Source organism: Desulfuribacillus stibiiarsenatis (assembly GCF_001742305.1).
GTDB classification, from domain to species: domain Bacteria; phylum Bacillota; class Bacilli; order Desulfuribacillales; family Desulfuribacillaceae; genus Desulfuribacillus_A; species Desulfuribacillus_A stibiiarsenatis.
The window spans coordinates 1-57,671 of the sequence record NZ_MJAT01000004.1; the positions used below are offsets into that span (position 1 = coordinate 1).

The 57,671-nt window shown below is 37.9% G+C and carries 53 protein-coding genes and 2 pseudogenes (1 of these 55 running past the window's edge); 38 read left to right on the top strand and 17 right to left on the bottom strand.

The window, feature by feature from the left end; all coding sequences use genetic code 11:
• Both BHU72_RS03035 and BHU72_RS15355 read left to right on the top strand, forming a co-directional pair.
• On the top strand, nt 1-218 hold a 218-nt coding region (locus BHU72_RS03035), incomplete at its 5' end, for a transposase domain-containing protein (RefSeq protein ID WP_083248226.1).
• Between the two features lie 60 nt (nt 219-278).
• A pseudogene (locus tag BHU72_RS15355) lies at nt 279-1,525 on the top strand (IS3 family transposase); the annotation flags it as partial.
• Between the two features lie 82 nt (nt 1,526-1,607).
• Here BHU72_RS15355 and BHU72_RS03050 read toward each other — a convergent pair.
• Nucleotides 1,608-2,333: a hypothetical protein gene (locus BHU72_RS03050; RefSeq protein ID WP_069701167.1), complete on the bottom strand. Its 726-nt coding sequence runs from the start codon at nt 2,331-2,333 to the stop codon at nt 1,608-1,610.
• A gap of 307 nt (nt 2,334-2,640) precedes the next feature.
• Nucleotides 2,641-3,438: an EFR1 family ferrodoxin gene (locus BHU72_RS03055; protein ID WP_069701168.1), complete on the bottom strand. Its 798-nt coding sequence runs from the start codon at nt 3,436-3,438 to the stop codon at nt 2,641-2,643.
• Nucleotides 3,439-3,595: 157 nt separating this feature from the next.
• Between BHU72_RS03055 and BHU72_RS03060 the strand changes: the two genes are divergently transcribed.
• The 15 genes and pseudogenes from BHU72_RS03060 (at nt 3,596) to BHU72_RS03125 (ending at nt 18,945) form a co-directional block, all read left to right on the top strand.
• A complete protein-coding gene (locus tag BHU72_RS03060) occupies nt 3,596-4,144 on the top strand; it encodes a MarR family transcriptional regulator (RefSeq protein WP_083248227.1) in 549 nt (182 codons plus the stop codon).
• Nucleotides 4,145-4,247: 103 nt separating this feature from the next.
• Complete coding sequence (locus BHU72_RS03065; RefSeq protein ID WP_069701169.1) at nt 4,248-4,964, top strand: (Fe-S)-binding protein; 717 nt, start codon at nt 4,248-4,250, stop codon at nt 4,962-4,964.
• 14 nt (nt 4,965-4,978) lie between these two features.
• On the top strand, nt 4,979-6,406 hold the full coding sequence (locus BHU72_RS03070; protein ID WP_069701170.1) for a LutB/LldF family L-lactate oxidation iron-sulfur protein: 1,428 nt from the start codon (nt 4,979-4,981) through the stop codon (nt 6,404-6,406).
• Nucleotides 6,406-7,116: a LutC/YkgG family protein gene (locus BHU72_RS03075; protein WP_069701171.1), complete on the top strand. Its 711-nt coding sequence runs from the start codon at nt 6,406-6,408 to the stop codon at nt 7,114-7,116. Before BHU72_RS03070 ends, BHU72_RS03075 begins: the two co-directional genes overlap by 1 nt.
• A 168-nt stretch (nt 7,117-7,284) precedes the next feature.
• The gene (locus tag BHU72_RS03080; RefSeq protein ID WP_069701172.1) at nt 7,285-9,252 is read left to right on the top strand and encodes an ATP-dependent DNA helicase; all 1,968 of its coding nucleotides are present in this window, start codon (nt 7,285-7,287) and stop codon (nt 9,250-9,252) included.
• Nucleotides 9,253-9,635: 383 nt separating this feature from the next.
• Nucleotides 9,636-10,295 (top strand): hypothetical protein, encoded by a 660-nt coding sequence (locus BHU72_RS03085; protein ID WP_069701173.1) that lies wholly within the window; start codon nt 9,636-9,638, stop codon nt 10,293-10,295.
• A 142-nt stretch (nt 10,296-10,437) separates the two neighbouring features.
• The gene (locus BHU72_RS03090; RefSeq protein WP_069701174.1) at nt 10,438-10,644 is read left to right on the top strand and encodes a hypothetical protein; all 207 of its coding nucleotides are present in this window, start codon (nt 10,438-10,440) and stop codon (nt 10,642-10,644) included.
• A 2-nt stretch (nt 10,645-10,646) separates the two neighbouring features.
• Nucleotides 10,647-11,861, top strand: a complete 1,215-nt coding sequence (gene dcm / locus BHU72_RS03095; RefSeq protein WP_069701175.1) for a DNA (cytosine-5-)-methyltransferase — start codon at nt 10,647-10,649, stop codon at nt 11,859-11,861.
• A 110-nt stretch (nt 11,862-11,971) separates the two neighbouring features.
• A complete protein-coding gene (locus BHU72_RS03100; protein ID WP_069701176.1) occupies nt 11,972-12,634 on the top strand; it encodes a BglII/BstYI family type II restriction endonuclease in 663 nt (220 codons plus the stop codon).
• A gap of 362 nt (nt 12,635-12,996) precedes the next feature.
• Nucleotides 12,997-13,683, top strand: coding sequence for a response regulator transcription factor (locus tag BHU72_RS03105; protein ID WP_069701177.1), 687 nt, complete (start codon nt 12,997-12,999; stop codon nt 13,681-13,683).
• The gene (locus BHU72_RS03110; protein ID WP_069701178.1) at nt 13,658-15,733 is read left to right on the top strand and encodes a HAMP domain-containing sensor histidine kinase; all 2,076 of its coding nucleotides are present in this window, start codon (nt 13,658-13,660) and stop codon (nt 15,731-15,733) included. Before BHU72_RS03105 ends, BHU72_RS03110 begins: the two co-directional genes overlap by 26 nt.
• Before the next feature lie 205 nt (nt 15,734-15,938).
• Entirely contained in the window at nt 15,939-16,535 is a 597-nt protein-coding gene (locus BHU72_RS03115; RefSeq protein WP_069701179.1) for a TetR/AcrR family transcriptional regulator, read from the top strand.
• Between the two features lie 4 nt (nt 16,536-16,539).
• Nucleotides 16,540-18,459 (top strand): serine hydrolase domain-containing protein, encoded by a 1,920-nt coding sequence (locus BHU72_RS03120; protein WP_069701180.1) that lies wholly within the window; start codon nt 16,540-16,542, stop codon nt 18,457-18,459.
• 71 nt (nt 18,460-18,530) lie between these two features.
• Nucleotides 18,531-18,638: pseudogene (locus tag BHU72_RS16470) on the top strand (purine nucleoside phosphorylase DeoD-type); the annotation flags it as partial.
• Between the two features lie 91 nt (nt 18,639-18,729).
• Nucleotides 18,730-18,945, top strand: a complete 216-nt coding sequence (locus BHU72_RS03125) for a dihydrofolate reductase family protein (protein WP_083248228.1) — start codon at nt 18,730-18,732, stop codon at nt 18,943-18,945.
• Between the two features lie 182 nt (nt 18,946-19,127).
• Here the strand turns inward: BHU72_RS03125 and BHU72_RS03130 are convergent, their stop codons facing one another.
• Nucleotides 19,128-20,015 (bottom strand): DUF2935 domain-containing protein, encoded by an 888-nt coding sequence (locus tag BHU72_RS03130; protein ID WP_069701182.1) that lies wholly within the window; start codon nt 20,013-20,015, stop codon nt 19,128-19,130.
• Nucleotides 20,016-20,297: 282 nt separating this feature from the next.
• On the opposite strand from BHU72_RS03130, the gene helD reads away from it, so the two are divergent.
• The gene (gene helD, locus BHU72_RS03135) at nt 20,298-22,721 is read left to right on the top strand and encodes an RNA polymerase recycling motor HelD (RefSeq protein ID WP_069701183.1); all 2,424 of its coding nucleotides are present in this window, start codon (nt 20,298-20,300) and stop codon (nt 22,719-22,721) included.
• Here the strand turns inward: helD and BHU72_RS03140 are convergent.
• Nucleotides 22,711-23,418: a DNA alkylation repair protein gene (locus tag BHU72_RS03140; RefSeq protein WP_069701184.1), complete on the bottom strand. Its 708-nt coding sequence runs from the start codon at nt 23,416-23,418 to the stop codon at nt 22,711-22,713. The genes helD and BHU72_RS03140 overlap by 11 nt on opposite strands.
• Before the next feature lie 121 nt (nt 23,419-23,539).
• Nucleotides 23,540-23,968 (bottom strand): MarR family winged helix-turn-helix transcriptional regulator, encoded by a 429-nt coding sequence (locus BHU72_RS03145; RefSeq protein ID WP_069701185.1) that lies wholly within the window; start codon nt 23,966-23,968, stop codon nt 23,540-23,542.
• A 133-nt stretch (nt 23,969-24,101) separates the two neighbouring features.
• Between BHU72_RS03145 and BHU72_RS03150 the strand changes: the two genes are divergently transcribed.
• Nucleotides 24,102-24,689, top strand: a complete 588-nt coding sequence (locus BHU72_RS03150; protein ID WP_069701186.1) for an NAD(P)H-dependent oxidoreductase — start codon at nt 24,102-24,104, stop codon at nt 24,687-24,689.
• A gap of 28 nt (nt 24,690-24,717) precedes the next feature.
• On the opposite strand, the gene BHU72_RS03155 is transcribed toward BHU72_RS03150, so the two are convergent.
• Nucleotides 24,718-25,560 (bottom strand): MBL fold metallo-hydrolase, encoded by an 843-nt coding sequence (locus BHU72_RS03155; RefSeq protein ID WP_069701187.1) that lies wholly within the window; start codon nt 25,558-25,560, stop codon nt 24,718-24,720.
• Between the two features lie 553 nt (nt 25,561-26,113).
• On the opposite strand from BHU72_RS03155, the gene iadA reads away from it, so the two are divergent.
• The 4 genes from iadA (at nt 26,114) to BHU72_RS03175 (ending at nt 31,636) form a co-directional block, all read left to right on the top strand.
• Complete coding sequence (gene iadA / locus BHU72_RS03160; RefSeq protein ID WP_069701188.1) at nt 26,114-27,253, top strand: beta-aspartyl-peptidase; 1,140 nt, start codon at nt 26,114-26,116, stop codon at nt 27,251-27,253.
• Nucleotides 27,254-27,328: 75 nt separating this feature from the next.
• Nucleotides 27,329-28,135, top strand: coding sequence for a cyanophycinase (locus BHU72_RS03165; RefSeq protein WP_069701189.1), 807 nt, complete (start codon nt 27,329-27,331; stop codon nt 28,133-28,135).
• Nucleotides 28,136-28,167: 32 nt separating this feature from the next.
• Nucleotides 28,168-30,801, top strand: coding sequence for a cyanophycin synthetase (gene cphA, locus BHU72_RS03170; RefSeq protein ID WP_069701190.1), 2,634 nt, complete (start codon nt 28,168-28,170; stop codon nt 30,799-30,801).
• 187 nt (nt 30,802-30,988) lie between these two features.
• Complete coding sequence (locus BHU72_RS03175) at nt 30,989-31,636, top strand: pentapeptide repeat-containing protein (protein WP_083248230.1); 648 nt, start codon at nt 30,989-30,991, stop codon at nt 31,634-31,636.
• A 77-nt stretch (nt 31,637-31,713) separates the two neighbouring features.
• Here the strand turns inward: BHU72_RS03175 and BHU72_RS03180 are convergent, their stop codons facing one another.
• On the bottom strand, nt 31,714-32,685 hold the full coding sequence (locus tag BHU72_RS03180; protein WP_069701191.1) for a calcium/sodium antiporter: 972 nt from the start codon (nt 32,683-32,685) through the stop codon (nt 31,714-31,716).
• Nucleotides 32,686-32,999: 314 nt separating this feature from the next.
• Here BHU72_RS03180 and BHU72_RS15595 point away from each other — a divergent pair, with 314 nt between their 5' ends.
• The gene (locus BHU72_RS15595) at nt 33,000-33,326 is read left to right on the top strand and encodes a hypothetical protein (RefSeq protein ID WP_069701192.1); all 327 of its coding nucleotides are present in this window, start codon (nt 33,000-33,002) and stop codon (nt 33,324-33,326) included.
• Between the two features lie 69 nt (nt 33,327-33,395).
• Here the strand turns inward: BHU72_RS15595 and BHU72_RS16350 are convergent, their stop codons facing one another.
• The 3 genes from BHU72_RS16350 to BHU72_RS03200 form a co-directional block, all read right to left on the bottom strand.
• Entirely contained in the window at nt 33,396-33,524 is a 129-nt protein-coding gene (locus BHU72_RS16350; protein WP_301553479.1) for a hypothetical protein, read from the bottom strand.
• Nucleotides 33,525-33,901: 377 nt separating this feature from the next.
• Nucleotides 33,902-34,414, bottom strand: a complete 513-nt coding sequence (locus BHU72_RS03195; RefSeq protein ID WP_245671846.1) for an SET domain-containing protein-lysine N-methyltransferase — start codon at nt 34,412-34,414, stop codon at nt 33,902-33,904.
• Between the two features lie 699 nt (nt 34,415-35,113).
• Nucleotides 35,114-36,076 carry a tyrosine-type recombinase/integrase gene (locus tag BHU72_RS03200; protein WP_069701194.1) on the bottom strand — a complete coding sequence of 321 codons (963 nt, stop codon included), beginning with the start codon at nt 36,074-36,076 and terminating at the stop codon, nt 35,114-35,116.
• 77 nt (nt 36,077-36,153) lie between these two features.
• Between BHU72_RS03200 and BHU72_RS03205 the strand changes: the two genes are divergently transcribed.
• From BHU72_RS03205 to BHU72_RS03215, 3 genes are all read left to right on the top strand, one after another.
• Entirely contained in the window at nt 36,154-36,837 is a 684-nt protein-coding gene (locus BHU72_RS03205; RefSeq protein WP_069701195.1) for an EAL domain-containing protein, read from the top strand.
• 93 nt (nt 36,838-36,930) lie between these two features.
• Nucleotides 36,931-37,122 carry a hypothetical protein gene (locus BHU72_RS16620; RefSeq protein WP_069701196.1) on the top strand — a complete coding sequence of 64 codons (192 nt, stop codon included), beginning with the start codon at nt 36,931-36,933 and terminating at the stop codon, nt 37,120-37,122.
• 148 nt (nt 37,123-37,270) lie between these two features.
• Entirely contained in the window at nt 37,271-38,002 is a 732-nt protein-coding gene (locus BHU72_RS03215; protein ID WP_069701197.1) for a YybI family spore inner coat protein, read from the top strand.
• 58 nt (nt 38,003-38,060) lie between these two features.
• Here the strand turns inward: BHU72_RS03215 and BHU72_RS03220 are convergent, their stop codons facing one another.
• Nucleotides 38,061-38,786 carry a DUF421 domain-containing protein gene (locus tag BHU72_RS03220; protein WP_176720389.1) on the bottom strand — a complete coding sequence of 242 codons (726 nt, stop codon included), beginning with the start codon at nt 38,784-38,786 and terminating at the stop codon, nt 38,061-38,063.
• A gap of 420 nt (nt 38,787-39,206) precedes the next feature.
• Here BHU72_RS03220 and BHU72_RS03225 point away from each other — a divergent pair, with 420 nt between their 5' ends.
• From BHU72_RS03225 to BHU72_RS03235, 3 genes are all read left to right on the top strand, one after another.
• Complete coding sequence (locus tag BHU72_RS03225) at nt 39,207-39,686, top strand: GyrI-like domain-containing protein (protein WP_069701198.1); 480 nt, start codon at nt 39,207-39,209, stop codon at nt 39,684-39,686.
• A 27-nt stretch (nt 39,687-39,713) separates the two neighbouring features.
• Entirely contained in the window at nt 39,714-40,178 is a 465-nt protein-coding gene (locus BHU72_RS03230; protein WP_245671847.1) for a DUF1499 domain-containing protein, read from the top strand.
• Between the two features lie 104 nt (nt 40,179-40,282).
• Nucleotides 40,283-40,639, top strand: coding sequence for a nucleotide excision repair endonuclease (locus BHU72_RS03235; RefSeq protein ID WP_069701199.1), 357 nt, complete (start codon nt 40,283-40,285; stop codon nt 40,637-40,639).
• 112 nt (nt 40,640-40,751) lie between these two features.
• Here the strand turns inward: BHU72_RS03235 and BHU72_RS03240 are convergent, their stop codons facing one another.
• Nucleotides 40,752-42,038, bottom strand: coding sequence for a glycoside hydrolase family 18 protein (locus BHU72_RS03240; RefSeq protein WP_069701200.1), 1,287 nt, complete (start codon nt 42,036-42,038; stop codon nt 40,752-40,754).
• A gap of 292 nt (nt 42,039-42,330) precedes the next feature.
• On the opposite strand from BHU72_RS03240, the gene BHU72_RS03245 reads away from it, so the two are divergent.
• Together BHU72_RS03245 and BHU72_RS03250 are read left to right on the top strand one after the other, a co-directional pair.
• Entirely contained in the window at nt 42,331-43,569 is a 1,239-nt protein-coding gene (locus tag BHU72_RS03245; RefSeq protein WP_069701201.1) for an efflux RND transporter periplasmic adaptor subunit, read from the top strand.
• 11 nt (nt 43,570-43,580) lie between these two features.
• Nucleotides 43,581-46,613 (top strand): efflux RND transporter permease subunit, encoded by a 3,033-nt coding sequence (locus BHU72_RS03250; RefSeq protein WP_069701202.1) that lies wholly within the window; start codon nt 43,581-43,583, stop codon nt 46,611-46,613.
• Between the two features lie 186 nt (nt 46,614-46,799).
• Here the strand turns inward: BHU72_RS03250 and BHU72_RS03255 are convergent, their stop codons facing one another.
• Nucleotides 46,800-47,474 (bottom strand): uracil-DNA glycosylase, encoded by a 675-nt coding sequence (locus tag BHU72_RS03255; RefSeq protein WP_069701203.1) that lies wholly within the window; start codon nt 47,472-47,474, stop codon nt 46,800-46,802.
• 223 nt (nt 47,475-47,697) lie between these two features.
• On the opposite strand from BHU72_RS03255, the gene BHU72_RS03260 reads away from it, so the two are divergent.
• The 5 genes from BHU72_RS03260 to BHU72_RS03280 all read left to right on the top strand — a co-directional run bounded on the left by BHU72_RS03260 (nt 47,698) and on the right by BHU72_RS03280 (nt 53,174).
• Nucleotides 47,698-48,537, top strand: coding sequence for an HD-GYP domain-containing protein (locus tag BHU72_RS03260; RefSeq protein ID WP_069701204.1), 840 nt, complete (start codon nt 47,698-47,700; stop codon nt 48,535-48,537).
• A gap of 42 nt (nt 48,538-48,579) precedes the next feature.
• Entirely contained in the window at nt 48,580-49,125 is a 546-nt protein-coding gene (locus BHU72_RS03265) for a nitroreductase family protein (RefSeq protein WP_069701205.1), read from the top strand.
• A gap of 56 nt (nt 49,126-49,181) precedes the next feature.
• Nucleotides 49,182-49,649, top strand: coding sequence for a YaiI/YqxD family protein (locus BHU72_RS03270; protein ID WP_069701206.1), 468 nt, complete (start codon nt 49,182-49,184; stop codon nt 49,647-49,649).
• Between the two features lie 92 nt (nt 49,650-49,741).
• The gene (locus BHU72_RS03275) at nt 49,742-50,905 is read left to right on the top strand and encodes a DEAD/DEAH box helicase (protein ID WP_069701207.1); all 1,164 of its coding nucleotides are present in this window, start codon (nt 49,742-49,744) and stop codon (nt 50,903-50,905) included.
• Nucleotides 50,906-50,993: 88 nt separating this feature from the next.
• Entirely contained in the window at nt 50,994-53,174 is a 2,181-nt protein-coding gene (locus tag BHU72_RS03280; RefSeq protein WP_069701208.1) for a malate synthase G, read from the top strand.
• Between the two features lie 170 nt (nt 53,175-53,344).
• Here BHU72_RS03280 and BHU72_RS03285 read toward each other — a convergent pair whose 3' ends face one another.
• Nucleotides 53,345-54,718 (bottom strand): MATE family efflux transporter, encoded by a 1,374-nt coding sequence (locus tag BHU72_RS03285; protein WP_069701209.1) that lies wholly within the window; start codon nt 54,716-54,718, stop codon nt 53,345-53,347.
• A 68-nt stretch (nt 54,719-54,786) separates the two neighbouring features.
• A complete protein-coding gene (locus BHU72_RS03290) occupies nt 54,787-55,230 on the bottom strand; it encodes a MarR family winged helix-turn-helix transcriptional regulator (protein WP_069701210.1) in 444 nt (147 codons plus the stop codon).
• A 169-nt stretch (nt 55,231-55,399) separates the two neighbouring features.
• On the opposite strand from BHU72_RS03290, the gene BHU72_RS03295 reads away from it, so the two are divergent.
• Complete coding sequence (locus tag BHU72_RS03295; protein WP_218076091.1) at nt 55,400-56,650, top strand: 4Fe-4S dicluster domain-containing protein; 1,251 nt, start codon at nt 55,400-55,402, stop codon at nt 56,648-56,650.
• Nucleotides 56,651-56,737: 87 nt separating this feature from the next.
• Here BHU72_RS03295 and BHU72_RS15755 read toward each other — a convergent pair whose 3' ends face one another.
• Entirely contained in the window at nt 56,738-56,911 is a 174-nt protein-coding gene (locus tag BHU72_RS15755) for a hypothetical protein (protein WP_176720390.1), read from the bottom strand.
• A gap of 183 nt (nt 56,912-57,094) precedes the next feature.
• Nucleotides 57,095-57,671: the 3' portion of an SDR family oxidoreductase gene (locus tag BHU72_RS03300; RefSeq protein ID WP_069701212.1), read on the bottom strand. It continues 281 nt past the right edge of the window; only the last 577 of its 858 coding nucleotides appear in the window; its start codon lies off the right edge, out of view; the stop codon is at nt 57,095-57,097.

Genomic DNA, 57,671 nt, shown 5'->3' on the forward strand with positions numbered 1-57,671 from the left:
GAAAGAATTGGCTATTTGCAGCTACTCCTAAAGGGGCCTCCGCTAGTGCCGCTATATACAGCATCATCGAGACAGCAAAAGCAAATGGACTGAACATATACAGCTACCTAAACTATCTTCTCTTATACATGCCGGATACTGATTACCGGAATAGGCCAGAAGATTTAGAAGATTTAATGCCTTGGTCTCCGCGTATACTAGCTGAATGCAAGAACTAGTGCCACATGGTATTAGTTCTTTTTTGGCACCATGTTATTGAGCGGTTACGCTTAACCCCATTAAAGGACTGGGTAGCCCAGTATAAAGCGAATGGAGCAGAATCTTTTCAGTCTTCCTATACAAATTATGATTTTAACTTTAAAATTGATGTATTAAACTACATTAACGATTTTAGAGTAACCCCTAATGAGGCAGCTGCGATTTTTAACATTTCATCACCTTCAACTGTACATAAGTGGGTTAAATTGTTCAACACAGTTGGTAGTGACGCTCTAAGGTCAAAGCAAAAGGGGCGTCCATCCATGAAAAAAGATCCAATGAAGCCAACAAAACAAGCACAAACTGAAGGATCTGTCGAAGATCTTAAAACACGTATTAAGCGGCTCGAAATGGAAAATGCATATTTAAAAAAGTTGAATGCCTTAGTTCAAAACAAGGAAAAATCACCAAACAAGATAAAGCACAAGTAATCTATGAATTAAGGCATGAGTTTCCGGTGATAGAATTAGTAAAACTAGCAGGAACCCCTCGAAGCACCTTTTATTTTTATATAAAACAAATGGATAAAGTCGTTCCAGATGGCGATTTAAGAGTAGAAATAAAATCAATTTTTGATGAACATGAAGGTCGGTATGGCTATCGTCGTATTCGAGATGAATTAGCGAATCGTGGACAAAAAGTGAATCACAAGAAGGTTCAACGTATCATGAAAGAGTTAGGTTTAAAATGCGTAGTACGTATGAAAAAATATAAATCATATAAAGGAACTGTTGGTAAAATAGCACCCAATATTTTAGACCGCAATTTTACCGCGGATGCCCCAAATGAAAAATGGGTAACAGATATTACGGAATTTAAATTATTCGGTGAGAAACTCTATTTATCACCTGTTTTAGATTTGTTTAATGGAGAAATTATTACGTATACAATGGGCTCTAGACCAACTTATTCCCTTGTTTCAGAGATGTTGGTGAAAGCTATAGACCGTTTACCAGAGGCCCACCAATTACTAATGCATTCAGACCAAGGCTGGCATTATCAAATGAAACAATATCGGCATACGCTTGAGTCCAGGGGCATAACGCAAAGCATGTCTCGCAAAGGGAACTGTTACGACAACTCGGTGATGAAAAACTTTTTTGGTATTATGAAGTCAGAGTTCCTCTACTTAAAGGAATTTGAAAGTGTAGAACATTTTAAAATACAATTTGCAAAATATATCACTTATTATAATACAATACGGATCAAGGCAAAATTAAAAATGAGTCCAGTGCAATACCGAACTCATTTTACTAAAGCTGCCTGATGAAATAACCATGTCTAACTTTTAGGGGTCACTTCATAAAAGCGGTCGATTATTAAAGGATAAGATTTAATAGTAGGTTAAATTATTTTTTTGACTTTATAAAGATATCAACCATATAAACCAAATATTCAGTGACTATCCCCTTGAAGTTAATAGCTTGCTCAAGTATTTGTATCTGTTTTTTAATAGGTAATGAAGAAAACCTTTTCTCATGAGTAAGAAACCTTTTTATTAATTTAATACTATCTCCTGTTAGTCTATCTTGCCTGCCTACTGGTCGGCCAGCTTTTCGAAATAAGAATTCTTTGACGACATTATTTATCTTTAAATTTTCAATCCAATTTAAGGATGAAACGGTAGTATGAGTATTGATAAACTTCGGAGGTATCTTTTTATTGCAGGTATAGTTTTTAATAGAAACTACTGTAAAACCAGTTTTTTCAATAATAATGCTAACGTCCAAATTTACTTTACTAAGTTCATTTAGTAAGTATTGTTTATTTTCCTTTGCAATATCACCTGGTTGAAATAAACGTCTCAAAACTGTAAGGTTTTGGTTTATTTTGGAAGTAGAAGATTCAATTAAACAGGGTGCTGTGGCAATTCCAGAAATAATCATATAGTGGTATCGATCATAACCTCCTAGTAGATTGTACAAATCTTGACCAGGAATTTTCTGAACAGCTAACATTAAATCGTACGCAGACAAATCCCGGTTATATTTATTCAATCTATCGATATATGCGCCAGTGATTTTAGCGGGGAACAAAGGACGTATTTTGGTTAAAGGAATATACTTTATAATCATATACAGCCCTCCTTACTAGGATGTATATGATTACGTGAAATTGTCCTATAACGCAAATGATTTATTATAAAAATTTTAAAGGGTAACTTGTAGGCAATAACATTAAACTATTATATATTCTTGTGTTAACTAGTCGGAACAACTATAATTGATCAGATTACTATTTCATCGTAAAATCTAAACCGCCATCACATCTGTACGGAGAGCCGTATCACAAGTGATGGTGATTTTTTTGATTCGTCCAGTATTTAAAACGCTTAGTAAAGTAGCTTGACAAATGAAATCTATTTGGTTTTTTCACAAGTTGCTAATCAATAATTAGTTCTGTTACTTTTATTTCAGGATGATGATACCGCTCTATTCCTATTGTCTCTTTATTATATTGAATAGCTTCTTTCGGACACCATTGTATACATGCTAAACAGAATTGACAATTCTCCAGCTTCCATTTTGGCTTATTATCAGCCATTTCGATGTTTTGAGCAGGACATACCTTACTGCAGATAGAGCAGCTGATACACTTTTCATCAGCGTAAAAACCTCTATCTATTGGTTTTTTACTTGTAGATATAGCATGGTAGCTATAAATCAGAGTTTCTAAATAGCTTTTGAACTTATTACGTGTATGTGAGATTAATTGGCGGTTTCGAATGCTTTCTGCTATAACAGGGATTTGAATAGTTTCTTCTTTGAATAGCCGTTCTTTTTCTTGATTTGTTGTTAGATGATCTTTTACAGGCGAATTATGTGGCATTTGTATAGCGAAGTACGCTGATAATGGGAGTGATTTTTTTGCCAAAAGCTCTTTGAATTGTTTGCAGACAATCCCCATTCCATTATGGTCACCATGGGTAGAAACGGCAAATATATAAGGGTTTTGGTGTTTAACTTCTAAATGGTTAATAAATTGACTTACTAACTTAGGAATGCCCTTGAAAATAGTTGGGACTACAAAGCCTATAGCTTTTGCATTTGTAGATAGCTGGTGCGACATTTTTTCCTGCCTGATTTGTATTACTGTTGCATCCTCAATATATTGTGATAAGTCTTTGGCGACTTTTAAGCTATTACCTGTCCCGGTAAAATAATAGATAGCTGTGTTCATTATGAATTTCTCCTTCCATATGCTAACTAAATTGATAATATTGTTTCCTTGGAAACAATATTATCGCGACGGAATATCTATGTCAACATTGTTTCTTGGAAACAATTCTTTGTGATAGACTAATATGAGGAGACTTATAGATTAGGGAGGTTTTAATTTGACTAATTTCTCGGATAATTGTAATGATTCTGTTTTGAGTGATAATAAAGATGCGTTAATAATTCAAATAAAAAAATTGTTCTCAGACGTATCAACGCAACAGGCATTGGAAGTGAACCAAGAGAAACAATGGCTGTTGCAAAACTGTGCCAATTCTGAAATCTCAGCAATTGTTCCAGAATTGACTGTTATAGCACTGCATGTCTTAGACGCAATCGGACGACTTCAACCGGTAAATAGCATAACCATAGCTAAGGAAACCGCGGTTCCAAAAGGGACTGTATCGAAGACCATCAAGAAACTAATATCAAAGGATCTCATTATAAAGATACCTTTACCGAACAATAAGAAAGAAACTAACTTTTACTTAACTCCACGAGGTAAAGAAATCTTCGATTTGCATAATCTTTTACATCGAAAATTTGAAACTGCAGTTGCTATGTTTTTGATGAAATATGATGCTCATGAATTGCAGTTTCTTATACGCTTCCTAAAGGATTTTATGGAAATCACATGGCATGAGCAAAAATTACGACACAATAATTAGGCAAAAAGGAAGTTTTTGAATTTTGGGATAAAACTGTTTTTTTCGAATAATAACGTAGTATAATGATAAGAGGAAGATAGATATAAAAAAAGGAGAGAGTAGAATGAAAGTCACATTATTCACAACCTGTATTGTAGATTTTATGGCTATGAATGTCGGCAAAGCTACTGTTGAATTACTTGAAGGTCTGGGGCATGAGATTGATTATCCTACAAACCAAACGTGCTGTGGGCAACCGATGTATAACACAGGATACGTAGAGAAAACAAAGGGCACAATCAAGCACTTTATCGAAACGTTTGAACATGCAGAAGTGATTGTTTCACCTTCAGGTTCTTGTGTTTCATTCGTAAAAGAATATCCCCATATTTTAGCTGATGATAAAGTATGGAAAGAAAGAGCGGAAAAAGTTGCATCAAAAACATATGAACTATCTCAATTTTTAATAGACGTTATAAATATAAATGAAATTTCTGCGAAATTACCAGGAAAGGCTGTATACCACAGTAACTGCCATACAGCTAGATTTTTAAAAGTGAAAGAACAGCCATTACAACTACTTTCGAAAGTAGAAGGACTAGAATTAGTAGATTTCCACAATTCGGACAAGTGCTGCGGGTTTGGTGGTACATTCTCTGTTAAAATGGGGGATATTTCAGCTGAAGTTGCTGATGAGAAAGCAAGGTATATCCAAGAAGCGAACCCTGATTATTTGATAGGTGCTGACTTCGCTTGTCTAATGAATATTGGTGGACGTTTAAGTAGAATTGGATCAAATATCAAAGTCATGCACATTGCAGAAGTGCTAAATTCTAAATAGAAAGGAGAGTTACAATGGGGATAAAGATTAATGACCAAAGTTTCAAGAAAAATCTTAAAAAGAATCTAAACGATGATTTTATGCGTGCCGCAATGGTGAAAGCACAAGATTTAATTAACAAAAATAGAGCGAACGTGCTATCGCAATTGGGCGATGGTAATTACCAAGAGTGGCAAAAACTATCAGGAGAAGTTCGTGCCCACGCTATTGAAAACTTAGATTTCTACTTAAATCAATTCGCTGAAAATGTTGTCAAAAATGGAGGCAACGTATTTTTTGCAAAGGATGCAAAGGAAGCCTCTCAGTATATTACGAATCTAGCAATAGAAAAAGGCGTAAAAAAAGTAGTAAAAGCTAAATCGATGGTTACAGAGGAAATTGGAATTAACCACGATTTGATTGATGCTGGGGTAGATGTAAAAGAAACTGACTTAGCGGAATACATTTTGCAATTAGATGACTGGAATCCACCTTCACATATGGTAGTGCCATCGTTACATTTAAACAAAACGCAAATTCGTGATGTTTTTGCCAAAAATGGATATTCTGGTAAGGATATTCCAGAAGATTTAGCTGCATTCGCTCGTGCCCAATTGCGTAACGAGTTCGTAACGGCTGATATGGGAATTTACGGATGTAACTTTGCGATTGCGGAATCAGGAGCGATTACATTAATCAGTAATGAAGGAAATATCGATCTTTGTACATCAGCACCTGAATTACAGGTAGCGGTAATGGGTATGGAACGGATTTTAGCTACCTATGAAGATGCTGATATCTGCATTAGCTTACTAGCTAGAAATGCAGTAGGGGCAAAAAACACAAGCTATACGACATTTGTAAACGGCATTACTGAAGAAGGCGCTGCAGATGGTGCGAAAGAATTTCATGTAGTGATCGTTGATAATGGACGTTCTAAGGTATTAAAGTCTCAATTTAAAGAAGTATTGCAATGTATGCGTTGTGCAGCATGTCTAAATATCTGTCCAATATATCGTCAAGTTGGTGGACATTCATATAATTCTATCTATTCTGGGCCACTGGGTGTTGTATTAACGCCACTTCTTGCTGGCTATGATGACTTTGAAGAACTTCCATATATGTGTTCGCTTTGTGGTGCGTGTACAGAAGTTTGTCCATCGAATATCAAGTTGCATTCATTGATTCATGAACACAAGCGTGTATTAGCGGAAGACAAGAAGGCCTCTACATTCTGGGGAGCGGGTATGACTGGAGCAGGCATGGTGTTCAGCCGTCCATGGATGTATAAGTTAGGAACGGGTGTTGCGCCACTGATGACAAAGCCATTTATGGTAGATGGAAAAATAAAAAGAGGTGTCAGTGTTCTTAAAGGTTGGACAGATAAACGTGATATGCCAGCATTGGAGAAAGTACGTTTTAGAGATTGGTATACCTCTAGAAGTAAAGGAGGAAATAAATAATGAAACAGGGACAAATTTTAAATAGAGAATCATTTATTTCTAACATTTCAAGCATACTGGGTCGAGAAATGCCAAAAGAGGTCGTGCATCCTGGTTTATCAAGCAAACCTCAGCTTGAAATATATAAGGGCTTTACGCAAGCGCAATTAGCTGAAGAATTCCATAAAAATGCCCAAATTAACAAAGCCGGATCGGGTGGTAAGATTGATTCCTTAATTATCGAGAAAAAAGATCTTGCAAAAACGGTAGCTGAGAAATTAGCTGAACATGGAGCAGGGCCAATTATCGCTTGGAACGATGAGCGTTTTGCAGAATGGGGCCTAAATGATGTGTTGAATGATGCATATGTTTGGACTGATGAAAAAGGCCGTGAAAATGTAGATAAAGCTTTGAAAGCGTCATATGGTGTATGCATTAGCGATATTTCACTTGCTGAAACAGCTTCTTACACTGTCATTGATAAGTTGGGAAAAGGAAGATCGTCAAACTTCCTGCCTTTAAATTATGTATGTATTGTACCGCAAAGTACAATTGTACCACGTTTAACACAAGCAATGCAAAAGCTTCATGAAATGTCCAAAGAGGGAATCAACCCTGCAGCCATTAACTTTATTTGTGGTTCAAGTAGTTCTTCTGACATTGAGTTAAACAAGGTATGGGGCGTACATGGACCTATTCGTTTAACATATCTTATTGTCTCTGATTTATAAAAATATAGGAAACCTTTCATAGACCAGCCTCTTACAAGGAGATTGGTCTATTTGTTTGCTTTATCCACCGTAGAAATTTTATTGTTAACAAAAAAATGTTATTCTATATAATGTTACGTTCACGATCAATCGCAAGTAGTAGCAAACAGAAATAGTAGGAGGAACAAAGTGACAACCAAATTAAAAGTTCCCTTTGATTATAAAAGCAAAGAAGAGTTCCCAATAGCACTGGCTAACTGGATTGGGGATGTTTTTTACGATATCCTCCCTGAACACGGGTATGAAGTCCGTGAAGAACAAGTATTTACGGCATTTCAATTGGCAGAAGCCGTTTGCCATAATAAAGTTCACTTAGCCGAAGCAGGGCTTGGTACAGGCAAGACATTTGCGTACTTACTTACAGCAATTGCGTATGCACGTTTTAGCGGCAAACCAGTAATAATTGCTTGTGCTACATCAGCACTTCAAGAGCAGCTGGCAGGTCCTAAGGGAGACATACAAACCCTTTCTAATCTGCTGGGGCTAGCAGTAGATGCTCGCATGGCAAGGGAATCGCGTCAATATATATGTGACGAGCGAGTTCAAGAGGCTAGAAGCTTGATAGATGATACAACGCAAGCAAATGATATTTACCAGTGGTTAGACAAGACGATAACTGGCGAACGCTCGGAAATACCTCATATATCAGATCGTCTGTGGAAACAGATTGGATGGGATGAATCGGTAGACTGTGATATGTGTTCTAGCATTGGGTATTGTAAGCTAGCTAAGGCAAGGGAACAATATCGACCTGCAAGGGATTTAATTATTGCAGACCGTGGTATCTTTTTTGAAGATTTATGGACTCGAGACGAACGAATCGCAGATGGGAAAAGACCAATGCTACCTAACTATTCAGCAGTTATTTTTGACGAGGGGCATAAAGTAATACTTCCAGCAGCGATGCAGGCAGGACAAAAAATCAACAAAGAAGATATGGATAGCATGATATTTTCTTTGGATCAAGTTCAGGAAGCTAGGGATTCTCTAGTTTTAACTGTAGATTCGTTAGAGCGGGAATGTTCTCATTTTTTCAAAACACTGAATCGATGTGTGGTTGAGGATGACCGTTCCGAACGTCTGGCAATTCGTGTAGACGATACACTACTTGCGGCTGCGGAAGCTTTTCATAAAGTGTTAGATCAATTGCTATTAGAGTTGCAAATTGAACTTGAATTATATACAGAGTCGTTAACAATACGAATGTTACATACATATGAATTTCAAATAGAAATGGCGATGATTGCTTTAGAGAGATTCAGCGGTAATGAAAGTAAAGATGTTATTACATGGGTCGACCAAATAGATGGTAGCTTCTGGGTAGTGCCTCGAAATTTAAGTGAGATGCTCGACAAACATTTGTTTCAAAAGAAACTGCCGGTGGTATTTACTTCGGCAACCTTAAGTAATGAAGGCGATTTTAGCTATTTTGCACGTACTCTCGGGTTGAAGGAACCATCGAGTTCAACAGTTGGGAGTTCGTTTGATATGGAAAAACAGGTGGTTGTCTATTTATCCAATGATATGGGAAATAGCAAGGCAGAGGCTACGTTTGCGCAATCGATTGAGCAATTAGTATCGATGTTGAAATCCAATGGAGGACGAGCATTAGTTCTAACAAACTCATTAACGGAAGTTCGAAACATTAGAAAGGGATTCAAAGATTATCAGTTGCCTTTTGAAGTGTTATGGGAAGATAAAGGAGAACGAGGGCACCTTGTTCGGAAATTTCGTGAAAACGTGTCGTCTGTACTGATTGGCTCGACTTTTTGGGAAGGCATTGATGTACCTGGCGAATCATTATCACTACTTGTAGTTTGGGAGCTTCCTTTTCCTTCACTTGATCCTTTAATTGAAGTACAACGTAAAGAGGCTATAGAAGATGGCTTGGACCCAATAGAGACGGTAGATTACCCTGAAATGGGACTGAAACTAAAACAAGGTTGTGGAAGACTTATTCGGTCAAAGGATGATCGAGGGGCAATTGTTATTATGGATAACGTCATCGGATATCCTTGGGAAAAAGTTGTCATGGGTGCATTGCCCCCTGGATCGAATGTGAAAGTAAAAGCTTTTAACAAAACCGAAATACTTTGATGAGGATGTGACTTATATAGTCACATCCTCATATTTTTTGCAGATAAATGAAATATTTTGTCAACGAGGAAGGAAATACCAATAGTGCTGGCGAATGGTTTTAAGGATAAATTACATAGCGGAATGTATAGGGTAGTTGTTAGTTGCCTATGCTCCCAGATTCATCCACAAATGAATGATGAACAATGCTAAGTGGCTCACTTTTAAATCAATCGCAATGACTTAAATTGATGGCGAAAAGTAGCGGCTAGCGGTACTTACTGGAAAGATGATTCGGAAAGAAAAAACATATTGCAAAATGGTAATAGAGAATGAGTGTTAAGGAGATAAGCGTCCAAAGGGATTCTTTTTACCAATAAACGGATATAAATGGGGTGTTTATTTTGACTAGAAGAAAGTTGGATATGAACGCTGAACAGCATTTAGCTAATTTTTTGGACAAAAACTTTTATCCCTGGTTTAAAGACAAATATAACTTTAAAAGTGTAACAAGAAGTAAAGAACAGAGTATGCAAATAAAGGGTATCGATGTGTCAATTGAAACTCGTAATAGTGAATTAGTAAATATAGATGAAAAAGCACAGCTATATTATATAAATAAAGGATTACCAACATTTGCTTTCGAATTAAATTTCATTAATAGAAGAAACGATTTAGCAGAAGGCTGGTTATTGAATGATGAATTGGATACTGACTATTATTTATTAGTTTGGCCGTACGCTACACATACAAGTCTTAAAACTCTTACCGAGGAAGATATAACGAAACTCGAATGTATCCTCATTAAGAAATCAAAGATACATGAATATTTAATAGCTAAAGGATGGGATAAAAACAGAATCTATCATAAAGCAGATGGGATTCGTAATGTGGATACATATGGGAGGATAGCCATTGAAGGAGAAGATAATTTTTATTTCTTTTATTCTGACCCTACAAAATACACGGAAAGTCCTATTAATTTGGTAATAAAAAAATATGTGTTAAAAAAGCTTTCTAAAGGCATTTTTGTGGTAACTAAAGATGAAGTAGAAGAGAAATAAATAGATTAATTGAAAGAATGCATTCGAGAGGATCGAATGCATTTTATATACGCCAAAAAAGAACAAAGGTTTGATTAAGGGGATTGTCAAATCAAGAGTGCTATGTTATTGTTATTTTTATATTATAGCAGGAGGGTTATCGGTGGTAAACAACAATTGGGGTGGATATCGGAATGGTTCGGGTAGAGTACCTTTAGATATTGATGAAAAGAAGAAGGGTGTACAGATATACATAACTCAAAAAACTAAAGACGAGATACTAGAGTTTGGTGAAGGGAATAGTCTCTCGGAAAAAGCAGTAGAGTTAATCCATGCGGAAATACATAAACGGAAAAAGTCGGGGGAATAGAAGTGGAAAAAACTGTAGTAGAGTTATTTGCAGGGGTAGGTGGCTTCAGGCTTGGCTTGAGTCAAGCATCGGAGGAATATAAGTTTGTTTGGGCGAACCAATGGGAGCCTAGCAAAAAAATCCAACATGCCTATGCTTGCTATACTCATCACTTTGGAAACTATGAAAATCATTCCAACGAAGATATTAATAAAGTTGATAAAGAGAATATTCCCGACCACTCTTTATTAGTTGGTGGTTTTCCATGTCAAGATTATAGTGTAGCAAGAACTGGTGCAGAAGGTATTCAAGGGAAAAAGGGCGTACTATGGTGGGACATCCATGATATTTTAGTAACCAAAAAACCACCCTTTGTGTTGTTAGAAAATGTGGATAGACTATTAAAATCCCCTGCAAAGCAGCGAGGTAGAGATTTCGGGGTAATATTAGCATGTTTTAAAGAGTTAAACTATACGGTAGAGTGGCGAGTTATAAATGCTGCTGACTATGGTTTTCCTCAAAGAAGAAGAAGAGTGTTTATATTTGCCTATAGTAATGTAACACAATATTATGGATTGCTTACAAATGACAATCACCAACAAATTCTACTAAATAGTGGGTTTTTCCAAAATGCTTTTCCTGCTTTTTTAGATGATAAACATGTAAAATATAAGAGTGAACAAATATTGGAATTTAATGATTTAATAGATATCTCCAATAATTTTTCGATGAGCTTTTATAATTCAGGGATTATGAAAGATGGCTTAATTTATACACAGGAATTAACTCCTTATAAGCTAGATAAACAGACCGCATTGTTGAAAGATATTTTAGAGGCTGATGTTGATAAAAAGTACTTTTTGAATGGGGAATTGATAGATTGGGAATATATGAAGGGTGCAAAGAAAATTGAAAGAACGAACAAAACTGGGTACAAATATACTTTTGCAGAAGGACCTATCGCTTTCCCAGACCCAATTGATAGACCTGCTAGAACTATGTTAACCAGCGAATCTTCTAAAAATAGAAGCACACATATAATAGCGGATCCAACTACAGGAACACTGAGAAAGCTAACTCCTGTAGAATGTGAGAGGTTAAACGGGTTCCCCGATAATTGGACAAATACGGGGATGCCAGAAAAGTTCCGATATTTTTGTATGGGAAATGCCCTAGTAGTCGGGTTGGTCGAGAAAATGGGTTTAAATATTTCTAATATCATAGATAAAGAAAAGTAGATAAGCGACTTGAAATCGCTTATTTTTTTATAAAAAACTACTTTAAAATAGAGGATTATTTCATAATATATTGAATTCTTAACGAAGGTTGGTTGGTGTGGGGGGATTAAGTGAACGTAAAAACATATTCTTATCGATTTGCAGAGGAAATCTTACAACATGAAAGATTTTCCCATGCATATGAGGAAATAATCCGAGTCTGTAACGAGTGTCCCTTACCCGTTTATAAAGGGAAATCAGCAAAACAACTAAAATTAGATGTTGTTCAGCAAATGATGAACACTTTTTTTAAGTTAAGATTTAAATCTTTAGGTTGGAGTGAAGAACCGTTAGCTACACCTAACTCAAGTGATGATGAGTTGAGGTCTGACTTTAGAAAAACATTTGTAAATAGCACCACAAATGAAGAACTAACAGTACAAATCGAAGTAGAGTTTGGTAATGTTGCAAGTTCATATAGAAACTACTTTAAATTCCAGCTTTCTTATTCGTATGGATTAACTGATATTTGTGTCCTGATTGTACCTACCAACAAACTTGCTGTTAAGATTGATAGCGGAGTTTCAAACTTTGAAAAAACCATAAGAGAAATACCTTCTGCGAAACTATCAATTACTGTGCCGACATTAGTTATCGGTCTATGTGCAGATGGAGTTACACCTTGGGATGTTAAAGCTATAGAACCTAATTTATCAATCATTAAGGGTGATAATCGAACTGCCTACATCCAACATTGTAATATAATACAGTCTTATATAGATTCCTTAGATTGAATCTTATTATCTACCACCAATCTTACCTTATAACCCTAAATGGGTTATTTTTTTATATAAACCAAAGCATCATAAATTCTAGACTTGCTACAGGCCTGTTCCAATCAAGGAGGTGTGGGGGTAAGCTTTCGTTTTTAATAAAACGTCAGCAAACAAACCTTCTAGAGCGTACACGATAGTATTCCGAATTACCTCAAACTATTTATCCATTCACTTGGGTGGGGATCTTTTCATCTTAATACTAAGAAAATCTTAAGAATTACATCAAGGATTTATTAAGAATCCCTTGTTATTATTGTTTTAGAACAGATAATAAAGGGGTGATATAATATGTTTAATTTCATATATAGGAGTGAATATTCATGAACATATTGGTTTGTGATGATGACAAGGCCATTGTAGATGCTATAGGAATCTATTTAGAAAATGAAGGATATAAAATATTTAAAGCTTTTAATGGACTAGAGGCTATAGAATTAATCGGACAGCATAAGATACATCTTATTATCATGGACATCATGATGCCTAACATGGATGGAATAAGAGCTACTAGGAAAATTAGGGAAGATAATAATATACCCGTTGTTATGCTCTCTGCAAAATCTGAAGATACGGACAAAATATTAGGGTTGAATATGGGAGCAGACGATTATATCACCAAGCCCTTTAATCCACTGGAGCTTATTGCAAGGGTGAAATCACAGTTAAGAAGATATACAACTTTAGGTAGTCTTGAAACCAAGAGCAATGTATATAGAACGGGAGAACTGGTGGTCGACGATGAAACCAAAACCATAACCGTAGATGGAGAAGAGGTTCATCTTACCCCGGTCCAATATAAGATATTAAAGCTTCTGATTACAAACGCCGGAAGAGTATTTTCCATAGAGGAAATTTATGAGAAGGTATGGAAGGAGACGGCTTTTAGTCCAGAAAATACGGTAACGGTTCATATTAGAAAAATCAGAGAAAAGATTGAGATAAACCCGAAAGAACCAAAATATTTGAAGGTGGTATGGGGAATTGGATACAAAGTTGAAAAAATATAGTCACTCAATCATAACAAAAATCGTTATTTTTATTATTGCGATCATCTGTTTAACTGGGATCATGAAAGTGATCGTAGAAGTAGAGATTGAAAATGCGCAACTTAGTAACGCGTTGGAAGATCATTATTTTCAAAGCTTTACATATGTACAAGAAAGTGAAAAACTGGTCCGTAACCTCACGTCCCTAATAGAAGAATATAAGAATGAGGAACATATTTTAAGTGGTGGAACAATTAGTGAGGATGAATGGGGAAGAGTAGAAAGAAACTTATTTTCAAAATATCAATTCGATTCTAGAAGTTATAATCCTGAGTTAAGTAAAGAAATCAATTACGAAACGTTTAAACAAGAATATGCAGACGAAATCACCCAGGCAAGAGATAAGATGATTAAGGATGATTTAAAAGAGTATCATTTGCTCCTGCAAAATCTAGAAGAGTATGAGGTGCCATTGTTTTATACCAGCGATGGCAAAAATGTGTTTACAAACACTACTTTGACAGAAAAAATGCAGTTTGAAACCTACCCTTCTTATATGACATTTGAGGATTATAAACAAGAGATTTACCCAAAGGAAACGAAAGAAAATGAGTATTTATATCGGTTAACACGTCACCTAGATCGGTTGGATCCAGAAAACACGGTTGTTTATGTTGCCTTCACGGAGGAATTTTTAGATTCTAAAATAAAAGCATGGCAAGAAAACAAAGTAATTGCTACAGAAAAATTATATAAATTAGCAGGATTTTTAATAGGATTTATTTTTTCATTTTCCTATCTCATACTCGTAATAGGAAGAACATCTTTTAAGGATCAAGAGTTACACTTAAACGCAATAGACAAACTATACAATGAGATTAAAATTATAATATGTATAATTCTAATACCAATTTGGTTGGAATTAGTAAAGGAATTCTATAGAAATATTGATATATTCCTCTTACCAATAACGGTTCCTTTTGCCATCGTTGGACTCGTGCTGGTACTTTCAGTCGTGAAGCATTTTAAAAATAAATCTTTTATTAAGCATACATTGATCTTTAGCCTTATCTATAAGATAGTTACATTTGTAGGAGATGTATATAGAAGCGGAAGCGTTGGTGTAAAGACTGTCCTAATTGTTATCGGCTATCCAATTTTGGTCGCTTTAACGTTTTTCATGTTTCCGGTAACGATTGGCTTAGCAGCCTGGTTTGCCTATAAAAAGATCAAGTCCTTTAATGCAATTCAGGAAGGGGTAGAAACAATAAAGGATGGAAACCTTCATTATCGGATTGAAGTGGGCGGAAAGGGAGAGTTTGGAAGACTAGCTTCGAATATTAATAGCATCACTGATGGATTGAAAAACGCAGTGGATAATGAACTTAAAAGTGAACGGTTAAAGACAGAGCTAATCACCAATGTATCGCACGATATAAGGACACCGCTGACTTCAATCATCACCTATGTGGATCTATTGAAAAAAGAGAAGGATGCTTCAAAGGTGAAAGAATATATCGATGTACTGGATCAAAAATCGAAGAGATTAAAATTATTAACAGAAGATTTATTTGAAGCAGCGAAGGCCTCTAGCGGAAATATTCCCGTCAATTTTGAGCGAATAGATGTAGTATCTTTGATAACCCAGGGGTTAGGAGAAGTTAATGACAAAATTGAAGCTGTAGATTTAGATATTAAGCTAAATCATCCTGAGGGTAAGATGTATATTACAGCCGATGGCAAATTATTGTGGAGGTCCATTGAGAACTTATTATCCAATATACTCAAATATGCTCTCAGGGGATCAAGGGTGTATATTGACATTGAAGACCTGGGCAACGAAGTAATTCTCACCTTTAAAAACATTTCCGCGTATGAGTTAAATATCTCTGCAGACGAATTAATGGAGCGCTTTAAAAGAGGCGATGAATCTAGATCTAGTGAAGGTAATGGATTGGGGCTTTCTATTGCGAAAAGTCTTATTGATATACAAAGGGGAAAATTTCATATACAAATAGATGGAGATTTGTTTAAGTGTATGATTTATATGCCAAAACATAAAAGCAATTAGAGAGTGAACGAATCGTATAATAGCCAAAGAATGTAAACGAGGAGTCAAATGGGTAGTTCCATTTGATTCTTTTTATACACAAATATTTCAAGGTAAAGCTTCGGACAAATTCGCAAAAAACCTTGACAGTATATAGAATTTAGCATAATGTTCATTAGATAACATATGTTATATAATGAACATTATGCTAAAGGGGAAAACTTACATGGGGCCTAAGGTTAAATTTACTAGAGAGCAAATTATAGATTCAGCCTTCGAGATTGCCAAAACAGAGGGAATTGACAATATTACTATGAGAAAAATAGCGGCTAGATTAGGCAGCTCTGTTGCCCCAATTTATGTGAATTTTAAGGATGTCAGTGAGTTAATTGAAGCTGTAATGGAAAGGATTGTAGCTATTAGTCAGAAACTTTTAAGCGAAGAAAGCACAGGGCACCCCTTCAATGACATAGGGATGGCTAGTTTGAGATTTGCGAAAGAATATAGTGTGCTTTTTAGAGATTTAGTCATGAAAAATAATAACCACATGAAAAGTTATGACGAGAATATGGTGCCTGTTTTAATTAAAGAGATGCAAAAAGACCCAGAGCTAGAAGGTTTCACTGTAGATGAGTTAAAGACCATTTTATTGAAAATGAGGATTTTCCAACTTGGGCTTTCGGTAATGGTCGCTAACGGTCTATTACCAGAGGATTATGAAAAGGATGAATTAATGAATATCTTATCAAGTGCCGCAAATGATGTAATACTCTCTGCCAGAGTGCAAAAAAATAATTTAAATAAAGTATCTGAAATGGGGTAATAAAATGTTTAAACCAATAAAAATTTTATCCATAAGTTTGTTATTGCAGATTACTTTAACCATAACAACTACAGTTGGTTTTGCTAACAGCTTTGAAGGTAACGACATAGAAGCTTTTTTTGATAAGACGATGCACGCACAAATAACGAAACATAATATTCCTAACGCAACTATATCGGTAGTGAAAGACGGTGAAATTGTATATAAGAAGGGGTTTGGTTATGCAGATATTGCATCTAAGATTCCTGTAGATCCGGATACAACGCTTTTTCGGATCGGTTCTACGTCGAAATTATTCACATGGACAGCAGTTATGCAGCTTGTTGAAGATGGCAAACTAGATCTAAACGCAGATGTCAATAAATACTTAGACTTTGAAATACCACCACACCTTGTAAGCGTCTCTAAGAAAATCACAGAACCGATTACGCTAACCCACTTAATGACACACACCCCAGGCTTCGAGGACTATCCCGACAAACTTTTCAGACTCTCAGCAGATGAACTTTTACCTTTGAATGAATACATTAAGGAATACATGCCCGCGAGAATTTTCCCGCCTGGTGAAGTTGCTACCTATTCGAATTATGGAACTGCTTTGGCTGGTTATATTGTAGAACGTATTTCAGGTCTTCCATTTTCTGAATATGTTGAAAAAAACATCTTTATACCTTTGAAAATGGATAGAAGCACCTTTAAACAACTAGAAACTTTATCTTTGGCCAAACCGTACAGATTTGTCGATGGCACTTACCTCCAAGGGAATATGGAATATATATTACCTGAACCAGCGGGCAGTATGAGTAGCACAGGCTTAGAAATGGCCGGATTTATGATAGCACATCTGAATGGTGTTTATAATGGAGAAAGAATCCTTAAACAAGAGACACTTAAACAGATGCATGAGCAACAATTTACGCATCATCCAATCCTAGGCGGTATGACTCTGGGATTTATGGAGGGTGCATTCAATGAAAAAAAGGTGATTTTCCATGGCGGAGGTACAATGCTCTACAGCACGGGTCTTTATTTAGTACCAGAAGAGAATGTAGGTATTTTCATATCTTATAGCGGTGCTAACCACTTCCTTCACTCAGAAGTTTTCCAAGATTTTTTGGATATATACTACCCAATTAAAGCTCAACTTAAGCAATTGCCTCCAGAAGGTAGCCTAAATAGAGCTAAAAAGTTTATAGGTGAGTACCAAATGAACCGAAGAAGCATTACGACTTCTGAGAAGAGCACCAGCTTATTTATAGGTAAGATTCAGGTTGACGTGGATGAAGAAGGGTATTTGTTGGTAAACAATCTTGGCGAAACCAATAAATTTATCGAAGTAGAGCCCGGCGTCTATCAAAGGCTTAGGGAAGGTAGAACCTATGATTACTTTGGTCCATTTAATAATATTGTCTTCACAAGGGATCACGACGGCAGAATAATGCTGACCAGCGATGGTCCAATGACATACTCTAAGGCTCCCATTTATTCAACTACGAATTTTACTGTCTTTGGCTTAATACTCATCATATTTATTCTAATAAGTTCTCTTACTTATTGGATTATCGCAAGAATCATTGGGTTGTTTAGGAAAAGTAGGCAGTCGGGAAAAGAGGTAGTTGCTCAAGGAATTGGAATATGCTCTGTTATAGTGGTTATGATTATAATTGCCAATATCCTATCTTCAGGTGACATTGACCCTATTTATCAATTACCAAAGGCAGCATATATACCTATGAATACAGGCCCGATGCTTGCCTTCTTACCAACTCTTGTGCCAATGTTTGCTAGTATACTGGCATTCTTTACAACCATAGCATGGTGGAACGGGTATTGGAGGACACTTGCCCGAATTCACTATACTCTATTTACTTTGGCGTATTTTGGATTATTCTTGATAGCGAATTATTGGAATTTATTTAAGTAAAATGCTATTTAAGATGTTTTTTTAGACATTGGTTGTTCCGTAACAATCTTTGATACTTGTGAACAAAAAGTTTACTTACAGTGGCTGATAACTTAGAAACTCAAGTAGCAACAACTTCTGAAGAACGACAAAATTCATTCATAAATATGATGAAGATTGCATTGGAAATGGCAGAGTAGAAAAGATAGTAGCATAAATAGAGAAAATCACAAAAGAGATGCTTTCAAAATAGAAGGAGGAAATATACTGGAGGATCAGAGAAAGGTTGTTTTGTATATAGCTCAAAGTCTTGATGGGTATATTGCAAGAGTAAATAATGATATCAGTTGGCTATCCATTGTAGAACGTGATAATGAAGATTATGGATATGATGATTTTATTAAGACAGTGGATACTGTATTCATGGGAAGAAAAACGTATGAGAAAGTATTAGGCTTCGGTGTGGAATTTCCACACAAAGGAAGAACATGGCGGCGGTTTGAGTGATTCTCCTTCTTTATGAAAAATCTAAAGCATTTGCTTTGCGGATGTTAACTGTTATTTCGAATACTCTGGTTAAGGAAGCATGATCCAAGGGGGCTGTTCTTTTAGCACAACGAAAATATTAAATGATTTTTAACTTAATTAAGTAAAAACCCTTAAAGCGCTTGACGCTTTAAGGGTTTTATTTACAACACATTATTTTCAATCAATAGAACCTGCAGATAGTAGTCTGCCTCACGGGCCATGTGATCTAGAATTAGCGCTGGTGCGTTTATCTGACCGGATGGTACATCGCATTCCATAACGGAATTAAATAGGTTGAGTAAAAAGTCGCGCCACTCCTTCATTACAACATATGCCTTAGCATTAAAGGCTTTAAGGGCAGCAGGCTGTTCGGACACTCTTTTAGCTTCTTCAAGTAATACCTCAAGTTGTTTCTCAAATTTAGCAGTTGCCTCATATAGCATATCTTGTATTTTAGGACGGTATGCAACTAATAGAAGCACTTCTCCATGCTCCATATGAATACGCAGCCAAAATAGGTTTTGGTCCCTGGCTATTCTGGGGATCGCATCACCCATATAAGGAATTAAAGTCTTAGGCACAAGGCTGGTGGGAATATTGGCATTTGGTATGCCTAAGACTTCTTCAGGAGGAACTGGCAAACCTTTTAGTCTGTATAACATGGTTAGGAAAAAATCTGCCTCTCGCCGAACATGATCAAGTAGTGCAGCGGGAAGTTCGGCAACTGCCTTGCATTGCTCTAAAAGGACGAATAACTGAATTTTAAAATCTCTCAATGCCACCGTCCAGTTAATGCTTTCATTAACTAAGGAATTCACACGAGCAGTGTCTTCTGGAGAAGTATTAGATGCCATAATGAATAATCGTTCAATATTTTCAGCAAAGCAATCAGCAGTGCGAATAAACTGTTCTTGCTCTTGACTTGGATTTATCCCTCCTCGGATAAATTTAGCATGCTCAAACATAATCCGCAGCCAAAATCTCATTTCATCAACAGCTGCCCTAAGACCTTGGGGCGAAGTAATTGGTTGGCCATAATTACTATTCAAAAAGAAACCTCCTTTAAAGAATAGTAGCAACATATAGTATGCTAAAATAAGGAAGTGGGTACATAAATACAAAACAAAAACCCGGCATTTTGCCGGGTCTAAATATTTTAGATTGCGTACTTAGGAAAACTATGATACTATTAAAAAACTATTGGCTTCAACATCAAGTAAGCAGACACAACTATTACATTATATCTACAATATCATAATATCATGTGGCGGTTAGGTTTGTCAAGCGTTTTATTTTTCTTAAAATTGAGAGAATGGGAGCGTGGTCGAGAAATGATCAATGAAAAGGAATGGAATCAGGAGCAGGAGCGACTGGACGTAGTAACGGAAAAGCTAAAAGAGAGAATCGCAGAAATAGAGCCGGAGGTAGCTGAACTACAGAATCAGGCGGTAAACATTCGTAAACAATTCTGGGAAGAAGTGACGGTCAACACTAGTACTGACGAGGATTTTGAGGAGACATACTATAGCATTAAGCAGCAAGAGGCGTTATTGTCGGAACGGGAACGCAGCTATCAACTGCGTAAACAGCAATCGAAAAGCATGAAACGTCTATTACATGTTCCTTATTTCGGACGCATAGATTTCCATGAGGATGGTATGAGGTCCACCGAGCAGGTCTATATTGGTGTATCATCATTCGTTGATTCCGATGGCATGAGCTTCCTAATCTATGACTGGCGTACTCCTATTGCGAGCATGTATTATGATTATTCCCCAGGAGCTGCAACCTATGATACGCCAGCCGGACGCGTTGGGGGAACAATGGAGCTGAAACGGCAATATCAGATTAGCGAGAGCAAGCTTCGGAACGTGTTCGATACTACCGTGACAATTGGTGATCAATTACTGCAGCAGGTGCTTGGCAAGAGTCCGGACTCTCAGATGAAGAGCATCGTGGCAACCATCCAGAAAGAGCAAAATGCAATTATCCGCAATGATAAAAGTCGTATGCTTATTGTGCAGGGGGTAGCCGGCAGCGGAAAGACGTCTGCGGCTTTACAAAGGGTAGCGTATTTACTGTATAAATACAGGGAGTGGTTAAAGGCTAATCAAATCGTTCTTTTCTCACCGAATCCAATGTTTAACAGCTATGTGTCTACGGTTCTACCCGAGCTTGGAGAAGAAAATATGCAACAGACGACCTTTCAAGAATACCTTGAACACGAGCTTGGAACAGTGTTAAGTCTAGAAGACCCGTTTGATCAATTAGAATACGTACTGACAGAACAAAGCACGCGAGAGTATGAGACTCGGTTAAAGGGAATCGAATATAAAGCATCCACGATATTCCTACAAGCGATTCGTAATTATGTGGAGTTGTTGAGCCAAAGGGGTATGCGATTTAAAAGTATTCGTTTTAGGGATCGTGATTTAATCACTGTAAAACAAATGGAAACACAGTTTTACAGTTACGAACCAACGATTCGGTTGGCAAATCGCGTAGGGTTGCTGCAAGAGTGGCTGTTGAAGGAGCTAACGATACTTGAGCGTAAGGAACGTGATATGCACTGGGTACAGGAAGAAATCAACTACCTAGACAAAGAGCATTACGCAGACGTTTATAATGATCTCCATAAGGAGAGGGGTGTCTTTGATTTTGCAGAGCAATATGAAGAAATTCAAGAGATGCTGAATAAAAAAAATCGGAGAGACGAAAGCGACTTCGACTATGCTGAGCAAGAAGAAGAACAGCTGCGTCGCATGGTTGTGAAGGAATACTTTAAACCGCTAAGAAAACAAGTGAAGAAAATGCTGTTTATAGACATGGTTGGATTGTATGTTCAATTGTTCGACAAAGAGCGAGCTTATTGGACTATGACGAATGAGGCCATGGCTCCAGAATTTTGGAATGACATCTGCGAGCAAACGAAGGAGAAGCTTAGTCAACTTGAACTATTTTATGAAGATGCTACACCATATCTGTATTTAAAAGAGCTCGTGGAAGGTGTCCGTACGAATACGGATGTCAGGCATGTTTTCGTTGATGAGGGTCAGGATTACTCAATGTTTCAATATGAATATCTCAAAAAGCTGTTCCCGCGAGCTCGCATGACGGTACTTGGCGATTTTGGCCAGGCAATCTTCACTCACGCTACGGAGTTGTATGGTATAGAATCGCCACTTATACAGCTTTACGGTGCGTCAGAAACAGACCTGATTCGTCTTGCACGTAGTTATCGATCTACCCGCGAGATTGTCGATTTCACAAAGTCGATGCTACCGAGTGGCAAGGAAATCGTTCCCTTTGAAAGAAGCGGAAAGAAGCCAAATCTATCAAAGGTTGACAGTCGCGCACAGTTGGCAATGTGTTTGGCGGAGGAGATTGCGACTCTTCAAACGGAAGGATTCACCTCCATTGCTGTGATTACGAAAACGGCTGCAGAAAGCATGGATGCTTACGACCTTTTAACCGAGCATGGATGTCCGTCCGTTCGCCTTATAACGAAGCAGACGCCTACCTTCGAGCAGGGGACGTTAATCATACCTGCATATCTTGCGAAAGGTGTTGAGTTCGATGCCGTTCTTATCTATGATGCATCCTCGCGGACGTACCATCGAGAAAGTGAACGCAAACTCTTTTATACGGCATGTACGCGAGCAATGCATCGTCTACTACTATTTGCAACAGACGATTGGACTCCATTCATTCAAACGTTGGATGCTTCTTTATATGATGTAAAATCTAGCACCTAACATTTTTTCGCTTGAAACCAAGCATCCCTCTATCGATACTTTTTTGAATAGTTTCGGATGCATTCAGGAAACTACTCTTTTTCTTACCGAAAAAGACTTCTACTGAACCAATTGCGTTAGCTATTGCAACGGCTTTATCATGGAGCGGCAAATAGGAAATCGCCACTGTGTAGATAAAATTATTCATAGCGGATTTGGTTCGATCAGGAGAATTATAAATGGTACTTTTCACCTGATCAAGCATGCTGAGAATTTTACTCTCACTAAATTCTACATCCGGGCGATTTCCTAAAAGCCAGCAATAACAGCTCCAGCCAGCCGACATTCGAAGCTCTTCGCCACTTGCAATCCATTGATCAGCAACTGTTTGAGCAATGTCGGTTTCAGCTAAAGTTACTGATACCACAGAATCAGATAACATATAAAAATATGCCCCGTCCATCCATCGATTAAAGTCCGCCTCAGTCATAGCCTCAGGATCTGCAATAATACCAGCAAAATACATGGCATCATAGTTCCCAGTAGCGTAAAGCTGCTCGGCCAGCTGCTGATTTTTCTTTATTTTCTTTGCTAGTGGTTTCATTGCTCCTGTAGCTACGCCAAAAAGCGGTTCTCGTGCGCCATTTCTTATGTAAGTATCTTTTGTTCGTTCCTTGCCAAGTGATTCTAGTTCTTGCATAACTATTTCTAAATCCATAAATCGTTCTCCTTTTATGTGAAAATGTAACTATCCATATACAGTTATCTCAAGCTAAGGGGAGCTCATTCGGGCTCTTTTTATTTTTGCAATACCCATTCATCGTTTTTAGCGCGTACACTCAATAAAACACTTTCTTCTGTAGAACTTCAAGAGCTTGTCTAACCTCTTCTAATTCATCTTCTGTTAAAGCCTCTATTTGCCTATTAAATTTCAACTCAATATTTTGAAATGCAGCATCCACCAGTTTCGTTCCATTTTCCGTAAGGCGGATGGAATGTTTTCTTTTATCGTCTAAGTCGGAATGCTTTTGGCATAAATCTTTTTCCATCAATTTGCGGAGCTCTCTACTCGCATTTGGTAATGAAATATGCAGACATTCACTAACTTTACTTAATGTAACGGGCTGGCAGACGGCTATATACTCGAGGATTTTATATTGCATAGGTGTGATTTCGTCAAACTTTACATCCTTGGTCATATCATTAGTCACTTGGTGGACTGAAGAAATAAACTGTACAAATTGTTCAAAAAGCTTACGTTTTTTCATTTTACATCACCTCACTTTAAAAATACCAAAAAAATTATCAAAAAACAATTATTTAATGATAATTATCAATTGACAACAATGCAAGAGGTGTGGTATTTTTTAGTTATCAAAAAACAACTAATGGGGTGAGTTATTGAAAACGTTAATTATCTATACACATCCAAATCATGAAAGTTTAAGTTATGCATTTTTGCAGGAGGCCCTTAAGGGATGTAAGGAGAATGAAGCAATTTTGGACATTCAAATACTCGACTTATATGAAGAGAAATTCGATCCTATACTTATATTTAACAAAGAAAAACGCAGAAGGGATATGGCGAAGGATCCCGACCTTATAAAATACAGAGAACAGTTGCTGTGGGCAGATAAAATTGTATTTATATATCCAATATGGTGGGGACGGCCACCAGCGATGTTAATGGGATACATTGATAAAATGTTCGCGGCTGGATTCGCGTATGAAGATAAAGGAGGATTATTACCTGACGGATTATTAAAGGGTAAGTCTGTAGTCTGCATATCTTGCATGAAAGGACCTACCCTATATCCACTCTTTTGGTTGAATAACGCACATAAAGCACTTATGAAGAAAGCGCTATTACAATATGTAGGAATTAAAAAAGTTAAGTTTTTTGAGTTTGGAAATATGGAAAGTCCTAAGGGAAAGCAACAAATAAAGCTAGAAAAGATATATCGGTACTTTAAAGATTTGACACAATGATTCCCAAGCATACAGCGCAAACAGAGGATTACATACGCCCCTCATCCCCTTGTTTAGGGACGGCAATCGATTGAAAGGTGTCTACTAATAGACTCAGGTGATTCGTAAGGTCTTCGCCTTGCATCACTGTTCCATGGCTAGGAATGACTAATGATGGGGAAAGGGATGCAAGAGTTCTAACGGAATTCTCTGCTGCACTCCAATTCTCTGTGAAGTATTTCGGTGGTCCATGTATCTCTTCTTCTTGAGTAAGAACGGAAAGAAATGATTCTTGCTCCACAGTAGTAAAAGCATCTCCGGCAATTAACGTACGGTCCTTTTCTCGATACAACGCAACATGTCCTATGGTATGCCCTGGTGTAGCAATCCATTTCCACTCTGGCAAGCCTGGAACTGAGCCATCCTCGGGTAGGGGAAGAGCCCTATGTCCCAAATTGATACTGGTATGGGGGAAATCAGGTGATATCTTCGCTACAAGACCTTCATCCACTGTAGGGTCCGCTTCTGGATAATCTTGCTTACCAGTAATGTATGGCAGCTCTTTGCTATGAATGTAGACAGGAACATCCCAAAGCTCAGCAAGTCTGATTACAGAGCCGACATGGTCGAAGTGGCCGTGGGTAAGAATGATGCACGAAGGCTTATTGTTTTCACCAAAACGCTCGTGGGCAGTATTGATAATATAATCGTAAGAACTATCAAGGCCAGTGTCGACAAGAACCCATTTTGAATGATTTTGGTTAGTACTATTTAGTGGTTCTCCAATCATACAAGCAGTAACGATAGTGAAGTTTAATACAAGAATATCAGAGGAAACTTCTTCAGAAGTTGTTGTTATGGCAGATAAGCCATTGATTATCGATTGAAACATCATATTCACTCATTTCTGAAATTGGATGGTAAAGCTTATCATTATTTTGCAGAAAAATAAAAAATCCATTCATGCGTAAATGGATTTTGATTCGAATTCCTTGGTTAATAAATAACACACCATGCCCACAATTAGCATCAGTGATCCAGCAGTCATCATCCAATCCTGATACCAACGATTTCTGATATTGGGCCAGCAATAAACATACCTATTGGAGCTGCAAAACTCAACACATGGTGACTAAGGATATAACCTTGTCGAGATTTTCCTGTGGTATGGTCTTCTGTATATAGGCACTGAAAGGAACTGACAATTACCAAATAGAGCCATCTTCGGAGGTTCTATTTTTTTTGCACATCAATTTTTTGCATTTTATCTGATGTACATAGCTTTGCATTAGCAACACATCAGTAATAAATTACTGTGTTTTTGCGTCAGTGCAACTTAGCAATCTCATCACCAAAGGCTTGGCGATTGCTAAGTTTTCTTTACATATAATGAGTTGGAAATGAAAAAGCTATTAACAGTTTAATGAAAGTTAGGTGGGTAGTGTATGTTCTTATTGCTAAAAGGTGGGGAATGCTACATTCCAGAGAGCATTGGGAAAAAAGACATCTTAATAGCCGTTGGTAAAGTATATAGGGTGGAAGATGAAATCTCTAAGGATAAGCTTTGGGATGTAGAAATTATCGATTGCTCTGACAAAATCATTATCCCAGGATTGATCGACCAACATGTTCATATCCTCGGTGGTGGTGGTGAAGAAGGGCCTGTCAGTAGAATCCCAGAAATTCAGTTAAGTGAAATAATCTGTGCTGGTGTGACAACAGTTGTAGGGGTTCTAGGCTTTGACAGTATCACCAGAAACATAGCAAACCTTTTAGCAAAAGCGAATGGACTACAGGCAGAAGGCATTACCTCATACATTTATACGGGAAGTTATTCAATTCCCACCTCGACTTTAACGGGGAAATCGATTACGGATATATCTCTTATTGATAAGGTGATTGGAGTAGGCGAAGTCGCTCTAGCGGACTATCGATCATCACACCCTACACTACAAATGTTGAAGGAGCTTTCCAGTGAAGCCAAAATGGGCGGGATGATCGGAGCTAAAGCAGGAATTGTCCATATGCATATTGGCGATGGTAAAGAAGGAATCAAGCTATTATTCGAATTAATTCATGAAACGGATTTTCCTATTGAAATGTTCATTCCGACGCATATCAATCGCAACAAAAAGCTATTTGAGCAAGGCATACAATTTCTTGATATGGGCGGATTTATCGATATGACTGCTGGAGAAAGCTCGGAAAAGGGCTATAGTGTACCGGATGCACTTGCAAAACTTGTCCAAGAGAATAAAAATTTGGACAACGTAACAGTTTCATCTGATGGCAACGGGAGTAATTTAGGGAATGGAATTTGTAAAATGACTCAACTGTTCAATGATCTACGTGATTGCATACAATATAAAAATATAGACATCGAAACTGTGATCAAGACTGCCACAATCAATGTAGCGAAATTTCTAAAGCTGTACCCGCAAAAAGGCACAATAAAGCCCGAAAGCGATGCAGATATACTTATGTTGGATAAGAAAACCCTTGCGATTGATACGGTGATTGCAGGTGGAAAGGTTTTCATGAAGGACGGTCAAATCACGAAAAAAGGTACGTTCGAAAACAATTAATAACCATAGATAACAATCTTAAATAACAAACACGAAACAATCACAAAAAACAACACAAAATCCTGGAGGTTAGACATGGAATCAGACAGAAAAGGTACCCTTATGATCATAGGCGGGGCGGAAGATAAAACAGATGAAATGAGAATTCTGAAAAAGTTTGTTAGGCTTTTACCAAGTGATGACTCAAAGCTTTTGGTACTAACAACAGCTACGAAATTGCCTGATTCTGTGGGAGAAGAGTATCGTAAGGTATTTGATGGTCTGCATATGACCAACATAGATATCCTTAATATAGACAGTCGTGATGATGCTAACGATGATGAAATTGTAGAAAAAATCAGAGGGGCTGAAGGAATCTTTTTTACTGGGGGAGACCAGTTGCGGATTACTAGTATCATTGGTGGGTCTAAAGCATATGAGGCGATGGTTGAATGCTATCTCAACGGTGGGGTGATTGCAGGAACTAGTGCGGGTGCTTCCGTCATGAGTAATATTATGATTGTCGAGGGAGAGAGTAACGAACCTGCGCGAAAATGTACTCTGAAGGTTGCTCCTGGTTTTAATTTACTAAAAAACTCAATTATTGATCAGCACTTTGCCCAACGTGGTCGTATCGGAAGGTTGTTTTGTGGAGTTGCTGCAAATCCAGATATCTTAGGAATAGGTATCGATGAAGATACCTCAATTATCGTCTACCCAGATGACACCTTTGAAGTATACGGTACGAACTCCATTACCATAGCCGATGGGAAATCGATTCAGGATTCCAATGTGTCAGAGCTTGAACCAGATGAAATTCTGGCGATTACGAATATAACGGTACATGTATTACCAGATGGGTATTGTTTTGACTTGAAAAATAGAGAAGTTTTTAAGCATTAGGAATAATACTTTAAGACTTGGAGGCCATTGCTTTGAAGATTATCAGCATGAAGACTTTTACTGGAAGAAATATATATAGTCATAAACCAGTTGTGAAAATGTTACTGGATCTGGAAGACATACATGACAAAACTACTGTAGATTTCAAAATGTTTAATAAGAGGTTACTAGAGCTATTTCCGAATTTAGTACAACATCACTGTGGATTAGGAAAGCATGGTGGTTTTGTCGAAAGAATTTTAGAAGGCACATTTTTTGGGCATGTAATAGAGCATGTCATTTTAGAGCTTCAGGTCATTTTAGGCTATGATGTTTACTTTGGTAAGACACGATTACACCAAGAACCTTCTCTGTACAACGTAGTTTTTGAATATCAAAATGAGACTGTTGCTGTGGAATGTGCAGTCCAAGCAATTCACATTGTCGAAGGTATTATGAAAACCCAGTACGTTAATACCTCTAACATTATATATGACTTAAGAAAAATACAAGAAAAAAGCGAACTTGGACCTAGCTCTAAAGCTATTTATGAAGAAGCGAAAAGGCGTGGAATTCCAGTGAGAAGATTAGGGGAAGATAGCCTCCTAGAACTTGGTTATGGTAAGTACGCGAGATTCGTCCAAGCCGCCCTTACAGATGCGACCAGTGGCATTGCCATTGATTTATCCTGCAATAAAGAACTAACGAAGCAAATCCTGATGGAGAATAATATCCCTGTTCCAATCGGTGCCATTGCGAATTCACTGGACGATGCAATCGTGATAGCAGATGAGATTGGGTATCCTGTGGTATTAAAACCATTGAACGGAAATCAAGGCAAAGGTGTAGTGTTAAATATCAACACACCAGAAGAGCTTGAAGAGAATTATAGGATACCGACAGACTACAACAATCAAGTAATCGTTGAGAAATATGTTACTGGACGAGATTATAGAGTACTTGTTATCAATGATAAGGTATGTGCAGTGGCAGAGCGTAAAGTGCCTGAAATTGTAGGGAATGGCATACATACGATTAGAGAATTAGTCAATATAGAGAATAACAATGAGCTAAGAGGATATGGACATGAGAAGCCTTTGACGAAGATAAGACTCGATCGAATTGCGTTAAACTATCTCGAGAGATTTGGGCTGCACGAGCATTCAGTTCCGGCGTTGGGGCAAGTGATTAAGTTAAGGGAGAACGGCAACATTAGCACTGGCGGCAGTGCAAGGGAATGTACGGATGAGATACATCCAGACAATATTGCAATTGCGATAAACGCAGCAAGAGCAATTGGACTAGACATAGCAGGAATTGATATCACTTCGTCAGATATATCGCAGCCAATGAAGGACAACGGTGGCGCAATTATTGAAGTCAATGCAGTACCAGGGTTACGCATGCACCTACATCCATCGGAAGGAAATAGTATAAATGTTGCTGCCGATATTCTAGATTACCTGTATCCTGACGGGACTCCATACTCCGTTCCAATTCTAGCGATTACTGGAACCAATGGGAAAACAACGACCACGAGAATGGTAGCTCATACACTTTGTGTATCAGGAAAAAAGGTTGGAATGGCTTCGTCCAGTGGCATCTACATTGACAAGAACTGCGTATTAAAAGGCGACAATACAGGGCCGAAAAGCGCAAGGAATATACTTAACTCCAAAGATATAGATGCGGCAGTTTTGGAAGTGGCGAGAGGTGGCATTGTAAAAAGGGGATTAGGATATGATCTTGCGGATGTAGGGGTTATTCTTAACATTGGTGATGATCATATTGGCCAAGATGGTATTGATACTAGAGAAGATTTGGCTTTTGTCAAATCATTAGTCGTGGAAGCTGTGAAGCCTGAAGGCTACTCTGTCCTCAATGCAGATGATCCAATGGTGGAGTACTTTATGAGTCGCGCCTGTGGAAGTATCATTCTATTCTCAAGGAATCCACTCAATCGAGTACTTATACAACACATAGAACAGGGACATACAGCGATGTATACCCAGGATCATCATATATTCCTTTGTGAAAAAGGGGAACATACGAAGCTCATAGATGTGAGTAGTATCCCAATTACTTTTGACGGCAATTTAGAGTGTAATATAGAAAATGTATTGGCAGCAGCAAGTGCTCTTTATGCGATGCATACACCAGTCGATATGATTAAGCACGGGTTACGGACATTTATTCCAGATATCCAAATGAATCCAGGTCGATTTAATATTTTTGAAATAGGTAATAAAAAAGTCATGATTGACTATGGTCATAATATTAACGGATACAAAGAGGTCGGGAAATTTATAAGCAAGTTAAATGTTTCTCGATCGATTGGCGTGATTGGTGTACCTGGTGATCGATCGAACGAGCAAATTATCAGTATTGGTGCAAAATGTGCGGAGCTATTTGAAAAAGTGTATATAAAAGAAGATAAAGACTTAAGGGAGCGAAACCCAGGAGAGGTCGCATATCTTCTTCATCAGGGGTTATTGAGCGCGGACTTCAACCCAGATAATATTCAAGTGATACCTTGCGAGGTTGAGGCATTAAGAACTGCAATCTCAGAGTCAGAGGATGGGGACTTTATTACACTGCTCTATGAAGATTTGGACCCAGTGGTCTCACTGATAACAGAATTGCAAAACGAAGAGTTAAGCAAATTAGAACTTTCACTAACATCATAGGAATTACAGATTGTTACGTGAAGCATGAAGCGCCTTGAGAAATCAGGGTGTTTTTTGCATAGTCAGAATGTTCATTTACCGTTAAAAATTGATTCGAAATTGTTCACAAAAAGTTCACTTACATGAAAAATTTATTGTAGCTATAATTACAAAGTATAAAGAAATGAAGCGATGGGATTGATGATATATGAAAAAGAAGATTAGCATTGAACAACCAAAATTGAATAGAGAATTAGAGGAGAGAAAATTTTCGGATATATACTATGAAGAAGATCCACAATTATTAAATTGTATGGTGACGGGATCTAATGCAGATAATGAAACATTGGAAAAAGCAGTATTCTCTAAGGTTATTTTTAAAAATGTTACTTTTATTCGTGCAGATTTTCGTAGAATTGACATGACGGATGTGATATTTGAGAATTGCAATCTTTCCAATGCGGTGTTAAGTGAAGGAATCATTAATCGAGTACAGTTTAAAGATTGTAAGCTAACGGGCGTGGATTTTTCTAACGCAAGCTTTGGAAATGTAACATTTGAAGATTGTCATGCTGATTTGTGTAACTTTACTGAAGCCAGATTCAAGTTACTGAGTTTTAGCAGATCTTCTCTAAAAAGCGCAAACTTTTTTGACTGTAATCTACAGAAAGTAGTGTTTTCACAATGTGATTTAAATGAAGCGGATTTCATCGAAACGAATTTAGATGGGATCGATATAAGTACATCTACATTTGAAAACGTCAATATATCTATGAACAGTTTAAGTGGTTGCATCGTATCTACCCAACAAGCCATAGAATTCTCAAGACTATTGGGATTAAAGATCATAGATTGATTTGTAATTTGATAATAAAAGCAGCGGAGCTTAATGGCTCCGCTGTAGTTCATGTTGAAACCTAATGTACTCACTATTTACCCGCGGAAAATAATATAGATAAGGTATCCAAGGTAAGCAACTGCAAGGGTTCCTCCTTCGATTTTACCGACACGAGAGGCTGAACGAGAGAAGAAGAACAATATAACACTCAGAAGAATCATGAGTAGCACATCTGTGAAGATTTTGCCGTCTACTGGCAATGGTGATATGACAGAAGAAGCACCTAATATAAAGAAAATATTGAAGATGTTGCTTCCGACGATATTACCGAGTGCAATTTGACTTTGCTTCTTAAGTGCTGCTGTAACGGAAGTGACTAATTCCGGCAGTGATGTTCCAACTGCCACGATTGTCAGGCCCACTAAAGTTTCACTCATTCCTAGCGCATAAGCAATCTTTGTACTGCTATTTACGACCAAGCTACCACCGAGGATAATACCTGTAAGACCGCCAAGAGTTAACAAAATATACTTCGTCCAGACTTTACTGCCTGTCTGTATATACGTGTCATTGACGCTATCTTCAAGTGCTTGTTCGCGACTGTTTCTTGCAGTTTCAAAGATATAGTACAAGAAGATTGTAAATATCAACAGAAGAATTAGGCCGTCGCCGCGAGTCACAAGGTTTGAGCTATAAGACTGTAGCGAGATATCACTGATTAAGATCAGTAATGCGATACTACCCAATAAAGTAAACGGTATTTCTTTTTTTATTGTGTTGCTTTCCACTTTCAATGGGTTTAGCATAGCCGTGATACCGACAACCAGCGTGATGTTAAATATATTACTCCCAACAATGTTCCCTAAAGCTAAATCGGCGCTTCCATTGATGGAGGCCAAAATACTTACAATCGCTTCTGGGGAACTGGTGCCAAAAGCGACAATCGTTAAACCAATTAAGAGAGGGGGGATTTTCAATAGGCCCGCAATATTTGATGACCCCTCCACAAAATAATCAGCCCCTTTAATTAGTAGGACAAAACCTAGTAACAACAGTACATACGTCATTGAATACGCTCCTTAACCAAGAATATAAGTAAATCAAAAATAGCCTTCCCCAAAACGGAAAAGGCTACAATTAATATAAAAACCTTTGCCTTTTCCGGCAAAGGTCTCGTTAACAACGTGTACGTTGCAACAAAGCCGGTGGTTAAACCACGTGATGACGACTTTGTCTCTCTAACTACTCCCCTTTGGGTCTGAAGTTAAAAATAATATAGCATGGCAAAACGGTGAAGTCAATGGATTTGCTAACAACTCCTAACAATTCCCTGAATATTAAGCTTGGGAATACAAAGCCTAAACTTAGGAGGTGAAAATAAATGACTCACAAAACGAATATGAACAACCAACACAACGATAAAAATATTGCAGAGGGAATCAAGAACACTGCAGGAGCTGCGTTTCACACAGTCCATAGCGCATTAGAGGTTACGGAAGACGCAGCGATGAGTGCAGTAGATGCAACGGCGAATGCAGTGGATGGAGTTACAGATGCTACTATGAATGCTGCTCATAAGGCCTCAAATGTAGCAATGAATGCAGCAGATAAAGCTTCGGATGCAGCTATGAATGTAGCACACAGAGCATCAAATATGGTTAGTGATATGACTGATAACAAGAATGACAGAAGTGGGAAGAAGCATTGATAGAAACATCTAAAAACGCCAAGTTTGGCGTTTTTTTATTGGGACTATGTAACAATACATGTTATGCTATTATGTCAGATTAAATAGTAGCATAAATCTCCATAGGCTCATAAGATATTTGCAGATAAATTTTTTGATGATTGATATAGCAATCGTCGTAGCGATTTTTAGCTCTATAACTTTATGAAGTTGATTCATTTTATAAAAAAAGACCATTTTACATTTTCAACGCCAGCCATAGACATACAAATGCAGCTCTTGCAGCACCCGAGTCAGCACCATAAACGATAACAATAGTATCTGTAGTTATACCATAATTGGCCATAACCGCTACAATCTCGTCTCCTGTTTTTATATCCCAATAGGTTGTTCTTCGATGTCTTCAAATGTACTGCTCCCGGAATATGGGCATCTAATTAGCATTGGATGATCAAAAGAAACATACACGTCGTGGGCCAGATAAAATAATAGCTCTTCTAATTGGAGGAAGGCTAAATATTTTTTTTGCTTCATAGATTCTGGCAAAGTTTTCATTATAGCGAATTTGTTGTGGTTACGATTCATCCTCTTCGTCATCAATATACAAAGGATGGATGGAGTCTAGCGGTTTCGGTTCCATTTGCTACGGCAGTTACGTTATTTAAAAATTTCGCTTTTATTAAATGTTTTAAAGGTTGGTCTACCGTATTGAAATACGTAAATACTTTACTTGCTTTCTCATCCCACTCGATATAACAAGTTAAATAGTCATTGGCTGTCAATTTTGTTCTAGATGTGCCTCTTTCTGGTACACATTCAAACTCTTCATCTTCACCCATTGCTCTGTAATCACACGTTAATTGTTCATCTAGTTCAGCTAACTCAAAACCATATGCGGTATCTACACAATTATAATGAAAACTATGATTCATATACCTTGCATGGTCCCAACATAGAATATACCCATCATCATCTTCATAGGAGCATTTATATATATACTCTTGTCTAGCTTCATCGAGACTTTCAATGTAATCCTCATCAAGAACCATATCTAATTCATCTTGAATCCAGATAATGGTTTCTTTAGGGATTAATTTTGTAGCAAACACACCTATGCCGACTTTATCACTTACATATTTAATTTCTGACCAGAATGTATCAAAAATAAGCTCTCCTTATCATTCTTTGCTGTCTTTAATGTAAAGCACTACAAATTGATCGACGTTGATTGTACTTTTCTTCTAATACAAAGCCCTATTTCCTTTAAGAGACTATCCAATGAATTGTCAACAGTAAACTAGACAACTTTTTTAAGGTGATTAAGTTTATATTGAATCGGTGTCATATAAAATGACAACCGTATAAAAACTGTCTAGTTCAGGGTATCTATCTAGATATTTAGAGAGGCATTTTGCTATTACTTTTCGTATGTGGCTAATAAAAATAAATCAAAGTAGTATAAAACACTTGAAGAAAGACCTTCCCCTTTAAAAAAAAGGGAAAATAACGCTTTATTTAATAAATATGCTAGAGCGGCTATCTATAGGGCAAGAAGATGAATTTGAGTTATATGGAAAATATAAGGCAAAGCTTTCATGGAATTGATAGATTAAAGGATCGACCTGGGAAGGTGGGTAATAGAAGACTTTGACTTGGTGGGAGATATTGGAAAGCGTGAAATGGTTACAAAATCCTTAAGATGTCGTACAATTTAAGTTGTACGACATGATTCGATATAAACCGTCAAAAAATTACAATTTATTCTATAACATATATTAACAGATATTACAATGATACACCATACTTTTTCACGAATTCAAAAATTCTTTTAAACAATCGTTAACGTAATCAGGCGATTCTTTTTTTAGAGGATCAATATTATGTAAATATCGTTGAGTAGTATTAATCTGCTCATGTCCAAGGTTTTCTTGAACATGCTTTAAGTTAGCTCCCTGAGCTAATGCTAGAGTAGCATGAGTATGGCGCAACCAATGAGGAGTAACTTTTTTATCAAAAGTGCACTTATCCCGAGCATTTTGTATAATTCGCTCAACTTGACGAACAGATAAGGAAAACAAGGTCGCTTTAGTTTGCCCCGAATATTTTGATAGGGATACTAAATGTTCATTTAGCAAATCCCATAATTTTCTAGGTACTTTAACCTCTCGTTGCTTCCCTCCTTTACCGTTTACTATACGCAACCAGATTAATGTATCAGAGGCGTCAAAATAAAAGTGGTCCCAACATATAGAAAGCAATTCAGAAACTCGAAGTCCTAATAATATTAAAATTAAGCCAATCAGATAATCACGATTACTTTGTTTTTTTAATTCTAGAAGCAGCATCTTTGTTTCACGTATTGTAAGATAGTGATGTTTGCTATTAATCGGCACTTTGGGTATTTGGAGACAGGTTGTAGGATTCTTTTGAAAAAAACCTATGTTAAGGTCACTACCCCATTTATATAGGGAACGAATTGGTGCTATTCGGTTAGCGACAGTAGCTGGTGATAATGGTTTTTTGCTTTTAGTATGTATTCCATTCATTAAACTCAATTTATAAAGCTCTAATTCTTTCCATGTTATTAAATGAAGTGCTTTAAATCCAATAAAAAAACGAAATTCGTCGATGGATCTCTTATAATTCCTCAATGTATTTTGAGACCAAGGACGGGATAATAAAAAAATATTAATGATTTGTTCATCTGAAAAACTGTCAGAATTCATAATGACCTTTATTTGAGAATCTTGAAAATGTTGATAAATACTCATGAGAACCCCCTTAAGATGTCGTACAACTTAAATTGTACGACATCTTAAGGATATTGTCTAAGGGGAGGTGGGGTTATTTGTTCAGCAATTTATACCATTGTTTTCAGCCTATACGTAGAATTAATAATCTAGAGATTTTCGGATGGGAGGCACTTTTGCGGGGACCCGATTCACCAACGAAACTATTTATGGAAGCTGAGAAAAATGGGATGTCAATAGTTTTGGACATGCTGTCTCAAACACAAGCACTTAAAACAATGAATGAGAATAATTTCAGGGGTAAGAGGTTCATTAATTGTAATTTATGTACATTTACTAATGATAAAAGTTTATTAAATAGACTGCATGAATTACCACAAAAGGAAAGCATTGTAATTGAAATCACTGAGGGACAGAGATTTTATGAATGTGATAGGTCGAAAATCAGATACACAATAAAAGAACTTAAAAGAATAGGAGTCAAAATTGCAATTGATGATTTTGGTTCTGGGTACTCCAATCTCTTTTTAATTGATTATTTGGAACCGGATTATATAAAAACAGATCGATCTCTTATAACAAATATTATGGACAAGGGAAAGCAATTTACACTAATGAAAGCAATCGCTAAACTAGGCAGAGAAATGAATGTGATTATTATCGCTGAAGGGATTGAAAATGAGATACAAAAAGAATTATTACTAGATTGTGGGATTGAATTAGGTCAAGGCTGGTTGTTTGATCCACCAATCGAAAGAAATAACACAAAAGAATTTAAGTAAATTGCACCTAGGCAAACACGAGGTAAGGGGAACAAGGTAGAGGATTTGCAGTCATAACTGACGAAGTACGCAAGCTAGCAGAGGATTCTTCTAATGCAAACTAATAAGCTTGGAACACTCATTAAAGAAATACAAAGCGGGGTCAACGAAACTATTAGTGCAATGAATGAAAGTACAGAAGAAGTACTAAGTGGCACTCAAGCTACAGAAAAAACAGAAGCAGTATTTGTAACGGTTAATAATATGCAAACTCTGTTAAACAGACATCCAAGAAGTAGCGAATAGCATCTAAAAACGCCAAGTTTGGCGTTTTTTTATTGGGACTATGTAACAATACATGTTATGGCTATTATGTCAGATTAAATAGTAGCATAAATCTCCATAGGCTCATAAGATATTTGCAGAATAGATATTTATGAGAAGGAGTTTTTATATGCATATACAAAATAATGACCAATCGGCACAAACAACAATTATAGCCGTTGCAAGGGGTGATGTAAACGGCGATTTAATACCTGATAATGTTTACTTGACAGGAACGCAGGACCCCTCGAGTCCTTTTATCCAAAACATTACACTTATAATTGAAAACGGGAACACAGGCGCATTTACAAGAATTCCGTTAAAAGAAAATGCAAATGCAGGATACAATCCTACATTATTTCTAGGGGATTTTACTGGGGATGGTGTAGACGACATCTTAATCAGTATTAATTCTGGTGGTAGTGGTGGAATGATGTATCATTACATTTATTCCTTTACAAATAATAAATCTAAATTACTATTTAATTTCGAAGTGTATAATGAGCAATACAAATATACCGTAACATATCAAAACAACTATAAGGTGAAAGTTGTTAGTTTAAATAATAACAAAACATTTATTATAGATATTTCGGACCGAGGCGCGGAGTACCTAAATGAAATTTATGATGCTAATGGGAACTTGAAAGCACCTATTACTGGTTTTGTGAATCCTATCAGCGGAATGTATCCCGTTGATTTCGATGGGAATGGTGTGTATGAATTACTTGCGTATCAAAGGATAGCAGGAAGATATAATGCAGATTCCTTAGGATATGTGCTTAATACGTTACACTGGAAAAATGACAGGTTTGCTTTAGAGCAACAAAATGTAGCGATTTTTGGGTCACAGAATATTTAATACTCTCTAGAACTGTGGGATATTGTTTCTAGTAGTAATAACGTAGTTAGAGCGAAAGCTAATGATTTATAGTGGGAACCTTAATACTTTCCTCATTGATCAAAGAAATATGAAGTTCATGATTACCATTAATAGACGCGAAAAAAACATCCTTTAAATTATGGACGCCTTGAATCGCTAAATGCTCTAACAACCATTGTTGGTCTAAATTGAAATCCTCTAGGATATCCGGATAAACGGTCCCTTCTATAATAACTGGTACAGCAATGGAAGATGTTGATCGATTTATCTTCATATCTTCTAAGGTGACCGTATTTTTTTGAGGTATTTTTAGGACACTTATACTACCATTGGCTTCGACAATCGCCGTTTCGACCTCTTTTATATCAAAAACATCTTTTTCGCGAAGCATCTGTAGTATGTTATCAATAGAGTATCTAATTTTCTTGAGATTTTTATTAAGAAACTTCCCGTGTTGGATGACAATAGTCGGTTCAAAGGTTAACAATCTCCCTATGGTTCGATTTGAAATCTTCCAATTGGCAACAATTCTTTGGAGAAACCCGATGGCGACAATAGCTACTGCTGTTGGTAGATGATGGACATTAGGGTCAGCTATATCTGCTCCGACAACGGAACCAAGGGTCACAATGATTAGAAAATCAAATACTGGAAGCTGTCCAATGGCACGTTTACCCATGTATATGGCAATTAATAAAAGTAAGGGTAAAATTGTGACAATTCGCCCTAAAACTAATAATATTTCTTTCAAAGATTCTATCATATAGCCTTTCACACTCTTTCCTGGGATTGCAGTTCAAAGAAAGTTTCGTTTTGAATGCATACAAGACATTTTTTCCTGAAAGCAGTAGTGCCATACATTTTTTTTAAACAATAAAAATTGGGGAATGTTTTAGCCTTGGGGGCTAACAATGCTCCCCTTTTTTGCGTGCCAAGTTCTAAGCAAAAGGTGACCATGAACTATTGAATTACACGAAGGAGCAATATACAGAAACATTAAATTGGTTTAAAAGATATCTTCCATAAATATAGAATACACAGCGGGCCCCCTTCTATTATCTCATTAAAAATGGGGAAGCTAATGGATAGTATAGATTATATTTGTTATAAAAATTAGCGTTCTATGGTAGTATAAGAATTATTAATATTCCTTGAAAAATTAACATAAAAGGGGATCAATCAGATGGAATACAAAGTGGTTGAGAAAAGCGCGTTTCAGGTTATCGGGAAAGAACGAACGATTACAACTGTAAATGGGGAAAATCTTGAGCTCATAACTGAGTTTTGGGCCGATAGCGCTGAAGATGGGACTGTAGAAATGCTTAGAGGACAAGCAGGTAGCCTTGGGCTTCTTGGTATATGCATGAATTTTGACCATGCTCAAAGTGAACTAACGTATATGATTGCAGTGGAAAAGCCAGCTACAGAAATAACTGGTTGTTTTGTCGAAAGAGAGATATCAGCAAGTACTTGGGTGATTTTTGAGTCTGTTGGGGCCATCCCAGAGGCGATACAGAACCTATGGGAGAAAATATTTGCCCAATGGTTTCCTGTTGAAGGATATGAACCATCTAGTGCGCCCATATTAGAGGTATACCCAATTGGTAATCAAAAAGATGCACAATACAGATGTGAAGCGTGGGTGCCTGTGATTCAAAAGTAATATTTTTATAATAGTGGGAGGAACGCAATGATTAGAATGATTGGATGGGGAGCGGCCCTGTTTGTAGTGCTTGCGATAGGTGTTATTGCGATTATCATGTACATCGGTAACAGTAAAGTGCCGGATCATTTAGGTGTAGTCGACGGTAGACTAGCACCATTACCTGATTCGCCAAATGCAGTGTCCAGCCAGACTGACAATCCAGAAAAACGTGTAGAACCACTACCGATTTTAGGTGACAAAGTAAACAGTATGGAAAAAATCAAGCAAGCGATTCTGGCATATGGTGGGTCCACAATTGTCAACGAGCGCGAAGAATACATACATGTTGTATTTTCAACTCCAAGGATGAAGTATAAAGATGATGTTGAGTTCTACATAGACGAAGCAAATCAAGTGATTCACATCCGCTCTGCATCACGTGTGGGACATTCCGATTTAGGACTCAATCGGAAAAGGTATGAGGAATTAAAGGGCTTATATATGCAGTAAATAGAAAGTTATTAAATACAAAACCCTTATGGGTTACTTATAATAGAAATATACACAGAACTATGATAGTGTATACAGCATAACGACAGAGGAAGTGACATAACATGATTAGTATTACAATACCAGTAGCAGATGTAACGATTACGAAAAAAGATAACCCTGAGGGTAGCAATATTTACGGTTTTACTGATTTTCACCTGATTCCAAGGGACAAGGGTGGAATTTTCATGTTTTATAATCATGACGGAGAGCTATTGTTCGTCGGCAAAGCAAGGAAGCTTAGACAAAGAATAAAAAAGCACTTTGAAGATACAGTATCCGCCATTAAAATGAGTCGGGATGAAGTGGTAAAGATTGAAGTATGTATTGTTGAAGATCCTGTACATAGAGAGATTTATGAAACGTATATTATCAATGAACTAAAATCTAAACATAATGTGGATAAAGTATTTTTTAAGTAAAACATTATGAAGTTCAGAGTTAGTTATGTGATAGAAAAAGGTCTAGATTTCTCTGAGAAGAGTCTAGACCTTTTCTTTTGTGCAATTTTTAAACTTTAGCAATACGTGTACGTTATCTCTTCACCACATTAAAGTTCTCTTGAATCAGTAGCCAGTTTTGTGGGAAAGAAAGCCCTAGCTTCCAATAGCTTACCCCCCGTAGTCCTAACTCCTTCACAAGATTGAACTTCGCTTGGATTGAACGTGCATCCTCGAACCAAACCTTATGCAATCGTCCTTCAGCATCTCGGTAATCGAAATGAGGTGCTTGCGCAGTAAAATCATACTGAATGGCTACGTTGTTCTGTGCTGCAATTTCAATCGCCCTTTGTGGACTAACTGCTCTTGCATATGGTCCGCCAGGAACATACGGCAATGTCCAGTCGTATCCGTACAGGTTCTGACCCATCATAATCTTTGAAGCAGGCATTTCCGTTAAGGCATATTCTAACACCTGGCGCACGGGTCCAATAGGGGATACTGGCATTGGTGGTCCACCACTATAGCCCCACTCGTAGGTCATGATTACAACAAAGTCAGCAATTTCACCATGGGCTCTATAATCATGGGCTTCGTACCATGGGCCGACCTGAGTAGCGCTAGTCTTCGGTGCTAATGCGGTTGACATTAACAAGCCTTGAGCAGATAATCTTGCCTTGGCTCTACGCAGAAAGTTGTTATAATTCTCCCGAAGTTCAGGTGGGAGGAACTCCAAATCAAAGTGAACGTCTCCAAAGTTATAACGTCTTGCCTCGGCGATGATATTATCCAATAATCGATCTTGTAGCTCAACGTTAGTTAATATAATTCTGCCAAGCTCAGCACTAAACTGACCACCTTCTAGATTCGTCACAACTAGCATTAATGCTGCACGGTTTGCCTGCGCGATGGCAGGAAAATTGTTCATCGGTGGACCTTGCAATGTTCCGTCTCTTTGAATTTGGTAGCTAAATGGTGCAAGATAAGTTAACAAGGGTGCAGCGTTACGTGTAGCTTGCTCTAGAGCAGGAGTAACAGCTCCTCCCAATGGCTCTACATATGCGTTAATCTCTGCATTTGTTCTAGGTCTAGGAGGAATATAGATTCTTAAGCCAACAGGGAGCGGCTGCGTTGGAGATATTTGATTGATTCTAGCAAGCTCTAGATAATTCACACCAAATCTTCGTCCAATGGAGAATAGGCTGTCTCCTGGGCGCACCCAGTAAAAGCTTCCCACAATCGGAATGACTAAAGCCTGACCAACTACCAGAACATTTGGGTTGGGTATTTCATTTGCCGATGCTATTGCAGCCGCAGTCGTATTATAAGCCTGGGCAATTCCGAACAACGATTGTCCACGTTGGACAACATGAATTTGCATGTAGATCTCCTTCTTTTCATAGATATTTACCTATATCATTATATGAAGGAAAAAGAAAAGTGCTATTGTATTCCATTTAATAAAAAGTTAATGATTTTACAGGCTTGAATGGAAAGGAGTTTCATATATTTTTAACGAATACTATAAAATGGTAAATGCTAGAACTACATAAAGAAAACTTAGTTCAGCTGGAGTTTTTTACTCCACCTGAACTCTAGTTGCACTTATTTCGAAGTTTAGCAAAAATATAAAGTGAGTCCACGGATTCAATAGTTTAGAAAGGTGTAGAACAATGAAAAGGAATTTATTCACAAGAAAGATCCTATTTGTATTTTGTGTTACGTTGCTTACTGCGTTACTCGTAGCATGTGCAGCGAAAGAAGTGAACACAGTACCGGTAGAGGATAAAGAAAAGCGAGTAAAAGTTGAAAAACCAATGCTACTATCGATGGGGGAAACATTAGTTACCAAAGCAGATATCGTGCCCTCCCAAGAAGTTAGTGTAGTAGCGGAGGCAGAAGGTACAATGGTTGCCCGTAAGACGCAAATCGGCAAGTTAGTGAAAAAAGGAGATATCCTATTCACGATTGAAAACAGCTCCATTGATTTAGCCCTATCAAAGCTTCAATTAGAGAAAGAGATTGCTAGAAAGCGATTAGATAACGCGAAAATAGAATATGATAATTCGGTAACTCTCCGAAAAATGAGCCTTGAGAAACTAGAGCAGCAAAAGTTGATACTTGAGCGGGAAATGGAACGCTTTCAGCAGCTCTACGAAGCATCAGCAATTCCTAAGAAAGAACTAGAAGCAATAGAAGACCAAATCAAATTGCTTGCATTAGATATTAAGCAAGGGAAAGAAGGATATCGTCAGCTTTTACAAAACCAAGACCTAGCGTTAATGGAAGTTCAACTCAAGGAATTAGATATCGCATTGCAAGACATTTCACTTAAACAGGATAAGTTGCAGATTCGTGCGCCAATTACTGGAGTAATCACGGAATTGCAAGGGGCCGTAGGGATGAAGCTTCGTGGTGGAGAACCAGTAGCGAAAATAGAATCCCACCAGCCGTTATATGCTCGCGCAGAGATTGCTGAACACGAACTGATATATGTACAAAACCGAAAGTCATTTCCCTTACAGGTTACCGTGTTAAATGAAACGCTAGATTCGCAGCTATTATTTATATCGCCATCACCAAAATCGGGTAAGAACGGATATAAGATGGAGCTGCAAATTGCGAACAATCATAATCACAAATTGTTACCGGGAATGAGTGCGCAACTCGTGTTATCCGACGACCGATCCCAGGAAGTCATGACGGTGCCAAATAGTGCATTATTCCGTGATGCAGACGAGTACCATGTGTTTACGGTTAAAGAGGGGAAAGCAGTAAAGACACTCGTTGAAATCGGTAGAAGAAATAAGGAATATGTAGAAATTATTAGTGGGCTAACAAGCGAAGACGCAGTAGTAGTATTAGGTCAGAATCAATTAGAAGACGGTGACATAGTCGTCGTTTTACAATAGGAGGGATTTACATGTTATCCTTTCTATTTAAAAGGCCTTTAATTATTTTTCTCGTTTCATGCATGGTGATGATCGCAGGGACAATCGCGACGTTACTACTACCGATTCAAATTTTGCCAAAAGTCGATGAACCAACCCTTTCTGTTAGAATTGTGTTAGACAAAGAAACGGATTTAGATGAAGTAGAGCGAGAGGTTACTCTGCCACTAGAGAATGTGGTTTTATATTCTGATATTGTCAAACGGACGACAGCGACCACGACGACGAAGAACGTCAATATCCATTTAGTCATGAAAGATAGTGCTTCTGAAAGTCAAATTAATAAGCTGCAAGATACTATCAATCAACAAATCAACTCAGTATCTCTTAAGATTAGTTCCAGTGAAGTGAAACAATTCTCGACAGAAGATGATACGTTTATGAGTATTGCCGTGGTCCCTGAGGACATAGAGAACGAAACGATTCGCAATGAAATCCGGGACGTCCTGATTCCGAATCTGCGACAAATCCCGGAACTTCGGAAAATTGAGCATAACTTAGGCACTTATGACGAGTATTATGTTTTTGAGATGAAGCCAGGAAAAGTACAAAGCTTGCAAAAATCAGCGCAAGTCATTCAAGAGATTCAAGAGAATTTTACCGCGCCCTTGTTAGGAACCATCTCCTATAATCAAAGTCAATATCGGGTAAAAAGCGAATCGGTTGTAACGAGCCCAGAAGATATTATGAATTTCCGCTTGAGTACGGGGGAGTTATTGATAGATCTCGTTGATATGCGGATGGAGAAAAAAGCGACCAAGGTCATCACACGTTTAAACGGGAAAGATTATTACAGTGTTGATTTAAATATTTCGTCATCAGAAAGCGAAGTAAAAACAGCGAAAAAAGTCCGTGACATGCTAGATAAAATACATGGAAATAAGACAACAGACTGGCAATTTTATTATATTTGGGATGCCTCAAACTTTATCGGGCAGGCAATTACAGAGTTATTAATAAATATTGGTATCGGGACACTTGTGGCAATAGGCGTACTGTTTATAGTGTTTCGCAATGTTCGCACGATTCTTGTCATAGCAATCAGTATTCCTATTTGCATTATGACAACGCTGTTGGTTCTTAAGCTATTCAATTATAGCATTAACATTATGACACTCATGGCTATCGGAATTGGTACAGGGATGATAGTGGATGCCTGCATTGTAGTTTTAGAGAATATATTCCGCAAGATACAGATGGGAATAGAGAAGAAAGAAGCAGTCTTATCGGGGACACGGGAAGTCATGGGACCAGTTATCTCGTCAGTCCTTACAACGATTGCGGTATTCTTGCCTATCGGATATTTAGAAGGGTTTGTAGGTCAATTAACGAAACAGTTGGCCCTTACAGTGACGACAGCTTTAGTCTCATCTTTAGTTGTGTCATTAACCGTGATTCCTTTATTATCTTACTATTTGAGCACGAAACAAAAGGAATCTGCCCTTGGATCTAAATTAACAGACGGGTATATTCGTATATTGGAGTTTTGTTTACGCAGTAAGTGGATCATACTGACTGGTTTTACAGTACTGCTAGTGGTCTTTAGTTACGCACTTGTAGTCCATGTCCCGAAAAACTATGTTCCTAACGTTTCAGAAAGAGCTTTATACGTTCGTTTTGAAGTCGATGAAAAGACGAATTTCAGCACAACAAAAACATTGCTAAGTGAAACCGCAGAGAAGATTGAAAACCTTCAAGATGTACAGAATGTATTCTATTGGGCAGATGAAGGCAGAAGTCATCGTGGCAATTTCTATATTCACTACGAGCCAGTAGAAGAAATGTCTATGACGGAAGAAGAAGTCAATCAGCAGATAGAGAAAGCTATCAATGAAACTATTCCATACTCGTTTTTAACCATTAGTAGTGGTCAAACAGATACGTCAGGGAGACTTCAGATAGCTGTAAGATCTTCAACGATGGCGGATATTATTACCGAAGTGCCATTAATTCGGGATAATTTCATGCTAATACAGGGGGTAACTGGAGTAGAATCCAGTATTGCCAAGGAAAGCGTAGAGTGGAGTATTGACTTTTCTCAGCAGCAGTTAGATCATTTTGGCCTAACGCGTAATTCGGTAGAACAATATGTGAGAACAGTACTGAATGGCGTAAAGGATATTAAGCTTAAGGTGGCTGGGAAAGAGAAAACAGCAGATATTGTGTTTCCGAAAGTATATAGAGAATCATCGGATGCATTATTTCAGTTACCGATTCAAGACAGGGCGAATTTAACACTAGAATCTGTTGCTACACTTTCGAATTCTCCTGCAGAAGCAAATCGCACAAGGAAAAATGGCAACTACGAAATAGAAATGACAATTTATTATGAGAAAGAGCAACGATATGAAATAGAGCGCCAGGTCGATCTATTTCTAGCGAATTATCAAAGTCAAGACGTGTATCTCTCGTATACTGGGACCCAACAGGAGCAGGATGAGGCGTTTATAAACTTAATCTTAGCGGCTGTTGTAGCTTTTGCCTTAGTATTCTTTATCTTAACGGTGCAGTTCAATCGATTGCGTCAGCCATTTGTAATCATGGCATCCTTGCCATTCACACTGATTGGGGTTGCAGTAGGATTTCTAATCACTGGTCGTGTGTTTGACATCGTCGCTATGATTGGGATTGTTATGCTAGTAGGTATTGTTGTTAACAATGCAATTGTGCTAATTGACGTCATTAACAATCGGAGAGCCGAGGGGTATACTGTCCATAATGCAATTATAGATGGAGCACGGACTAGACTTCGTCCCATCCTCACTACAACGTTAACTACAGTAGGAGGACTAATAGCAATGTTTATCGGTGGTACCAATACATCGGATTTCCAAACACCACTAGCCACAGCCGTTATTTTCGGGTTGTTATTCTCGACTTTAGTCAGTCTGTTAGTTCTACCAATTATATATTCCTTGTTTGAGTCGGTTGCTGGATTCTTCTCTAGAAGGTCTAACAAGAACACAGAACAGAAGCAGTTGACAGAAGAAACAATCCATAGCTAAACCATAGCACGTTCTCTGTTTCGTTTTCCAATTCTTAGCAGAGATGAAACTGAGAGAATCTTTACCAGAGAAGATCAGGGCCATAATCACTGCCAGGTTGGAAACTTTGGCTTAGCACTAGATGAAATGGCACAATGGTTAAAAAAGCACCAATAGAAATAGAATCATCTAGTAATGTAAATATCGTCATATATTTTCAATCTGCCAGTCAATCGGTTCCTTGCCTATAGAGGTAAGGAACTTATTTGTTTGGGAAAACGGTTTGCTACCAAAGAAACCCCTATGCGAAGATAATGGGCTAGGATGTACAGACTTAATGATATAATGCTGTGGCTTGTTGATAATCCTAAGTTTTGATTGCGCGTTTGCCCCCCATAGAATGAATACGATAGGGTCTTGTCTATCATTTAATATACGAATGATTTGATCAGTAAACAGTTCCCAGCCTATGTTCTTATGGGAGTTGGCTTCACCTGCTCGTACAGTTAAAGCAGTGTTTAATAGCATTACCCCTTGATCAGCCCACTTTTTCAAATATCCATTGTTAGGAATATAGCAATGTAAATCTGATTGTAATTCTTTGAATATATTAACTAGCGATGGCGGAGCTGGAACCCCCGGTTTCACTGAGAAGCTTAAGCCATGAGCTTGGTTTGGTCCGTGGTATGGATCTTGCCCAAGAATCACGACTTTTACATCCTTGTAGTCTGTGAAATGTAGTGCATTAAAGATATCATACATATCAGGATAGATTGTTTTCGTCCGGTATTCGTTAGCTAGAAACTGCCGGAGCTGGATATAGTAATCTTTCTGAAACTCTTGTTCTAATAGATTCTGCCACTCATTTTTTAATAGTTTCATCTGCTTCACCTATAAGAGAAATTTGAAATCAGTATGGATGTATTATATCAAAAAGGCTAGATTATGGGTGTAACAGATTTGGTCCAACAAAATAGAGTACATGCGGTTTATGTACAAAAAATACTATTACTAGTAAAATATGAATAGATAAATTTTGCGTATACAGTGCTAATGAAATTGATATCTAAGATTTTAATTTCGGGGGATATAAGGAGGTTAAGAGTTGGCTGGTATTGTTGAAATATACCACGAAACAATTTTTGTTATAAAGCAGATGGTTGAGGATGTGCGCTTTAATCGAGAGGTTCAATCCCAAAACATTAAAGAACAAGCAGAAAAAATAAAAAACCTAGTACTAGAAGAATCAAATCTGTTTCATCTTATTGATCAGTTGAAAGAGGTAGAATTATATTTTTATACGCACCCTATAGATGTTGCAATAATTTCATCAATGCTTGGAAAATGGTTGAAGTTGGGGGAAGATGACATATATCAGTTAGCTTGCGCAGGCTTAATTCATGATATCGGAAAAGCGAAAATCCCAAACTCACTATTAAATAAAAAGTTTACGTTAAATGAAGAAGACTTAGAGATTTTTCAGAAACATACATTAAAAGGGTATGAGATATTAAAAGCAAAAGATGAATGGCAAGAAGGGGTCTTACTTGCGGTATTACAACATCATGAACGTCAAGACGGCAAGGGATATCCTTCTGGTTTAGAAGGAAATGAGACGCATCAGTTTGCTAAAATTGTTGGGATCGCAGATATGTTCGACGCTATGAGATCGGAAAGAAGCTTCACAGCGAAGCGGCCTATGTACCATGTGATAAAGGAGATTACTGAGGGTAGCTATGGTAATTTAGATCCAATGGTAAGCCAATGCTTTTTGACGAATATTGTAAATGGCTTAGTAGGTTCTCAAGTATTATTAAGCAATGGAATGACGGGTAAGGTAATATACGTCAATCCAACAATGCCAAGCCGACCGATGGTTCAAACAGAACAGAATATCATAGATTTAAGTCGAGAAAAAGATATAGAGATAGTCGATATTGTTTAATTATTGGGTGTAATTATTCAATTTGCTGTGGAGGAATATTATATGTTAGACGTATTGCTGAAACGTAGAAGTATACGAAAGTTTAAGGAAACTACAGTGGAGCATCATCTTATTGAGCAACTAATCAAAGCAGCACTACTTTCTCCATCTTCGAGAAATATTTGTCCGTGGGAATTTGTTGTAGTAACAGATTCAGAGCTACTAGAGGAACTATCAAAATCAAAGATTCATGGCTCCGCATTTCTTAAGAATGCGCCATTAGGAATCGTCGTCCTTGGGGATGAAGAGAAAAGTGATGTATGGATTGAGGACGCATCAATTGCCTCTGTAATTCTACATGTAACGGCGGAATCAATGGGTTTAGGTTCCTGCTGGATTCAAATTAGAAACCGACAACACAGCGAGAGCGTTACTTCCGAAGAGTACATTCAAGAGCTCTTACAGATTCCTGCGACAAAACGCGTACAAGCAATCATAGCCATTGGATATCCGGATGAACATAAGAAGCCTCATGATGAACAAGATTTACAGTACCATAAAGTGCACGAAAACCAATATGGGTTGAATTGGGAAAAGCGGGAACAATAAGTATATATGAACAACAAGTGTATAAGGTTCACTGTCGATGTAAATAGGAGGCTTTTATGAAAATTATTGTAGATGCGGATGCTTGCCCGAAAGCGGCGCTGCAAATTTGCTTTTCACTCGGGCAGGAATTCTCTGTACCCGTTTGGACAGTAGCGAGTTTCAATCACAACATAGAATCCGACCACCACATTACCGTAGATAGTGGTTCCCAAGAGGCGGACATTAAGATTATCAATATAGCCACTAAAGGAGATATAGTGGTTACCCAAGACTGGGGTCTAGCTGCTATGGTTCTCGGAAAACCTGCTAAATGCATAAGCCCGATTGGGATTCAGTATAAACCAGAACGGATTGAATTTTTAATGGAAGAAAGAGAAGCAAAGGCGAAATTAAGGCGCGGTGGTGGACGGACTAAGGGTCCAAGAAAGAGAACTACAGAAGATGACCGCAAATTCGAATCTGGATTACGAAGACTTCTCATGACCGCAAGTGATGACATGAATGAATCACTCATTGATAGATGAACCACTAATGATAAATGAACCATTGAATGATAGACGGATTACCGAATGATAGATAAAATCACTGAATGAAATAAGAAACTAAGGAGCTCAATATGGAAAACCAAACGGTAGAATCAAATAACAACTGGCTAGAGACATTACAAGTAAAACCATTTTTGCAGGAGGCATGGAAGGTATCAGGCTTCTCAGCACCAACCGCCATCCAAGAAAAATCCGTTCCGCCAATCCTTAAAGGGCAAGATGTGATAGCGGAATCTCCTACGGGAACAGGAAAGACGTTAGCATATTTAATCCCTATATTACATAAGATTGACCCTGAGAAAAAAAGCATACAGGCAGTTGTCATCGCTCCATCCCATGAATTAGCAATGCAGATTTATCAGACGGTCCAGAAGTGGACAACGGGAACTACCATTGTTCCAACATCACTCATTGGAGGCGCCAATATCAATAAGCAAATCGACAATCTTAAGAAAGCGCCTCATATCATTGTAGGTACTACAGGCCGCATACTGGAGCTTATTAAAATTAAGAAACTTAAGATGCACGAAGTAAAATCAATTGTCGTGGACGAGTTTGACGTCTTAGTTGCACAGGAGCATATCGGAAACCTAAATCACATCGTGAAAGCGACACTTAAGGATCGCCAAATCGTACTATTCTCAGCAACATTATCGAAGCAAACGGAACAAATCGGGAAAGACCTGATGAATCAACCACAACTCATACAAGTTAAGAGAGAAGACATTGCCCCTTCCAATACGGAACATATCTATTTCATCTGTGAGCAGAGAGAGAAGATTGATGCGCTGTTAAAAGTCATGCGCGCGGAAAAAATGAAGGCGTTAGTCTTTATCAACGATTTTGAGAAATTATCGGAGCTTGAATCGAAGCTCAAGTTTAAAGGAATATCCTTTGGAACGCTTACAGGGAATTCTAGCAGTTCGGAACGCAAGAAAGTAATTAACGATTTAAGAGATAACAAAATTGCCTTTGTCGTAACAAGTGATGTCGCGGCCCGTGGTCTAGATATTGAGGGGCTAACCCATGTAATCAATTTCGACTTACCAAGGGATGGGAATCAGTATCTACACCGTACCGGAAGAACCGGAAGGATGGGGGCAAGCGGCACTGTCTATACCCTCGTTACGAAAAGTGAAGAGTCCATTTTAGCACGTTATGCGAAAAAGGTAACAAATTCTTTACAAGAAAAGAAGTTATACGGTGGTAAAATCACAGAAAAAAGAGGAAGGTAAGGACTATTGATTCTATAGTTCTTTATTGCTACTCTATAATTAGGAATGAGTTAATGTAATATACAGAAGAAATTAATGGAGGGGTAATATGAAAGATTACGTACAAGTAGGAAATCTTCAAGTCGCTCAAGTTCTGTATGATTTTATTAATGAAGAGGCGATTCCTAACAGTGGACTCGAGAAAGAAGCTTTTTGGCAAGGTGTCGAGAAATTACTTATAGACTTTACACCACGAAACAAGCAATTACTTGCTGTAAGAGAAGAAATGCAAGACAAAATCAATCAATGGCACCGAAGTATTAGAGGGAACTTTGATTTTCAGCAATATAAATCATTTTTGCAAGATATCGGGTATTTAGAACCGGAAGTAGAGGATTTCCAAGTTACTACTGACAATGTGGATGACGAAATTGCGCTGCAGGCAGGTCCACAATTAGTCGCTCCCATCATGAATGCCCGCTATTCGTTGAATGCTGTTAACGCGCGCTGGGGTAGTCTTTACGATGCGCTCTATGGGACAGATGCAATTCCAGAAACGGATGGCGCGGAAAAGAGCGAAGGATATAATCCAATTCGCGGGGCAAAGACGATTGCTTTTGCGAGGGATTTCTTAGATCAAGCTGTACCGTTGGACAGCGCCTCCCATAAAGAGGCTACTCAATATTTAATAAACAATGATAAGTTGTTCGTACAATTGAATGATGGAAGTGCTACAGAACTTAAAGCTGCCGACCAATTGGTAGGGTATAAAGGGGATGCAAATGACCCGAGCTCTATTTTACTGAAACATAATGGACTTCATATTGAGATTCAAATTGACCGTGCCCATCCAATCGGCAAAACAGATGCAGCGGGGATTAAAGATGTTTATATCGAATCTGCTTTGACAACGATTATGGACTTCGAGGATTCCGTAACAGCAGTAGACGCAGAAGATAAGGTAGCAATATATCGGAACTGGTTAGGTCTTATGAAAGGAACATTAAGCACAACATTTAAAAAGGGCGAAAAGACGTTAACGAGGACTCTAAACGCTGACCGTAGCTATACATCAGTAGCTGGAGAAGAGATATCTTTGCCAGGCCGTTCGCTTATGTTTGTAAGAAATGTAGGGCATTTGATGACCAATAACATGATTCTTATGGAAAATGACGAAGAAGCACCAGAAGGTATTTTAGATGGTATCTTTATAAGCTTAATTGCGAAGCATGATATTCTAGGGAATGGAGCATTTGCAAATTCCCGCAAACAATCAATCTATATAGTAAAACCGAAAATGCATGGATCGCAGGAGGTAGCTTTTGCCAACGAAATGTTTGATTGCATTGAAGACCTACTTGGATTAGGTCGCTATACAATTAAGATTGGTGTAATGGATGAAGAGCGTAGAACATCTCTGAACTTAAAGTCATGCATTGAGAAAGTAAAGAATCGGATTGTCTTTATCAATACAGGTTTCTTAGATCGTACAGGGGATGAAATCCACACTTCCATGGAAGCGGGTCCGATGATTCGCAAGAATGAAATGAAATCTTCAACATGGCTACAGGCCTACGAAAAATCGAATGTAGTAGTAGGTTTGCAGTGTGGTATGCAAGGACGTGCACAGATCGGCAAGGGAATGTGGGCAATGCCTGATGCAATGGCAACGATGCTACAGCAGAAAGGAAGCCAATTGCTTGCAGGGGCCAATACTGCATGGGTACCATCGCCAACGGCAGCAACCTTACATGCACTTCATTATCATCAAGTAAAAGTGATAGAAATACAACAGGCATTAGCTAGCACTCTAACTGTTTCTAAGGATGATATCTTGGCAATTCCAGTCGCACAGGATTCTAATTGGACGGCAGAAGAGATTCAAGAAGAACTAGATAACAATTCCCAAAGCATATTAGGGTATGTAGTTCGTTGGGTAGAGCAAGGCATTGGATGTTCGAAAGTACCAGATATCAATAATGTTGGTCTGATGGAAGATCGGGCCACGTTAAGAATTTCGAGTCAGCATATGGCGAATTGGTTGCACCATGGAATATGCACGGAAGAACAGGTAATTACTACATTAAAACGCATGGCACAAGTAGTAGACCAGCAAAATGCAGGGGATTCGTTCTATCGTCCAATGGCACCTGACTTTGAAAGCTCTGTGGCATTCCAAGCGGCATGCGAGTTAATCTTTAAAGGCAAGGAACAGCCTAGCGGGTATACAGAGCCAATTCTGCATCGCCGTAGAATTGAGGCAAAACAGAAATTTACAGGCCAATGCTAATTGATATGGACAATAAATTAAATGCACGTACATTTAATTTAGGCCAAGTAAATATATATAAATTCATGTAAATTCTTAAGTTCATGCATAGAAAGGGTTAGCCGATTGGCTAACCCTTTCTCAATCAATGTGTTGCTATATTCTTAGCTCATAATGCTGTTATCGCATCATTATTCTAAACAAGGTTCGTTGGCAACGGTTGCTGGTGCAGCAGAGAAAATTTCCTTATTCCGATTCATAAACCATAAAGATAAAGAGAAGGCAAATATATCGGCCATCGGAAATGCAATCCATATTCCCGTCAGTTTAAAGAAATACGGCATAATAAGCAAGAACGGAATTAGAAACAATACCTGGCGGGATAACGATAAAATTGCTGCAGCCCTAGCCCGACCCAGTGCTTGAAAGACACTACCAGCGACCATTTGAATACCAATCGTTAACGATAAAGCGAACATAATCCGCAGGGCGCTAACTCCCATTTCTATTGCAGGAAGCTCGTCAGTGAAAATCAACATGATCAGCTTAGGGAATATCATAATCGCTAAGAATCCTATAGCAGCGATGCCGGTTGTAGCTTTAATTGCTAGCTTAATCGATTCTGTAACGCGATCATGCAATTTTGCACCAAAGTTATAGCCCACCAGTGGCGTTAATCCTTGGACTACACCCATAATTGGCATCATTGCAAACATAAGAACTTTATGGATAATACCGAAGACACCAATTGCAACATCACCACCATATGTTCCTAGAAGGTGGTTTGCTACTACGTACATCACACTGCTTGCACCCATCTGGATAAAAGCAGCAGAACCAATGGCAGCAATCTTTTGGATATGGTGCCAAAACGGTAAAAGGTTTTTTGCGTGGAACGTTAAGCTACTTTTCCCGCGTAAAAAGTATAAAACAAGATAGATAGCAGTGATTCCTTGGGACAATACGGTAGCTATAGCCGAACCCTTAACCCCTAATCCAAAGGTGAAAATAAATAATGGGGTTAAAATAATATTGAGTATGGATGAAACGAGCATAGAGTACATCGCAACTTTGGCATTTCCTTCCGAACGAATAATGTTGTTCATAGAAAAAGCAAAAGCAAAGAATACAGTTCCAAATAAAATGACTCCCAAATAATCTTGGGCATAAGGCAAAATGGAATCACTGGAACCAAATAAATAAAGTAGAGGAGTTAGATAACGTAATCCTATTAGTAAGCCGACAAAACTTACTAAGATTACAAGACTAATAACATTTCCGAAAACTTGATTCGCCTTATCTTTCTCCCCAGCACCTAATAGCCTAGAGATGAGAGAAGCACCACCAATCCCAATTGCGCCAGCAAGAGCCATAATAATCATCTGCACAGGAAAGGCAATCGACACTGCTGCAACTCCAATAGTTCCTACAGCTATAGATACAAATATTGTATCGACTACGTTATATAAAGCCATTACTAAAGCACCTAGCATGGCTGGTACTGATAATTTTAATAATAATTTAGGAATTGGTTCTGTTCCTAAATGTTCACTTTGGTGTTTCACGGAATATCCCCCTATTTTTCAAATCTTTTTACTCGCGCAATATCCATTTTTCTCAGATGAACCGTGAATTATGCTCGCTCATTATGCACATAATCGGCGGCGTTTTTCGCCATTTTTCGAAAAAGAGTAAATGCCATTTCTAATTCCTCATCCGTTAAACCAGCACTTAATATATCTGTCCAGCCCTGTAAGCTACTACGAAGATTTGGTTTAAAGGCCATTGCCTTATGTGTTAAAAAAATAAAATTCGAACGAAGATCTTGATCATTCGACTTTCTTTCTATATATCCGTTTAGTTCAAGTTTTTTCAAAGCCCTAGCCGTTGTACCTTTATCTATATGCAGAAAGGAGGCTATTTCATCCTGTGACATACCGTCCTTCTGATAAAGGGCAATTAAAAATAAAAATTGTCCCTTGCCAATGTCATATTGTTCTAATTCCTTTGTAATATAGATATGACCATAACGATATAACAAGGATATCCATTTCCCTAGCGACATATCCGAATTCATTGAACTCTCCTAACTGAAAATTTGGTTACAAAATTAGTTGCATATGCAACAAGTGCATATAATATTATAACTGGCACTAAAATAGTTGTCAATGCAACTATTCTTACTCAAATATTAGATTAGCGCTATAATGGAAATAATATGTACGGAGGAAAGGGAGGTATATAGATTGGAATCGATTAAACCTGGGTATAAACGCTTGGAAGAACGTATTAACCGCTTTCCACTTGGTGCTCCACCATCAGATACGTTGTATAAAATACTAGGAGTATTGTTTACGGAGAAAGAGGCAGAACTTGTCGCACAATTACCCATACGACCGTTTACGGTAAAAACAGCAGCAGATGTCTGGAAACTTAGTGAAAAAGAAGCTCATCGCATCCTAGAGCGGCTAGCAAGTCGAGCGATATTACTTGACCTAGATTATAACGGTGTGCAGAGGTATGTCTTACCGCCCCCAATGGCGGGTTTCTTTGAGTTTTCAATTATGCGGACGCGTGGGGATATCAATCAAAAACTTCTCAGTGAATTATATTATCAATATTTAAATGTTGAAGAAGATTTTATTAAGAGTCTTTTCTTTGATAGCGAGACTCGGTTAGGGAGGGTATTCGTTCAGGAGCCTGTACTTACGAATGAGCAAGCAGTTCACATCCTAGACTATGAGCGTGCTACACATATGCTAGAAACGGCCACACATATTGGAATCAGTACATGCTATTGTCGAAACAAAATGCATCATGTAGATCAGGGGTGTGATGCTCCTATGGATATATGTATGACCTTCAATAACACAGCACAATCACTCATTAAGCATCAGTATGCGCGAAAGGTAGATTTATCAGAAGGGCTAGAGCTGCTACAACAAGCCTATGAGAATAATTTAGTTCAGTGTGGGGAAAACGTGAAACGGGATATTAGCTTTATCTGTAATTGTTGTGGATGTTGTTGTGAAGCTCTAATAGCAGCACGGAAATTCGGCATGTTACGACCTGTACATACGACCAACTACATTCCAGAGATTGACAATAGTTCGTGCGCGGGGTGCAACAAATGCGTTCGAACATGTCCGATTGGGGCAATATCTATAGAAAATCGGATCGCAAAGATTGATGAGGGCGTCTGCCTAGGATGCGCCGTTTGTGTCCGCTCCTGCTCGAGAGGAAGTATTACACTGCGCCAAAGAGAGGAGCGGGTGATTACTCCCGTTGATTCCATCCATCGAACAGTGGTAATGGCTATTGAGCGGGGTAAGCTACAGAATTTAATCTTCGATAACCATGCGTTAAAGAGCCACCGAGCAATGGCGGCTATTTTATCTACAATTCTCAAATTGCCTCCATTGAAACAAGCGATGGCTAGCAAACAAATGAAGTCAGTGTATTTAGAAAAGCTAATAGAACGGATGTCTAGTCGTTAGAAATCAGTTACCAACCAACAATTGACTAGAGCCACATAAAAAACTTGGCAAACTCTTTGTGGAGGATGCCAAGTTTTTGGTTGTGATTTAACCGCCCATTTTACGGCGTTGAATCGTATTCTTTTTCGCTTGCTGGCTCTTCATTTGTTTCGTCTCGGATGAAGTGCCACCTGCCTTAGACTTTGCTTGCTCCTGCTGTTTATTCGCCAGCTTCTGCTTTACAAGATCCTGCAGACTAACCTTCTTTTTTTCTTCAGTCATACATACAACTCCTTAAGTACAAACGTTATGAAATTCTAGCAACAAGTCGCTAGAAAATACTTTATTGTACAGGCTATTATAGCAGAATCTGAAACGATACTCAATAAATGACTCAATAAAGATACTCAGTAAAATACTCAATAAAGAGAATGCGAGGGTGCAGAACGTATTGCTTCGGCAAATCTACTCCCAGAAGTGACGATGATCCTCGGTATATTCTCTCACGGTTCGCGGAGCTCTTCCGAGAATAATCTCTAAATCGGGAGTTACCTTTTTCGCCATCCCAAGCTTTGTTGTGAGATACAGTGCAACCATGACATTGGCAAAGCCCTTATCGATTCCACGGTTAATCATAGTTCTACGAAAAGCCAGGGGAGCAGGGTTAGAATAAATGATCTTTCTGTCAAGAACTTCAGAGAAGATATCGGCTACTTGGTAATAGTCGATTGATTCGCCACCAGTTAATGTATAACATTTATGCTCATGACCAAGTTCCATGAGTGTAATAGCACCTGCTTCGCCGATATCCCGTGTATCGATAAAGCTAACCTTTGCTTTACCTGAAGGGATATAGATATCGTTCAACTCCTTAATATCATATACATGGGCTTGGTTAAGGTTTTGCATAAAGAAACTAGGACGTAGGAACGTATAGGGAATACCGCTCTTCTGAATGTATTTCTCAATCTTATAATGGGGTGGAATTGGATTCTTTTCAATCCCCATTAACGAAAGAAAGGTAATGTGCTGAATCTGCGCT

What these genes read in the sequence shown, in the direction of transcription:
- BHU72_RS03250 (WP_069701202.1), top strand. Translation starts at nt 43,581, where the DNA reads ATGTTATCCTTTCTATTTAAAAGGCCTTTAATTATTTTTCTCGTTTCA.
- BHU72_RS03225 (WP_069701198.1), top strand. Translation starts at nt 39,207, where the DNA reads ATGGAATACAAAGTGGTTGAGAAAAGCGCGTTTCAGGTTATCGGGAAA.
- BHU72_RS03230 (WP_245671847.1), top strand. Translation starts at nt 39,714, where the DNA reads ATGATTAGAATGATTGGATGGGGAGCGGCCCTGTTTGTAGTGCTTGCG.
- BHU72_RS16350 (WP_301553479.1), bottom strand. Translation starts at nt 33,524, where the DNA reads ATGAATCAACTTCATAAAGTTATAGAGCTAAAAATCGCTACGACGATT.
- BHU72_RS03265 (WP_069701205.1), top strand. Translation starts at nt 48,580, where the DNA reads ATGTTAGACGTATTGCTGAAACGTAGAAGTATACGAAAGTTTAAGGAA.
- BHU72_RS03235 (WP_069701199.1), top strand. Translation starts at nt 40,283, where the DNA reads ATGATTAGTATTACAATACCAGTAGCAGATGTAACGATTACGAAAAAA.
- BHU72_RS15755 (WP_176720390.1), bottom strand. Translation starts at nt 56,911, where the DNA reads ATGACTGAAGAAAAAAAGAAGGTTAGTCTGCAGGATCTTGTAAAGCAG.
- BHU72_RS03200 (WP_069701194.1), bottom strand. Translation starts at nt 36,076, where the DNA reads ATGAGTATTTATCAACATTTTCAAGATTCTCAAATAAAGGTCATTATG.
- BHU72_RS03155 (WP_069701187.1), bottom strand. Translation starts at nt 25,560, where the DNA reads ATGTTTCAATCGATAATCAATGGCTTATCTGCCATAACAACAACTTCT.
- BHU72_RS15595 (WP_069701192.1), top strand. Translation starts at nt 33,000, where the DNA reads ATGACTCACAAAACGAATATGAACAACCAACACAACGATAAAAATATT.
- helD (WP_069701183.1), top strand. Translation starts at nt 20,298, where the DNA reads ATGATCAATGAAAAGGAATGGAATCAGGAGCAGGAGCGACTGGACGTA.
- BHU72_RS03115 (WP_069701179.1), top strand. Translation starts at nt 15,939, where the DNA reads ATGGGGCCTAAGGTTAAATTTACTAGAGAGCAAATTATAGATTCAGCC.
- BHU72_RS03065 (WP_069701169.1), top strand. Translation starts at nt 4,248, where the DNA reads ATGAAAGTCACATTATTCACAACCTGTATTGTAGATTTTATGGCTATG.
- BHU72_RS03140 (WP_069701184.1), bottom strand. Translation starts at nt 23,418, where the DNA reads ATGGATTTAGAAATAGTTATGCAAGAACTAGAATCACTTGGCAAGGAA.
- BHU72_RS03280 (WP_069701208.1), top strand. Translation starts at nt 50,994, where the DNA reads ATGAAAGATTACGTACAAGTAGGAAATCTTCAAGTCGCTCAAGTTCTG.
- BHU72_RS03240 (WP_069701200.1), bottom strand. Translation starts at nt 42,038, where the DNA reads ATGCAAATTCATGTTGTCCAACGTGGACAATCGTTGTTCGGAATTGCC.
- BHU72_RS03270 (WP_069701206.1), top strand. Translation starts at nt 49,182, where the DNA reads ATGAAAATTATTGTAGATGCGGATGCTTGCCCGAAAGCGGCGCTGCAA.
- BHU72_RS03050 (WP_069701167.1), bottom strand. Translation starts at nt 2,333, where the DNA reads ATGATTATAAAGTATATTCCTTTAACCAAAATACGTCCTTTGTTCCCC.
- BHU72_RS03075 (WP_069701171.1), top strand. Translation starts at nt 6,406, where the DNA reads ATGAAACAGGGACAAATTTTAAATAGAGAATCATTTATTTCTAACATT.
- BHU72_RS03105 (WP_069701177.1), top strand. Translation starts at nt 12,997, where the DNA reads ATGAACATATTGGTTTGTGATGATGACAAGGCCATTGTAGATGCTATA.
- BHU72_RS03175 (WP_083248230.1), top strand. Translation starts at nt 30,989, where the DNA reads ATGAAAAAGAAGATTAGCATTGAACAACCAAAATTGAATAGAGAATTA.
- BHU72_RS03055 (WP_069701168.1), bottom strand. Translation starts at nt 3,438, where the DNA reads ATGAACACAGCTATCTATTATTTTACCGGGACAGGTAATAGCTTAAAA.
- BHU72_RS03120 (WP_069701180.1), top strand. Translation starts at nt 16,540, where the DNA reads ATGTTTAAACCAATAAAAATTTTATCCATAAGTTTGTTATTGCAGATT.
- BHU72_RS03245 (WP_069701201.1), top strand. Translation starts at nt 42,331, where the DNA reads ATGAAAAGGAATTTATTCACAAGAAAGATCCTATTTGTATTTTGTGTT.
- BHU72_RS03145 (WP_069701185.1), bottom strand. Translation starts at nt 23,968, where the DNA reads ATGAAAAAACGTAAGCTTTTTGAACAATTTGTACAGTTTATTTCTTCA.
- iadA (WP_069701188.1), top strand. Translation starts at nt 26,114, where the DNA reads ATGTTCTTATTGCTAAAAGGTGGGGAATGCTACATTCCAGAGAGCATT.
- BHU72_RS03070 (WP_069701170.1), top strand. Translation starts at nt 4,979, where the DNA reads ATGGGGATAAAGATTAATGACCAAAGTTTCAAGAAAAATCTTAAAAAG.
- BHU72_RS03165 (WP_069701189.1), top strand. Translation starts at nt 27,329, where the DNA reads ATGGAATCAGACAGAAAAGGTACCCTTATGATCATAGGCGGGGCGGAA.
- BHU72_RS03290 (WP_069701210.1), bottom strand. Translation starts at nt 55,230, where the DNA reads ATGAATTCGGATATGTCGCTAGGGAAATGGATATCCTTGTTATATCGT.
- BHU72_RS03215 (WP_069701197.1), top strand. Translation starts at nt 37,271, where the DNA reads ATGCATATACAAAATAATGACCAATCGGCACAAACAACAATTATAGCC.
- BHU72_RS03220 (WP_176720389.1), bottom strand. Translation starts at nt 38,786, where the DNA reads ATGATAGAATCTTTGAAAGAAATATTATTAGTTTTAGGGCGAATTGTC.
- BHU72_RS16620 (WP_069701196.1), top strand. Translation starts at nt 36,931, where the DNA reads ATGCAAACTAATAAGCTTGGAACACTCATTAAAGAAATACAAAGCGGG.
- BHU72_RS03180 (WP_069701191.1), bottom strand. Translation starts at nt 32,685, where the DNA reads ATGACGTATGTACTGTTGTTACTAGGTTTTGTCCTACTAATTAAAGGG.
- BHU72_RS03275 (WP_069701207.1), top strand. Translation starts at nt 49,742, where the DNA reads ATGGAAAACCAAACGGTAGAATCAAATAACAACTGGCTAGAGACATTA.
- BHU72_RS03255 (WP_069701203.1), bottom strand. Translation starts at nt 47,474, where the DNA reads ATGAAACTATTAAAAAATGAGTGGCAGAATCTATTAGAACAAGAGTTT.